The following is a 56,614-nucleotide window of genomic DNA, read 5'->3' as shown; positions in this document are numbered from 1 at the left end:
CAGTTCGTCGTCGGTCAGCCGCTCGCCGTCTTTTTCCGTGACAATCATGTGGGTCAGGAGGTCGTAGGCGGGATTTTCGCGCTTCCAGTCGACGAGTTCCTTGAGGTAGCCGGCGAAATCGGCGGAAGCCTGGTTGGCTTCCAGTTCCGTCTCGTAGCTCGGGTTGAACATATACATCTTCACCATGCTGTGCGACCAGTCGAGCAGCTTCGGCGCCATCTCGACGGGCACGCCGAGCATGCGGGCGATGACCGTCACCGGTACGATTTCGGCATAGGTCTTGAGGAGTTCGACCTCGCCGTCCTTCTCGAAACCGTCGATCAGCCGGTGGCAGAGCGCCTCGATTTCCGGCTTCAACTGCTCGATCTGGCGGGAGACGAAGGCGCGGTTGACGAGGGTACGCAGCCGGGTGTGCGCCGGCGGTTCGAGTTCCAGGAGCGAGTGTTCCTCGATCCGGTCGAAATCCTTCACATGCGGCTTGGGTTCGGACATGCCGAGTTCTTCGCGGGTCGCTACATGCAGGATCTGGCGGCCGAAACGGCGGTCGCGCAGCAGGCCGTTTACCCGGTCATAGCCCGCAAAATACCACTGACTTTGCTCCTCCCATTGGAAGGCGGGACACTCGGCATGGAACCTTGCATAGGTTTCAAGCGGGTTGGCGTAGAAGGCGGGATCGTTGACATCAAGGCTGATGCGGCGGGCGGCGCTGTCGATTACGGCGGGCATGGCGGTCTCCGTCTCTGATAAGACCGGTTTAGAATCTGGCCGGGAGAGCGGCAAGTCGCATTTCCTTGCCGTCCACCGCAGGGAGTGCGTGGGCAGCTCTTTTTCGGCAGGATGGCCGTCATCTCTCTTGCCATCCCGGCTATCCAATCTAGATTTTACCGCATGGAACGACTGGGAGCAGCGATGAAGTCGCCGCAGAAAAGCATCTCCGGGGGCATTTTCGCCGCATTGCGCGGAAAGCGCGTTTCCCTGGCAGGCAGAGATCCTTCGGGTGGACGCGGCGACGCCGTCATCGCATCCTACAACATCCACAAATGCGTGGGCGTCGACAAACGCTTCGATCCCGGCCGCATCACCGAGGTCATCGCCGAAATCGATGCCGATATCATAGCCCTGCAGGAGGCGGACCAGCGGTTCGGCGAGCGGGCGGGGCTGCTCGACATGGAGCGGCTGCACCGCGATTGCCACCTGATTTCGGTCCCGGTCTCGGCCTTCTCGCCGAAGGGGCATGGCTGGCACGGCAATGTGCTGCTGCTGCGTGAGGGCGTCGTCGCCAAGGTGCATCAGCTGAAGCTTCCGGGCGTCGAGCCACGCGGCGCGCTCGTCGTCGATCTCGATCTGAAGATCGGGCCGCTCAGGATCATCGCCGCCCATTTCGGTCTCCTGCGCCATTCCCGCGCCCAGCAGGCAAACGCGATCCTCAAGGCCATCAGCGAGGCGGAGGAGCGGCCGACGCTGCTGATCGGCGATCTCAACGAGTGGCGCATGGGACGCCGTTCGGCGCTGGCGTCCCTCAGCCCCAAATTCGATCATATGGCGACGGCGGTGCCGAGTTTTCCCTCGCGGTTTCCGCTCTTTGCGCTCGACCGGGTGATGGGCAGCCCGCACAATCTGGTGACGGGCGTTGAGGTGCACAACACGCCCCTGGCGCGCGTCGCCTCCGATCACCTGCCGATCAAGGCTTTCATCGACCTCCAGGGCGCTCTCGGGATCAATACGGTCAAGACGGTCGACGGTGTGTCGGCCGAGCAGCCCTAGGCGAAGGCGAGGCTGGCGATGAGCTCCGTCTTTCTGGTGATCGCGGCCGTTCTTGCCGCCTTGCTTGCGGCCGCTGCCGCCTATGTCTATGGGCTTTTCGGCCGGCATCTCCAGGGCGCGCCGTCTTTTTCGCTGCCACCCGAACGGGATGAAACGCAGATCGACCGTCTGGCCACGGCCCTTGTCGAAGGCCAGCAGGGAAAAAGCGGCGCCGTGCTGATCGCCGACAATATCGATGCGTTTTCCGCCCGTGCGGTGTCGGCCCGGCAGGCCGGGCGCAGCCTCGATCTGCAGTATTACTACTGGAAGAACGACCTGACCGGAAAGCTCCTGACCCGCGAAATCATCGCCGCGGCAGACCGGGGCGTGCGGGTGCGGCTGCTTCTGGACGACATCAATGCCGGCCTGCACGACCGCATGTGCCTTTCGCTCGATGCCCATGAGAATATCGAGGTCAGGCTGTTCAACCCGAGCCGCGCCCGCACCGACCGCCTCCGGCGCGGCTTGGAAATGATGCTGCGCCCGCTCAGCGCCACCCGGCGCATGCACAACAAGGCGTGGATCGCCGACGGCCATGTGGCGATCGCCGGCGGACGCAATATCGGCGACGCCTATTTCGATGCCGACGAGCGGGCGAATTTCCGCGATCTCGATATCTGGATGGTGGGGCCGGTGGTCGAGCAGGCGGCCGAGATGTTCGATCGCTACTGGAACAGCGGCGTCGTGCTGCCGATCGGGGCGTTGCGCACGCCGCGCCGTCATTATCTGCCGCAGCTGCGCTATCGGCTGGATCAGCGGGTGAGAACGCCGGAGGCGCGGCACTATCTCGACGAGGTCGAGCGGGATATGGCGACGGGTGCGCTTTATACCGGCGAGGGCGAAATCCACTGGACCTCGGAAATCCGCCTTGTCAGCGATCCGCCGGAAAAGGCGCATCTGCAAAAACGGCGCAACTGGATCATGCAGGAGCTTCTGCCGGTGCTGACCTCTGCACAGCACGATATCCGCATCATCTCGCCCTATTTCATTCCGGGCCGGCAGGGAACGGCGAGGATCGCGGACCTGATCCAGCGCAAGGTCGAAATTTCCATCCTCACCAATTCGCTGGCCGCGACGGATGTGGCGGCGGTCCACGGCGCTTATGCCAACTATCGCAAGCAGCTGCTGCGCAGCGGAGCGGCGCTTTTCGAGCTGAAGGCGACGCATGCGCCGGGCGAGCGGCGGCGCATGTCGCTGTTCGGATCGCGGGGCGCCAGCCTCCACACCAAGGCTTTTACGGTGGATGGGGCGACCGCCTTTGTCGGCTCGATGAACTTCGATCCGCGCTCGGCTTCGCTGAATACGGAGATGGGCATGCTCTTTACCCACCCCGACCTCGTGGCCGGGGTCGATGCGGTGTTTGCCGAGGAGACACGCGACGTCAACAGTTTTCGTCTTGCGCTGAAGGGGGAGCGGCTGGAGTGGTTCGACCGGGAGGAGGGGGCAGCCCGCCGGCTGAAGCGGGAGCCGGAGGCGGGCTTCATTCGCCGCGCGACGGCCGGGATCATCAAGATATTGCCGATCGAATCCCAGCTTTGACGACATCCCGACACATTTGCGATCAAGGCTTTACGCTTTGTTGACAATGTGTCGCGCAAGGACGGGAGGCGGGGGCTCGGGGTCTGTTTTCCCCATGGATTCCTCCCCGAATCTCGCTAGATGCGGCACACGGTAATCGATGTAGGATCGGCTCATACGCGCTGGGACGGCTATTAACGTTATAGCCACGTGGCGTCTTGAAGTGCACCTTAGGGACACTCTATGTATGAGATCGAGATATTTTCGATGATTCCCGGTGCGCAAAGGCTTTGCGAGCCAGACAGACAAAGGTTTGATATGAGAAATCCCGTTGATACCGCCATGGCCCTCGTTCCTATGGTCGTCGAACAGACCAACCGGGGCGAACGTTCCTACGATATCTACTCCCGTCTTCTGAAAGAGCGGATCATCTTCCTCACCGGCCCGGTGGAAGATCACATGGCGACGCTCGTCTGCGCCCAGCTCCTGTTCCTGGAAGCGGAAAACCCGAAGAAGGAAATCGCCCTCTACATCAATTCGCCGGGTGGCGTCGTCACCGCCGGCATGGCGATCTACGACACGATGCAGTTCATCAAGCCGGCCGTTTCGACGCTGTGCATCGGCCAGGCCGCATCCATGGGCTCGCTGCTGCTGGCCGCCGGCCACAAGGACATGCGCTTTGCGACGCCGAACGCCCGCATCATGGTTCACCAGCCTTCGGGCGGCTTCCAGGGCCAGGCATCGGACATCGAGCGCCATGCCCGCGACATCATCAAGATGAAGCGCCGCCTGAACGAGGTCTATGTCAAGCACACCGGTCGGACCTACGAAGAGGTTGAACAGACGCTCGACCGTGACCATTTCATGACTGCCGACGAAGCCCAGGCCTGGGGTGTCGTCGACAAGGTGATCACCTCCCGCGAAGCCTCCGAGGCGGAAGCGCAGGGCTGATTTCAAGCTTTTGTGTGCGGATAGGGCCTTTTGTGACACATTTGTAACTGTCACGGGGCTTTATCCGCAGCCCAAAGCCGTTAATATCGACCGTTAATGCTATGTTGAGTTTGAGGTCCTAGCATTTTCGGTTATCGGTGGGAGAAACGTTGCCACCGGCTGTCAATTCCGCGTGATCGAGCGTGGTGTTCGAAGCCGGTTCGTGCTCCCGGAAGTCCTGATGCCCGGCGCTGTTGCGCGCCGAAAGATCGGGACAGTTGGACTGGTCCGTGGTGCCTTGCGCGAGGTGTCCGGCGTGCTGGAAGGAAAGTGATATGAGCAAGGTCAGCGGTAGCAACGGCGGTGACTCCAAGAATACCCTTTATTGTTCGTTCTGCGGCAAGAGCCAGCATGAGGTCCGCAAGCTGATTGCCGGACCGACGGTGTTCATCTGCGATGAATGCGTCGAACTCTGCATGGACATCATCCGCGAAGAGAACAAGACCTCGATGGTCAAGTCCCGCGACGGCGTTCCCACGCCCCAGGAGATCATCAAGGTTCTCGACGAATACGTCATCGGCCAGCAGCAGGCCAAGCGCATCCTGTCGGTTGCGGTTCACAACCATTACAAGCGTCTCGCGCATGCGGCCAAGGGCTCGGATGTCGAGCTTGCCAAGTCGAACATCATGCTCGTCGGCCCGACCGGCTGCGGCAAGACCTATCTTGCCCAGACGCTCGCCCGCATCATCGACGTGCCGTTCACCATGGCCGACGCCACGACGCTGACTGAAGCCGGTTACGTCGGTGAAGACGTCGAAAACATCATCCTGAAGCTGCTCCAGGCTGCCGACTACAATGTCGAGCGCGCCCAGCGCGGTATCGTCTACATCGACGAAGTCGACAAGATCTCGCGCAAGTCGGACAATCCCTCGATCACCCGCGACGTGTCGGGTGAAGGCGTTCAGCAGGCGCTCTTGAAGATCATGGAAGGCACGGTCGCTTCCGTTCCTCCGCAGGGTGGCCGCAAGCACCCGCAGCAGGAATTCCTGCAGGTCGACACGACAAACATCCTGTTCATCTGCGGCGGCGCGTTCGCCGGTCTCGACAAGATCATCTCCGCCCGTGGCGAGAAGACCTCGATCGGCTTCGGTGCCGCGGTGCGAGCGCCGGAAGATCGCCGCGTCGGCGAAGTGCTGCGCGAACTGGAGCCGGAAGATCTGGTGAAGTTCGGCCTCATCCCGGAATTCATCGGCCGTCTGCCGGTTCTGGCGACGCTGGAAGACCTTGATGAAGCCGCGCTGATCCAGATCCTGTCGGAGCCGAAGAACGCGCTGATCAAGCAGTACCAGCGCCTGTTCGAGATGGAAGACGTCGAACTGACCTTCCACGAGGACGCCTTGCGCGAAATCGCCCGCAAGGCGATCGTTCGCAAGACCGGCGCCCGCGGCCTGCGCTCGATCATGGAAAAGATCCTGCTCGACACGATGTTCGAACTGCCGACGCTGGAAGGCGTGCGCGAAGTCGTCATCTCCGACGACGTCGTCAAGGGTTCGGCCCGGCCGCTTTACATCTACTCGGAGCGTTCGGAAGAAAAGGCCAACGTTTCGGCGTAATGCCGGACGTGTCTCACTCACTGTCGTCATCCTCGGCCTCTTGCCGAGGAGCTTTCAGGTTGCCCTCATATGCGGAGGTGCTGGAAGATGCTCGGGACAGGCCCGAGCATGACGGAGGAGGGAATGACTGGGTTCGTTGCAATCATTCAAGGCCCGCCATCGCGCGGGCCTTTTTCATGTCGGTTTTTCGTGTAAGCTCCACGTAGGAGGCACCTGTTGCGTCTTTCGGTCATTGCGAAACGATCGCAACAACGCGATTATCTGACGATTCTGTACGGCGCGTCCGGTGGTGTTTGCGTTCAAGGTCTGCGGCAAGGTCCGCAACAGCCCGGTGCCATTTAATAATCCGTGACGGTTCGGCGACGTGGCGCCGCGCTTGCGCATTGGACGAGGATGGGTGGCGGGGATGAGGGTTGAAATCGAGTTTCCCACTCTCCACTTGTTCCATGAAAATATGATGACGCGGAGCGACCTTGAACGCTCCGGGTAACGGGCCCGGAAACGGGACGGAAAGGAACTGACATGACGAATAAAACGTCTCCGGCAACTGAGAGCGCGACCTATCCGGTGTTGCCGCTGCGCGACATCGTGGTATTCCCCCACATGATCGTGCCACTCTTTGTCGGTCGCGAAAAGTCGATCCGCGCGCTGGAAGAGGTGATGGGCACTGACAAGCAGATCATGCTTGCCACCCAGATCAACGCCAGCGACGACGATCCGGAGCCGGCGGCGATCTACCAGATCGGCACCATCGCCAATGTGCTGCAATTGCTGAAGCTGCCCGACGGCACCGTCAAGGTGCTGGTCGAAGGCCGTTCGCGCGCGGAAATCGATGGCTATACCGGCCGTGAGGATTTCTATGAGGCGATGGCGCACGCTCTTGCCGAGCCGGAAGAAGACCCGGTCGAGATTGAGGCGCTCAGCCGCTCGGTCGTTTCCGAGTTCGAAAGCTATGTGAAGCTCAACAAGAAGATTTCCCCCGAAGTGGTTGGCGCCGCCAGCCAGATCGAGGACTATTCCAAGCTCGCCGATACGGTTGCCTCCCACCTGTCGATCAAGATCGTCGAAAAGCAGGAAATGCTTGAAACGACGAGCGTGAAAGCGCGGCTTGAAAAGGCTCTCGGCTTCATGGAAGGCGAAATCTCGGTTCTGCAGGTCGAGAAGCGCATCCGCTCGCGCGTCAAGCGCCAGATGGAGAAGACCCAGCGCGAATACTACCTGAACGAACAGATGAAGGCGATCCAGAAGGAACTCGGCGACGGCGAGGAAGGCCGCGACGAGATGGCCGAACTGGAAGAGCGCATTTCCAAGACCAAGCTCTCCAAGGAGGCCCGCGAAAAGGCGGAAGCTGAAATGAAGAAGCTGCGCCAGATGAGCCCGATGTCCGCGGAAGCGACCGTCGTGCGCAACTATCTGGATTGGCTGCTGGGCATTCCGTGGAACAAGAAGTCCAAGATCAAGACCGATCTCAACAACGCCGAGAAGGTGCTGGAAATCGATCACTTCGGTCTCGACAAGGTCAAGGAACGCATCGTCGAATATCTCGCGGTCCAGGCCCGCTCGGCCAAGATCAAAGGCCCGATCCTGTGCCTCGTCGGCCCTCCCGGCGTCGGCAAGACCTCGCTCGCCAAGTCGATCGCCAAGGCGACCGGCCGTGAGTATGTCCGCATGGCACTCGGCGGCGTTCGGGACGAAGCCGAAATCCGCGGTCACCGCCGCACCTATATCGGTTCGATGCCCGGCAAGGTCATCCAGTCGATGAAGAAGGCGAAGAAGTCCAACCCGCTCTTCCTGCTCGACGAGATCGACAAGATGGGCCAGGATTTCCGCGGCGATCCGTCGTCGGCCTTGCTCGAGGTGCTGGACCCGGAACAGAACTCGACCTTCATGGACCACTACCTGGAAGTCGAATACGACCTGTCCAACGTGATGTTCATCACCACGGCCAACACGCTGAACATTCCGGCGCCCCTGATGGACCGCATGGAAGTGATCCGCATCGCCGGCTACACCGAAGAGGAAAAGCTGGAAATCGCCAAGCGGCACCTGCTGCCGAAGGCGATCGCCGATCACGCCCTGCAGCCGAAGGAGTTTTCGGTAACGGATGGCGCGCTGACCGCCGTGATCCAGCAGTACACCCGTGAGGCGGGCGTTCGCAACTTCGAACGCGAACTGATGAAGCTCGCCCGCAAGGCCGTGACCGAAATCCTCAAGGGCAAGACCAAAAAGGTCGAGGTCACTGCCGAGAATATCCAGGACTATCTGGGTGTTCCGCGCTTCCGCCACGGCGAAGCCGAGCGCACCGACCAGGTCGGTGTCGTCACGGGTCTTGCCTGGACCGAAGTCGGCGGCGAACTGCTGACCATCGAAGGCGTGATGATGCCCGGCAAGGGCCGCATGACGGTGACAGGCAACCTGCGCGACGTGATGAAGGAATCGATTTCTGCGGCGGCATCCTATGTCCGCTCGCGGGCGATCGACTTCGGCATCGAGCCGCCGCGCTTCGACACCAGCGATATCCACGTGCACGTGCCGGAAGGCGCGACGCCGAAGGATGGTCCGTCGGCCGGCGTTGCCATGGCAACCGCCATCGTCTCGATCATGACCGGCATCCCGGTCAACAAGGACGTGGCGATGACCGGCGAGATCACCCTGCGCGGTCGCGTGCTGCCGATCGGCGGCCTGAAGGAGAAGCTGCTTGCTGCTCTTCGCGGCGGCATCAAGACGGTGCTGATCCCGGAAGAAAACGCCAAGGACCTGGCGGACATTCCGGACAACGTGAAGAACAACATGGAGATCATCCCGGTGTCGCGCATCGGCGAGGTGTTGCAGCATGCCCTGCTGCGGATGCCGGAACCGATCGAATGGGACCCGACAAAACAGGCTACGCCCGTTCCGGCAGTAGATTCGGCCGACGAAGCAGGCTCTGCCGTCGCCCATTGACGTGCCTTTTTCCGGCCTTCTTTCGAGGGCTGGAGCACCGCAAAAGCGATAAAGAGTGGAAGACCGGCATTTTTGCCGGTCTTTTTTTGCAAAAATGCTCGCAAACCCTTGCATTCCTAGGCGTTCGGGGCGATTGGGTTTGCCAAGACGGGGTCGCGCTTCGCGTGTCTCGGCTTAAAAATTAAGTCGTTTCGAACCAGTAAGAAAGGGGTGGAAACATGAACAAGAATGAGCTCGTGTCGGCCGTTGCCGAGAAGTCCGGACTTTCGAAGACGGACGCATCTTCTGCAGTAGATGCACTGTTCGACGTTATCCAGGCAGAACTGAAGAACGGCGGCGACGTTCGTCTCGTCGGCTTTGGCAACTTCTCGGTCAGCCGTCGCGAAGCATCCAAGGGTCGCAACCCGTCGACCGGCGCAGAAGTGGACATTCCGGCACGCAACGTTCCGAAGTTCACGGCCGGCAAGGGTCTGAAGGACGCCGTAAACTAAGCTTCATGTTTCATCTGCAGCACCGCGGCATCAAGCCGACGGTTCGATAGCAGGTAGATCAGAGGTCCGGATATTTTCCGGGCCTCTTTTTTTACGAGAAAACCATAAGCGGCCCCTGCATCCAGGTACGACGATTTAGTCGACTTGGTATAACATTCTTTGGTTGCATGAAAATGGGAATGCTCGTATATTTGCGTCATTCTTTTGCGGGGGCATGATGCCGCCCCTTAATCCTCAGACATGCTGTGATGACTGTCAGCGTGGTGATCTGAGAGGATTACATTGTGGTGTCGATCTCAATTGCAAATAATATCACTGCACTGTCGCTTCTCCAGTTTGGTCAGCAAAGTGCTTTTGCAACGACTTTACTAAATTCAACGTCTTTCAGCGCGACTTCCGACGCGATATTGAAGTCCTTAGCTTCGGCATTTTCTTCGAGCGCAAAGCTTCAGCAGCAGTTTTCCGATGCCCTCGATAAAGCGTTGAAAAACGGGGTTGCGAGCGATGGCCAAAAAATACACCCGGACAATGCCCGTCATAACGCTATGGTAGACGTGATTTTAGCTAATCGTGGCGATTTCCCTCCCGAAGAGTTTTCGATCCATAACGATCTTCCCGACGGCGCATCGATTACGACCGAGATACCATCCGCAGCAGCACTCAAGGCCGCGGCGTTCAAGGCGGAGGTTTCACAAAAGCAGGCGGCATATGATGCTGCCATCGATATGTCCGCGGCCCAAGTCGATCCTGATGTCGTGAAAATCAATGCGATGTCGCAGGTTGTTAAGTCTCTTGTCCTCGACAGTGCTGAGGTCGGAGCGGAAAACGACACCGGAAGCCAGGCGCTCGAAATTTTGACCCGGAATTATCTTTCGCAGGCGTAAGTTGGCTGAAACGAGCCACTGCTCGCTCGGTAGTTTTTGGCTTCGGAGTTGGACTACGGCCGGTGCAGGCGGGCGAGCAGTCCCGTTTCGGCCAAAGGAATGCCTCAATCTCCCCGGAAAAATCTCAGGCACCCGGATTCGTCACGCGCCTGTTACATGGACATCGCACAACCCTGCCGTTCCAGAAACTGGAGGGTATTTCCCATGAAGACATTTTCCGCAGCGCTCGCCGCCCTGCTTGCCGCCTCGACCTCGACGGTCGCTTTTGCCGAACCCGTATTCAATCGCGTCGCCTCTTTCGCCGTCGCCGACAACCTGCCGGCCGATATCGACGGCAAGACGCCGACGTCTTCCGAAATCATCACCGCCAGCGAAGACGGCAACACGCTGATCTATTCCGACAGCCCGCTGAAGGCGATCGGCTTCATCGACATCACCGACGCCAAGGCCCCGAAGGCCGGCGGCATCGTTTCCCTCGACGGTGAACCGACCTCGGTTGCCGCCGTCGGCTCCAAGGTTCTCGCCGCCGTCAACACCCGCGAAAGCTTCGTGAAGCCCTCGGGCTTCCTCGCGGCCGTCGATATCGCCGGCAAGACCATCGACGCAAAGTGCGATCTCGGCGGCCAGCCGGACTCGGTTGCCATCAGCAAGGACAAGACCCTTGCCGCCATCGCGATCGAAAACGAGCGGGACGAAGAGGTCAATGATGGCCAGATCCCGCAGATGCCGGCCGGCGACCTCGTTATCGTTTCGCTGAAGGATGGCATCCCGGATTGCGGCACGCTGAAGCATGTGACGCTCACCGGTCTCGCCGACATCGCCGGCGATGACCCGGAGCCGGAATTCGTCGCCTTCAATGGCAAGAACGAGATTGCGCTGACGCTGCAGGAAAACAACCACATCGTCATCATCGACGGCAACACTGCCAAGGTGACCGGCCATTTCTCCGCCGGCACCGTCGATCTCAAGGGCATCGACGTCAAGAAGGACGGCGCTCTTTCGTTCACCGGCGAAAAGACCGGCGTCAAGCGTGAGCCCGATGCCGTGAAATGGCTCGACGACGACCGCATCGTCGTTGCCAACGAAGGCGACTACGAGGGCGGTTCGCGGGGTTTCACCATCTTCGACAAGGCTGGCAAGGTTCTCCACGAATCCGGTTCGAGCTTCGAACAGGCCGTTGCCCGTCTTGGCCATTATCCCGACAAGCGCAATTCCAAGGGGATCGAGCCGGAAGGGCTGGAAGCCGCGACCTTCGGCGACGACAAGCTGTTCTTCGTTCTGGCCGAACGTGCCTCCGTCGCCGGCGTCTACAAGGACACCGGCGCGGAGCCGGAACTGCTGCAGATCCTGCCGTCGGGCATCTCGCCGGAAGGCGCCGTTGCGATTCCGGGCCGCAACCTGCTGGCGACTGCAAACGAGGCAGATCTCGGTGAAGATGGTCTCGCACGCTCGCACGTGATGATCTACGAGCGCGCCGAGGGTACACCGGCCTATCCGCAGATCGTTTCAGCCGACAAGGATGGCGCTCCGATCGGTTTTGGCGCTCTCTCCGGTCTTGCCATGCTCGAGGATCAGCCGGGCAAGCTGCTCGCCATCAGCGATTCTTTCTATTCGTCGCAGCCGCGCATCTTCACCATCGACGCGACGCAGAAGCCGGCCGTCATCACCGATGCGCTGACCATCACCCGTGATGGGGCACCGGCCCAGAAGCTCGACATCGAAGGCATCGTCACCGATGGCGACGGCTACTGGCTGGCTTCGGAAGGCAATAGCGACAAGCTTTATGCCCATGCGCTGCTGCAGGTCGATGCCAAGGGCAAGATCAAGAAGGAAGTCGCAATTCCCGCAGAGCTGCGCGCCGGCGAAACCCGCTTCGGCTTCGAAGGCATCACCAGCATCGGCGAAGGCGACGACCAGACCCTGTGGATGGCCGTGCAGCGCGAATGGAAGGACGACGACAAGGGCTTCGTGAAGCTCGTTTCCTACAAGCCGGCGACGGAAGAGTGGGGTGCCGTGCGCTATCCGCTTGAAGCGGCCGGCGACGGCTGGGTCGGCCTTTCCGAAATCACCATCCATGGCGACTACGCCTATGTCATCGAGCGCGACAACCTGATCGGCAAGGCTGCAAAGCTTAAGAAAATCTACCGCGTCGCTCTCGCCGACCTGAAGCCCGCCAAGCTCGGCGGCGAACTGCCGGTCGTCAGGAAGGAAGAGGTCCGCGACCTCATCCCCGACCTGAAGTCACTGAACGGTTACGTCGTCGACAAGGTCGAAGGCTTTGCCATCGATGCAGCCGGCAACGGCTATGTCGTCACCGACAATGACGGCGTCGACGACTCCTCCGGCGAGACGCTGTTTTTCTCCATCGGTGCGATCGACCAGATGTGATCGATTGCGCATGAAGACGGAAAGGCCGGTGCATGATGCGCCGGCCTTTTCTGTTTTGGGGGCTGGGGTTATCTACTCCGGTTCGCCGTCGCCGCGGCGGCGGCGGATCTCGTCTACCTTGTTCACGAGACTGCCGACGATCGATTGCAACTGGTCGAGCTGCTTGTCGTCGAGGGCGGAGAAGATTTCTTCGAGAAGTTGCTTGCGCGGCATTTCCGCGGCTTCCAGCACCTGCCGGCCTGTCTCGGTGATCGAGACGATTTTCGCACGGCGGTCGGCGGGATCGGGTTTGCGCTCCACCAGCCTGTCGCGTTCCAGTCCGTCCAGCGCTTCTGTGACGGTGCGAGGCGCGAAATTCAGGGCATCGGCGATATCCGTCGAACGACAGGGGCCAAGCTTGCTGAGAAAACAGAGAAACTTGCTGCGCGCCAGCGAAACGCCTTCCTGCGTCATCGACTCGTTGATGAGTTTGTGGACGCGGTGGTAAAGCTCGAACAGCTTTTCCGAGACTTCGAAGGCGGCTTTCATGGCATCTCGTACAATTTCTGAGGGGCCATTTGAAATGGCTTTGCTATTGTTAGCGCAGCCGCCCGGAAAGCGGTAATTCTTTCGGAGGCGGACACGCGTTTTTGACCTTCCGCGCCATTTGAAAAGAACGGTGAAGAGGGGTGGCGGCTGGCAGATGCGTCCTTGACCGCTGCGGCCCGTGCGGGCCATGGTCGGCCATGCCTTTCCGTTTTGTCCACACGGCCGATCTTCATCTCGATTCACCGCTCCGCAGCCTCGCCTTGAAAAATGCCGAGCTGGCCGAGCTTGTGCGCGGCGCGACCCGGTCGGCTCTATCGGCCATCGTCGATCTCTGCATCGCCGAGGCCGTCGATGCACTGCTGATTGCGGGCGATCTTTATGACGGCTCGCAGACCTCGATGAACACGGCGCTGTTTTTGTCGGCCGAGTTGCGGCGACTGGAGCAGGCGGGCATCCGCGTCTTCGTCATTCGCGGCAATCATGATTCCCAATCTACCATCAAGCGCGAGCTGTCGCTGCCGGCCAATGTCCATCTGTTTTCCGGTCGGGTGAAGCCGATGCTGGCGAAGACGCTGGACAATGGCCGCGAGGTCTATGTGCACGGCGTCGGCTTCGACAATCCGCATATGGCCGAAAGCCTGCTGCCCAGCTTCGCCGCGCCGGTCGAGGATGCGATCAATATCGGCATGCTGCACACCAGCCTTGCCGGTGCACCGGGCCATGACAATTACGCACCGGCAAGCGTTGCCGATCTCGTGGCCCATGGCTTCGACTATTGGGCGCTCGGCCATGTGCATTTGCGGCAGGTGCACCATGAAAAGCCACTGGTTGTCATGCCCGGCATGCCGCAGGGGCGCGACATCAACGAGGCCGGCGACAAATCCGTGACGCTCGTCAGCATCGATGACGAGGGAAGGCTCAGCCACGAGGAGCGGCTGATCGGCCACGCCGCCTTCCTGCGGCTCTCCGTCGATCTCACGGGCGCGGAAGACTGGCAGGAAATGCTGGCGCGGGTGAAGACGGCTATGGGCGAGGCTCGCCGCCGTTTGCGGGCAGATCAGGTGATCCTGCGTCTGAACCTCGGCGGCGTGACGCCGCTCGCCTGGAATCTCCGACGCGACCCCGAATTTCTTGAAGCCGAAATCGCCAATGTCGCTGGCGGCTATCCCGGCCTCTGGGTCGAGGCTGTCGAGCTGTCCTGCCGCAGCGGCGATATCGATATGACGACATCCGCCGATCCGGTGCACGAGCTTTCCGCGCTGGTGCACGACACCGTGCTGCCTTCCCACGGCTATCGCCACGAAGCCCAGGCCGTCGTCGAGGAACTGCTGGCGCAGTTACCGCGCGAACTGCGCGAGCAGATGGCGGGTGACGAGGGCGCGCTTGCCCGGCTGGTGGCCGAGATCTCACAGGCGGGCAGCGACGACGTGCTGGCCCATCTGCAGGCCGGTGGCGCCGATGGCGGGGATGCACGCTGATGCGGCTCACGGCTCTCGATCTCGTCCGCTACGGCAAATTCACCGGTCGCCGCATCGAATTCGGTGCGGTCAATGCCGGCAAGCCGGATTTCCACATCATCTACGGGCCGAACGAGGCCGGTAAATCGACGCTGTTCTCCGCCTTCCTCGATCTGCTCTTCGGCATCGAGACGCGCAGCACCTATGGCTTCCTGCATCCCTATCCGACGATGCGCATCGGTGGCGTGATCGAGACGGGAGGTGCAACGCACGACGTCTTCCGGATCAAGCGCAACCAGAATTCGCTGGTCGATTCGGCTGATCGGCCTTTGCCGGATACGCTCTTTGCCGCGGCCCTCGCAGGCATCGACAGAGCCGCCTACCAGATGATGTTTTCGCTCGATGACGAAACCATCGAGCGGGGTGGCGAAGCGATCCTGAAAAGCGAAGGGGAACTGGGGGCCTTGCTGTTTTCGGCAAGCTCGGGTCTGCCCGATAGCAGCGCCGTGTTGTCCCGCCTGCGCACCGAGGCTGAAGAGTTTTACAAACCGCAGGGGCGCAAGCACCGGCTGGCGGAACTGAAGGCCGAGCTTGAGACGCTGAAGGCGGAAAAGACGGCTGCCGACACCAATGCCCGCGAGTTTGCCGCCTTGCGCAAGGCGAGGGATGTCGCCGCTGAGCGCCATGAGGCGGCCTTGAGCCTTCGCGCCGATATTCAGGTGGCGCTGGAGCGGCTGAAAGCCCAGCGCGAGGCCCTGCCGCTGTTGCAGCGGCTGCGCGCCGCCCGAAGCGAGCTTGCCGGCTTCGGCGCACTGCCGGAGGTACCGGCCTTATGGCACGAACTCTATCCGACGCTTCTGCGCGAAGAAGCCGATGGCGACGCGCGGCTTCAGCAGCTGGATGCCGATATCGCGCGGCGCGAGGCGGAGCTTGCAGATATCGACGAGGACGAAGCGGCGCTTTCGACGGCATCAACGATCGAGGATATCGAACGCGCCGGTCTCGAAGCGCGCTATCGGACGGCGGTCTACGACATGCCGTCGCGGCTGGATGAGCGCGCGAAGGCGGCAGCGGATATCGCAACGCGGTTGCGCCAACTCGGAGATGATGCGGCAGAAGCCGAGAATACCGTCATTCCGGCCGATATTCTCGGTCGTATCGATGCCCTTTCCCAGGAGCATGGGGGGCTGTCGGAGCGGCTGTCGGCTGCGGAGCGGGAGCTTGACGCGGCGCGCGAGGACTTCAGCGATATCGAGGAGAAATATCCGCTTGAAGAAAGTGACTGCGAGGATTTGGCCGATCCGCAGGCGCTCGCCGATCTTGTAAGGCGTCTGCACCGCAGCGATTGCCTGCAGCGCCAGCAGGCAGCGCGACGTGACATTGCCGGGCTGGAGAGCCTGCTGTCCGACCGGATGGCTGCTTTGTTGCCCTTTGCCGGTGATGTCGAATCGCTGATCGCGCTTCCGGCTCCCCCCGAGGCGGATATCGCGGCGCTGTCTTCGGAGAAATCGGCGCTGGAGGAGCGGCGGCAACGCCTTGCAGACCGAATCGCCGAAGAGGAAGCCGGCATTGCCGGGGAGCGGGCACGGCTTGCCGAATTGCATCGGCTTGCTCCCTTGGCTGCCGATGATGCGGCGCTTGCGCTGCGCGTCGTGCGGGATGAGGCGTGGGCGGACCATGCGCGCCTGCTCGACGTGGACAGTGCTGCCCGTTTTGAGGCCGCGATGCGGCGAGACGATGAAGCCGCCACCATCCGGCTCGGCCAATCAGAAAGCGTTGCACAGACGCGAATGCTGACGCTTTCACTTGCCGAGCGGAATGCGAAGCTTTCGGCTTTGCAGGGCGAGGCACGTACCCTGAGCGACCGGCTTACGGACTGGGCGGGGAACGTTGGTGCACTCGCTGCGGCGTGCGGCCTGCCGCAGGATATCGGACTGGCGCGATTCGAGCGCTGGCTCGACATGCGGCGGCTGGCGCTGGAAACCCGCACAGCCCTGCGAGGGGCGATGCAGGAGTTGATGCTTGCCCAGGACGACGAAAAGACGGCGCTGGGGCGGCTTTCGGAGATTTTCGAAGCATGGGGCGGCGAAGCGGCCATGCCGGACGATCTGGCCGGAGCGCTGGATTTTGCAGAGCGCAGGATCGATACGCTCGAAAAGCGGATCGCAGCCCACCGCGACAGCCAACAGGCCCGCCAGCGGGCATCCCGAAGCCTTGAAGCGCGCGAAGCAGCCCATGAAACAGCCTGCGACGACATGGAGCGCTGGCGGCAGGCATGGCGGGAGACTCTGGCCGCCACCTGGCTTGGCCGGCGCGCCGAACTGCCGTCGCCGACGCAACTGCGACCGGTGCTGGTGCTTTTGCAGGAGATCGACAAGCTCGCCCAGAAGAAAGCCGATCTCGATCACCGCATCGAAGGTATGGCCAAGGATCAGCGCCAATTTGCCACTGTGGTCGAGGAAATCGCCCGGCGGCTTGGGCTTGACGGCAAGGGCGATGTGCTGGCGACGTTTGAAGCGTCGCGCGCCCGGCTCGTAGAGGCGCGGCGCTGCCGCGATCTGGCAGCACGCCTGAGACGAGAATATGAGGAGCGGCAGGCGGAACGCCAGACCCTGATCGAAAAACAGCAGCGACAGCAGGCGCAGGCCGGCGCTATCCTCGATCTCCTCGGCTGCGAAACGCTTGTCGAGGCGGGGCCGCGGCTGGAAGCGGTCAGGGCGCGTGACGGATTGCTGCGGCGCATCGCCGAGACGGAAACGGATTTATGCACACGGCTTTCGGTCACTGTCTCCGATGAGGCGGAACTGATTCTCGCCGCCGTCGACGAGGACGGCCTCGCACACGCGCTTTCCGAGCGGCAGGCGAGCTTCGAGGAAGCTGATCGTGAAGCCGGCAATCTGAATGCGGAACGGCGTGAGGCGGAGCGGGCACTGTCGCGCATTGGCGGCGATGACGCTGCCGCCCATCTCGAAGAACGCCGCCGCACCGTGCTGGCCGAGATCGAGGCACGGGCGCTCACCTATCTGCGGCTGCGCACGGGCATCCTGGCGGGCGAAACGGCGCTTCGGCTCTACCGCGAGCGCCATCGCAGCGCCATGATGCAGCGCGCCTCGGCCGCTTTCAGCACCGTGACCGGCGGCGAATATGAAGGTCTCGCCACCCAGGCCGAGCAGGGCAGGGAGTTCCTGATCGCCACGCAGGCAGGGGGCGCATCGAAGCTGGCGCGCGATCTTTCCAAGGGCACGCGATTCCAGCTCTATCTGGCGCTGCGCATGGCCGGCTATCACGAGATCGCCTCGACCCGCGAAAGCCTGCCGTTTATCGCCGACGATATCATGGAGACATTCGACGACGGCCGCGCCGGACATGCCTTCGCCCTGATGGGCGAGATGGCGAAGGTGGGGCAGGTGATCTATCTGACGCACCACGAGCATCTTTGCGCGCTTGCGGCGGCAGCTTGCCCGGACGTGGCCATTCACCGGCTGTGACGATTGCCATTATGGCCGGTCTTGATGCTATATGAACGGACTGCGCGCGGTTGGAGGAGAGGGCGGATGTACGATTTCCATGTCGGGCAGAAGGTTGTCTGCATCAACGACAGGTTCAAGAACGTCTCGATCGATCAGGGCATCCGCAAGGGGCAGGTCTATACGATTCGCTGGGTCGGCCCGTACCGGCATTATGTCGACGGCGATTTCATCGGCGTGAAGCTCGCGGAAATCCATCGCGGCAATGACGACGGCCCGGAAGGCTACGGCGCCGCCGACATGCCTTACCGCGCCAACCGATTCCGTCCGCTGCTGCGCGATCAACTGGGCGCGCTTCGGGATCGCCTGCTGCGCAAGCCGAAAACCGAAAACCTGCCTGTATCTCCTGAACCGCCCTATGAGGAACCGCGGCGCAAGGCGCCGGTGCGCAAGAAGGAAGATGCGTGACGGATTCGTTCGGCGGCGTTCGGCTCGCACGGCAAGGCACCGGATCGTTGTTCCGGTGTCCAAGGAGAACGGGTAACAGCTCGGCGATCGAGAATTTAAGGCGTCTGGGAATAAATGGTGGGCGATGAGAGACTCGAACTCCCGACATCCTCGGTGTAAACGAGGCGCTCTACCAACTGAGCTAATCGCCCGGCGCGGTCAGGACTGATGTCCGTCGCGTCGATGGCCGTGATCTATGCGGATCGCGCGAAAACCGCAAGAGCGTCTTGAAGATTTTTTTCGACTTTTTTGTTGAGCGGATGGGAAATGTCCGTCGTGCAGGCGCGGAGGTTGCGGCCGGGCTTTATCGTTTGGTGTCATGGGAAGCCTGATTTTCCGGCGCGGAGGAGGGCGGTGCCTTCGGGGAGGATGTTCCCAAGCCGGCGGCGATACCTTTGGAAGATTTTTTTCGTCCCCATTAAGTTTCCACAGGCAAAGGGTTGTGGGGACACTCTGTCTTCAAGCCTGTGGAAACAATTTGCCGGCTGTCATGGTTTTGTCTCCAAACCTGCTTGACACTAAAAGACGAACCCCGTAGTTAGCCGCTCATCGAAACGGCAAGCCGCTTCGACAAGGATGCGAAAGCATCCGGAATGCCTGAAGTGAAGTGCGGGTGTAGCTCAGTCGGTTAGAGTGCCGGCCTGTCACGCCGGAGGTCGCGGGTTCGAGCCCCGTCACTCGCGCCACTTTCAGGGATCACATTTCGGAGTTCGTATTCGATATGCGCGGGTGTAGCTCAGTCGGTTAGAGTGCCGGCCTGTCACGCCGGAGGTCGCGGGTTCGAGCCCCGTCACTCGCGCCATTTTTTTAGAAATGGATTAAGTCCTCCCTGTTGAATGTTGATTATGCTTGGCTTCACGCGGAGCGCACGGTTGCCGCTCTTGCGCGCTTCGGCGGGGCATCGAAAATACAGCTGTCGATTCGATTGTTGCCATGCCCGCTTCCAATGGCAGCTTTTTCATGTGCCCCGTTGATTCTGGAGCATGCCGGGCAGTGCTGTGCAGTCGTCTCGGAAGCGATTCCCAAGGATCGCTGCTTCGCTGCGTTGCGTCGAAGAAATCATGTTTTACGGCTGGCGTTCAGGAGTGCAGGATTTTCTCGATCACATAGACTGCTTCGGTCGCCTGGTCGCAAAGTTCGTACATACCCGTTTCCTCCACCCTGCGGCAGACGAAGTTCACGCGGGCCTCGTCGTAGTCGAGTGCCTCGAGCAGGGTTTCTCGTAGCCCGATCATCGTCAGGAGCGCGGGTTTGCCGAGTGCGCCACCCGTTTCACGGGCCTGGATACGAATCGTGATGGGCATCATGGGGATTTCTCCTTCCATGGTTGTGGTAGCGCAAAAGTTGCAATCCGTCGATCGCTAGAATTGCTAGTACCCACGTGGAACGAGGTGATTTGCAGTGCGCTCTGGCGAAACCTGCTCGTTTCGTGGGGCTTGAGGCCCGGCTTTTCCGCGAACCTGGATGCTCGGATCGCGGCCTAACGGCCGGGCCGAAACCATCGCGTGCCGGTAAAGTCTTCTTGAGTAGAAAACTCCGAATTTAAGATGCAAACATCGCGCAGATGCGGGCTTTCGCCGGTTTTTGGGGGTTTGCGCCGCCTCTGTGGGGATGCTAGGTTTCGCCTGGGTTTCATTCCCTCTGCTTGAGGGGGTGAAAACCGTTCTCAAGGCTTGCACCGCAGCCCCGGCTGCGCTAACCACACCTGCGTTGCAACATATTTTTCGGCTTGCGGCTTTATGGCTACCGCGCTTCTCCAGCGCCCGCCGCAAGCAGGGACGGATACAATGACAGACCTTCTCGGCTCTTATATTCCGATCGCGATCTTCATCGGCATATCGCTGGTTATCGGCCTTGCGCTGTTGATCGCGCCTTTCGCCGTCGCCTACAAGGCGCCCGACTCCGAGAAGCTCTCGGCTTATGAGTGCGGCTTCAACTCCTTCGACGATGCGCGCATGAAGTTCGACATCCGCTTCTATCTGGTGTCGATCCTGTTCATCATCTTCGACCTCGAAGTCGCCTTCCTTTTCCCCTGGGCGGTTTCCTTCAAGGAAATGGGCTGGTTCGGCTTCTGGTCGATGATGGTCTTCCTCGGTGTGCTGACCATCGGCTTTATCTATGAATGGAAGAAGGGAGCGCTCGAATGGGAGTAGCAACCACGCCTCTCGTTGCCCAGGCGCCGAAGGGGATCATCGATCCCTCGACCGGCAAGCCGATCGGCAGCAACGACAAGTTCTACGGCGAGATCAACAACGAGCTCGCCGATAAGGGTTTTCTGGTCACCTCGACGGACGAGCTGATCAACTGGGCCCGTACCGGCTCGCTGATGTGGATGACCTTCGGTCTCGCCTGCTGCGCCGTCGAGATGATGCAGCTTTCGATGCCGCGTTATGACGTCGAACGCTTCGGCTTTGCGCCGCGCGCCAGCCCACGCCAGTCCGACGTGATGATCGTCGCCGGCACGCTGACCAACAAGATGGCGCCGGCCCTGCGCAAGGTCTATGACCAGATGCCCGAGCCGCGTTACGTCATCTCGATGGGCTCCTGCGCCAATGGCGGCGGCTACTATCATTATTCCTATTCGGTGGTGCGCGGCTGCGACCGCGTCGTGCCGGTCGATATCTATGTGCCGGGCTGTCCTCCCACGGCAGAGGCTCTCCTTTACGGGGTGCTGCTGCTGCAGAAGAAGATTCGCCGTACCGGCACGATCGAACGCTAAGGGCAGGGGATCAGAACGATGAGCGAAGCCCTGAACGAGCTTTCCGGCTACATCCGCGAGATGCGCGGCGCTTTGGTGAGTGAAGCTGCCGTCGCCTTCGGCGAGTTGACGCTGACCACGACCGCCGAAAGCGTGATCGAGCTTTTGACCTTCCTGCGTGACGATGCCCGCTGCGGTTTCGTCAGCTTCATCGATATTTGCGGCGTCGACTGGCCGCAGCGTGTCGATCGTTTCGACGTGGTCTATCACCTGCTGTCGCCGAAGCAGAACCTGCGCATCCGCGTCAAGCTGTCGACCAACGAGGACAAGGCGGTTCCGTCCGCGTGCCCGGTCTATCCGGGCGCCGACTGGTTCGAGCGCGAAGCCTATGACATGTACGGCATCCTGTTTACCGGCCACCCGGACCTGCGCCGCATTCTGACCGACTACGGTTTCGAGGGCTATCCGCTGCGCAAGGACTTCCCGACGACCGGTTTCGTCGAGGTGCGCTACGACGATGAAGCCAAGCGCGTCATCTATGAGCCTGTCGAACTGAAGCAGGAATTCCGCAAATTCGATTTCATGTCGCCCTGGGAAGGTACGGACTACGTGCTGCCGGGCGATGAGAAGGCAAACGCGAAGTGACGATAAAGGTTGGGGGCTCGCATGGATGCGAGCCTGTCCGGCTTGGAGCAAGCGGCAATGAACGAACATAACGTCCGTAATTTCAACATCAATTTCGGACCTCAGCATCCGGCCGCACACGGCGTTCTGCGTCTCGTGCTCGAACTGGATGGCGAGCTTGTCGAGCGTGTCGATCCGCATATCGGCCTGCTGCATCGCGGCACCGAGAAGCTGATCGAGACCAAGACCTATCTGCAGGCCGTGCCCTATTTCGACCGCCTCGACTACGTGGCGCCGATGAACCAGGAGCATGCCTTTGCGCTGGCCGTCGAACGGCTGACCGGCACCGAGGTTCCGATCCGCGGGCAGCTAATCCGCGTGCTCTATTCGGAAATCGGCCGTATTCTTTCGCACCTGCTCAACGTCACCACGCAGGCCATGGACGTCGGCGCGCTGACGCCGCCGCTTTGGGGCTTCGAAGAGCGCGAAAAGCTGATGGTGTTTTATGAGCGCGCCTGCGGTGCGCGCATGCACGCCGCCTATTTCCGTCCGGGTGGCGTTCACCAGGACCTGCCGCATCAGCTCGTCGAGGATATCGGCAAGTGGATCGACCCGTTCCTGAAGACCGTCGACGATATCGACGCGCTTTTGACCGGCAACCGCATCTTCAAGCAGCGCAACGTCGATATCGGCGTCGTCAGCCTTGACGATGCCTGGGCCTGGGGCTTCTCCGGCGTCATGGTGCGTGGTTCGGGTGCTGCCTGGGACCTGCGCAAGTCGCAGCCCTACGAATGCTATTCCGAGATGGATTTCGACATTCCGATCGGCAAGAACGGCGACTGCTATGATCGTTACCTGATCCGCATGATCGAGATGCGCGAATCCGCCAAGATCATGCGCCAGTGCGTCGATCGGCTGCTTGGCAATGCCAAGGTCGGTCCGGTCTCGTCGCTCGACGGCAAGGTGGTTCCGCCCAAGCGCGGCGAGATGAAGCGCTCGATGGAAGCGCTCATCCACCACTTCAAGCTCTACACCGAAGGCTACCACGTGCCGGCCGGCGAAGCTTACGCTGCGGTCGAAGCACCGAAGGGCGAGTTCGGCGTCTATCTCGTCTCGGATGGCACCAACAAGCCGTACCGCTGCAAGATCCGTGCTCCGGGCTATGCGCATCTTCAGGCGATGGATTACATCTGTCGGGGTCACCAGCTGGCCGACGTTTCGGCGATCCTCGGGTCGCTCGATATCGTGTTCGGCGAGGTGGATCGCTGATGCGTTTCGCCGCCCTTTCGCTGCTCGGATTGCTGATGGCAGGTGCCGCTTTCGCCCAGGATACGGGCGAGGCGACTGAAACCATGAGCACGACATCCGGCAGCGGCATGGGCGGCCTGCTTGCCAAGGGTTACGAGATCAAGGCGGCCGTGCAGAACGGCCAGCGTTACATCGTATTTTTGCAGAAAGAAAAATCGGCCTTTGCCTGCGAGTTCGTCTCCCTGACGAAGTCGCGGTGTGGCTCGATTAACTGATAGGGTTCGGGAATATGTCCGTTCGTCGACTAGCCGAGGATAGCGTCCAGCCGCAGAGCTTTGCCTTCACGGGTGAAAACGTGGCGTGGGCTCAAGCCACGATCAAGAAATATCCGGAAGGCCGTCAGCAGTCCGCCGTGATCCCGCTGCTCATGCGGGCGCAGGAACAGGACGGCTGGGTAACCAAGGCCGCGATCGAGGCGATCGCCGATATGCTCGATATGGCCTATATCCGCGTCCTCGAAGTCGCGACCTTCTACACCCAGTTCCAGCTGAAGCCGATCGGAACGCGCGCCCACATCCAGGTGTGCGGCACGACGCCCTGCATGCTGCGCGGCTCCGAAGACCTGATCAAGCTCTGCAAGAAGCGCATTCATCCCGAGCCGCTGACCCCGAACGAGAGCGGCACGCTTTCCTGGGAAGAGGTCGAGTGTCAGGGCGCCTGCGTCAATGCGCCGATGGTTATGATCTTCAAGGATGCCTATGAGGACCTGACGGTTCCGCAGCTCGAATACATCATCGACCGCTTCGATGCAGGCAAGGGTTCGGACGTGAAGCCCGGTCCGCAGATCGATCGCGTGTTCTCCGCGCCGGTCGGTGCGGCCGTGACGCTGACCGAGACACCGCTGCCGCAGCGCAACCAGGTGACGGAACCGGCACCTGCCGAGGCTCCGGCGGACGCTGCCCCGGTTCCGCCGTCTAATGCCGGGCGCGCGAAGACGGCTGCCGAAGAAACCAATCCCGCCGTCAAGACGCCGGCAACTGCCAAGGCCGCCTCGGCAGCCAACGCCAAGGTGGAAGGTGACAACAAGGATACCGGCATTGTCGCCGCGACGCCCGCCGAGAAGGCGGTCACGAAGCCTTCGCTGGACGACAAGAATCGTCCGGCCGGCATCGAGCGCCCGGCCACTGTCGATGACCTGAAGCTGATCTCAGGTGTCGGTCCGAAGATCGAAGGCACGCTGCACGACCTCGGCATCTTCACCTTCGCGCAGGTCGCGGGCTGGCAGAAGGCTGAGCGCGAATGGGTCGATGGCTACCTGAATTTCAAGGGGCGCATCGAACGTGATGACTGGGTCAAACAGGCCGAGGCTCTGGCCAAGGGCGGCGAAGCCGAATACATCAGAGTTTTCGGCAAGAAGCCGCGGTAAAGAGGTTTAGACATGCTCGCCGATAAAGATCGCATTTTTACCAACCTCTACGGCCTTCACGACCAGTCGCTGAAGGGCGCCATGAGCCGTGGCCATTGGGACGGCACCAAGCAGATCCTCGAAAAGGGTCGTGACTGGATCGTCAACGAGATGAAGGCTTCCGGCCTTCGCGGCCGTGGCGGCGCAGGCTTCCCGACCGGCTTGAAGTGGTCCTTCATGCCGAAGGAAAGCGACGGACGTCCGCATTACCTCGTCGTCAATGCCGACGAATCGGAGCCGGGCACCTGCAAGGACCGCGAAATCATGCGCCACGATCCGCATACGCTGATCGAAGGCTGCCTGATCGCCAGCTTCGCCATGGGCGCGCACACCGCCTACATCTATCTGCGCGGCGAATATATGCGCGAGCGCGAAGCACTTCAGGCCGCGATCGACGAATGCTATGACGCCGGCCTGCTCGGCAAGAACAACAAGCACGGCTGGGACATGGACGTGTTCCTGCATCACGGCGCTGGCGCCTACATCTGCGGCGAGGAAACCGCGCTGCTCGAAAGCCTGGAAGGCAAGAAGGGCCAGCCGCGCCTGAAGCCGCCGTTCCCGGCCAATATGGGTCTCTATGGCTGCCCGACGACCGTCAACAACGTCGAGTCGATCGCCGTTGCCCCGACGATCCTGCGCCGTGGCGCTTCCTGGTTCTCGTCCATCGGCCGTCCGAACAATGTCGGCACGAAGCTGTTCATGGTCTCCGGCCATGTCAACAAGCCCTGCACCTTCGAAGACCAGCTGGGCCTGACCTTCCGCGAACTCATCGAGCATCATTGCGGCGGTATCCGCGGCGGCTGGGACAATTTGCTCGCCGTCATTCCGGGTGGCGCGTCCTGTCCGGTGGTTCGCGGCGAGGACATGATGGATGCCATCATGGATTTCGACGGCATGCGCGAAGTCAAATCTTCGTTCGGCACCGGCGGCATGATCGTCATGGACAAGTCCACCGACATCATCAAGGCGATCTGGCGTATCGCAGCCTTCTTCAAGCATGAGAGCTGCGGTCAGTGCACGCCCTGCCGCGAAGGCACGGGCTGGATGATGCGCGTTCTGGAACGCATGGTTCAGGGCCGCGCCCAGAAGCGCGAGATCGACATGCTGTTCGACGTTTCCAAGCAGGTGGAAGGCCACACGATCTGCGCCCTCGGCGACGCGGCCGCATGGCCGGTGCAGGGCCTAATCCGCAACTTCCGCCCGGAAATGGAAAAGCGCATCGACGACTATACGCGCAATGCGACCTCGCATGGTGCGGTTCTGGAGGCGGCGGAGTAAGCAACATGGCGGGGCCGAAGCGGGAAAGCGGGCAGGGAACGGGACCGGTGGAGACCGGTGCAGGCCCTTTGTCCGCCTCCGGTTCGGCGAGCGATCCGTTCGGCTTCAGCGACTGGATGAAGGACGCGCAGAAAGTGGCTCCGCTTCATCCGCTGATGCAGCACCCGGTCGCGGCGATTGCTGCGGCAACCGCGATCGGTTTCGGGGTTACCAGCCATTTTGCCGGCGTGATGTTCGGCGCGATGCAGGGCATGGCGGATGCGGCGCAGAAGGCTGAGGCCGCTGGGCCGGTTGCCGAAGCTGCGCCTGCGAACGCTGCGGAAAAAGCTTCGGAAGCGCCGGTTTCGGTCGCGCCGGCAAGCGTTGAAAAGGTCGCAAAGCCCAAAAGGGCAAAACCGGCCGCAAGGATTGTAGAGGCTGCTGCCGATGATCTGAAGAAGATCGCCGGCATCGGGCCGAAGCTGGAGCAGGTGCTGAACGGCATGGGCATCCGGCGATACCAGGACATCGCGCGCTGGTCCGACAAGGACATCGAGCGGGTGGACCGGGAACTCGGTTTTAGCGGGCGCATTGCCCGCGACGGTTGGGTTGAAAGTGCAAAGGCCCTGATGAAGGGCTGAGACGAATTTTCGGGTGAGGCTACATTGGCTCTCGCCCATAAGGTTTTGACGACCTTGGATTATCTGTACGTGGCCCAAAGGCGGCGGACGAAGGACAGGATTGAGTGCTAAGATGGCAAAACTGAAAGTCGACGGAAAAGAGATCGAGGTTCCGGATCATTTCACGCTGCTTCAGGCGTGCGAAGAAGCCGGCGCCGAGGTTCCGCGCTTCTGTTTTCACGAGCGGCTTTCGGTTGCCGGTAACTGCCGCATGTGTCTGATCGAGGTGAAGGGCGGGCCGCCGAAACCGGCGGCATCGTGCGCCATGGGTGTGCGCGACCTGCGTCCCGGCCCGAACGGCGAAACGCCGGAAGTCTTCACGACCACCCCGATGGTCAAGAAGGCCCGCGAAGGCGTCATGGAATTCCTGCTGATCAACCACCCGCTGGATTGCCCGATCTGCGACCAGGGCGGCGAATGCGATCTGCAGGACCAGGCCATGGCCTTCGGTGTCGACTCGACCCGCTACAGCGAAAACAAGCGCGCCGTCGAAGACAAGTATATCGGCCCGCTGGTCATGACCGTGATGAACCGCTGCATTCACTGCACGCGCTGCGTCCGCTTCACCACGGAAGTTGCTGGGATCACCGAACTCGGCCTGATCGGTCGTGGTGAAGACGCCGAGATCACCACCTATCTCGAGCAAGCGATGACCTCGGAGCTTCAGGGCAACGTCGTCGATCTCTGCCCGGTCGGCGCGCTGACCTCCAAGCCCTACGCCTTCAACGCCCGTCCGTGGGAACTCGGCAAGACCGAATCCATCGACGTGATGGATGCCGTCGGCTCGGCGATCCGCGTCGATACCCGCGGCCGCGAAGTGATGCGCGTCATGCCGCGCGTCAATGAAGAGATCAACGAAGAGTGGATCTCCGACAAGACCCGCTTCATCTGGGATGGCCTGAAGACCCAGCGTCTCGACCGCCCCTACGTGAAGAAGGACGGCCGCCTGAAGCCGGCAAGCTGGAACGAAGCCTTCACCGCCATCAAGGATGCGGTTTCGAAGACCACCGCCGACCGCATCGGCGCCATTGCCGGCGATCTGGCCTCCGTCGAGGAAATGTTCGCGCTGAAGGCGCTGATCTCCTCGCTCGGCTCGGCGAACATCGACTGCCGCCAGGATGGCGCAGCGCTCGATCCGTCGCTCGGCCGCGCCAGCTATATCTTCAACACGACGATCCAGGGCATTGAACGTGCGGATGCGATCCTCATCGTCGGCGCCAACCCGCGCTATGAGGCATCGGTGCTCAACGCCCGTCTCCGCAAGCGCTACCGCATGGGCGGTCTGCCGATCGCTGTGATCGGCGAACAGGCCGACCTGCGTTATCCTTACGAATATCTTGGCGCCGGCAGCGACACGGTCGGCGAATTGCTGGCCGGCAAGGTCGCGTTCCTCGACGCATTGAAGAAGGCCGAGCGTCCGCTGATCATCGTCGGCCAGGGCGCGATCTCCGGCGCAAACGGCACTGCCGTTCTGGCGTCCGTTGCCAAGCTCGCTTCGGCAGTCGGCGCGGTTTCCGAAGACTGGAACGGCTTTGCGGTCCTGCACACCGCAGCTTCACGCGTCGGTGGCCTCGATCTCGGCTTCGTGCCGGGCGAGGGGGGCAAGACGGCTTCCGAAATGCTGACCGGCACCGATGTCCTCTTCCTGCTCGGTGCTGATGAACTCGATTTTTCGACCAAGACCGCGGGCTTCACCGTTTACATCGGCTCGCATGGCGACAACGGTGCGCATGGCGCCGACGTCATCCTGCCGGGTGCGACCTATACCGAAAAGTCGGGTATCTGGGTCAACACCGAAGGCCGCGTCCAGATGGGCAACCGTGCCGGCTTCGCGCCGGGCGACGCCCGCGAAGACTGGGCGATCCTGCGTGCGCTCTCGGACGTGCTTGGCAAGCGCCTGCCGTTTGATTCGCTTGGACAATTGCGCGCCAGGCTCTACGCAGAGCACCCGCATTTCGCCGATGTCGACGCGATTTTCGCGGGCACGGCCGGCGAAATCGAGGCTCTCGGAGAAAAAGCAGGTGGGATGGCGAAATCGGTGTTTGCGTCTCCGGTCAAAGACTTCTATTTGACGAACCCGATAGCACGCGCCTCCGCTGTCATGGCCGAATGTTCGGCCCTGGCACGCAACAACTTCAAAGCTGCGGCGGAATGAGCGCGGGGGAATAAGAGATCATGGACGCTTTCATTTCGACCTACGTATGGCCAGGCATCATCATGGTCGCCCAGTCGCTTCTGCTTCTGGTCGCGCTCCTGCTGTTCATCGCCTACATCCTGCTTGCCGACCGTAAGATCTGGGCCGCCGTACAGATGCGTCGCGGACCTAACGTGGTAGGCCCGTTCGGACTTTTCCAGTCCTTCGCCGATCTTTTGAAGTTCGTTTTCAAGGAGCCGGTCATTCCGGCAAGCTCCAACAAGACGCTCTTCCTGCTGGCGCCGCTGGTTTCCGTGACTTTGGCTCTGGCGGCCTGGGCGGTGATCCCGCTCAACGAAAACTGGGTGATGGCCAATATCAATGTCGGCATCCTCTATGTTCTCGCTATTTCTTCGCTCGAAGTTTACGGCGTCATCATCGGCGGCTGGGCTTCGAACTCGAAATATCCGTTCCTTTCGGCGCTGCGCTCGGCGGCGCAGATGGTGTCCTACGAAGTCTCGATCGGCTTCGTCATCGTCACCGTTCTGCTCTGCGTCGGCTCGCTGAACCTGACGGACATCGTCAATTCGCAGCGTGACGGCCTCGGCACGATGATGGGCCTTCCGGGCTCGTTCCTCGACTGGTACTGGCTGCCGCTGTTCCCGATGTTCATCATCTTCTTCATCTCGGCGCTGGCTGAAACCAACCGTCCGCCCTTCGACCTCGTGGAAGCGGAATCGGAACTGGTTGCCGGCTTCATGGTCGAATACGGCTCCACCCCTTACATGATGTTCATGCTCGGCGAATATGCGGCCATCTGCCTGATGTGCTCGCTGACGACGATCCTGTTCCTCGGCGGCTGGCTGCCTCCGGTCGACGTCTGGTTCCTCAATTGGGTGCCGGGTATCGTCTGGTTCATCATCAAGGCGTCGCTGGTGTTCTTCATGTTCGCGATGGTGAAGGCCTTCGTGCCGCGCTACCGCTACGACCAGCTGATGCGTCTGGGTTGGAAGGTCTTCCTGCCGATCTCGATCGCCATGGTCTTTATTGTTGCAGTCACGCTGAAGCTGGTGGTGTGGGCCTGATGTCCGCGCTCGGTTTCTCGTCAATCGCCGGTTTCTCCCAGACCGGCTCGTTTGGAGGTTGATGATGGCAAGTCTTACGCAAGCCGTCAGTTCGCTGTTCCTCAAGGAATTCGTGGGCGCTTTCTTTCTGTCGATGCGCTATTTCTTCGCGCCGAAGGCAACGGTGAACTATCCCTTCGAAAAGGGACCGGTCAGCCCGCGTTTCCGTGGCGAGCATGCGCTGCGCCGCTATCCCAACGGTGAAGAGCGCTGCATCGCCTGCAAGCTCTGCGAAGCGATCTGTCCTGCCCAGGCGATCACCATCGAAGCCGGCCCGCGCCGCAACGATGGCACCCGCCGCACGGTCCGTTACGATATCGACATGGTGAAGTGCATCTATTGCGGCTTCTGCCAGGAGGCATGCCCGGTCGATGCGATCGTCGAAGGCCCGAACTTCGAGTTCTCGACCGAGACGCGCGAAGAGCTGTACTACGACAAGGAACGGCTGCTCGCGAACGGCGACCGCTGGGAGCGCGAAATCGCTCGCAACATCGCGATGGACTCGCCTTACCGCTGAGCCCTTCTGACATGAGCCCGCCGGAGACGGCGGGTTTCAAACAGGTTTTGGGGCGTACCTCCGGTGCGCCCGTGGCTGGAGCGGCAGATGCCGCCTCCGGCCAAAGACGAAAAAGGCACCGATCATGGGTCTGCAGGCTCTGTTTTTCTATCTCTTCGCCTTCGTCGCAGTGGCGTCGGCTTTCATGGTGATCTCGGCCAGGAACCCGGTTTACTCCGTGTTGTTCCTGATTTTGACGTTCTTTAACGCCGCGGGGCTGTTCCTGCTGACCGGCGCCGAGTTCCTCGCCATGATCCTGCTGGTCGTCTATATCGGCGCCGTTGCGGTTCTCTTCCTCTTCGTGGTGATGATGCTTGACATCGACTTCACGCAGCTGAGGGCAGGGGTGCTCGAATACGCACCGGTTGGCGCGCTGATCGGCCTGATCCTCGCAGCCGAGTTGATCATCGTCATCGGCGGCAGCACGTTTTCGCCGGAAATCGCCAAGTCGATCTCGATGCCGATCCCGGCGATTACCGAGCGCACGAACACGGCAGCCCTCGGCGACGTGCTCTATACCCACTACGTCTACTTCTTCCAGATCGCCGGTCTGGTGCTTCTGGTCGCCATGATCGGCGCGATCGTGCTGACGCTGCGTCACCGCGAAAACATCAAGCGCCAGAATATCCCCACACAGGTTGCCCGCTCGCCGAAGACCGCTGTCGAAGTGGTCAAGGTGAAGTCGGGGCAGGGCCTTTAATACGGACGCGAGGTCAAGGAACCCATCATGGAAATCGGTATTTCCCATTATCTGACCGTCAGCGCCATTCTGTTCATGCTCGGCGTCTTCGGCATCTTCCTCAACCGGAAGAACGTCATCATCATCCTGATGTCGGTCGAACTCATCCTGCTTGCGGTCAACATCAACATGGTCGCCTTCTCGTCGTTCCTCAACGACATCACCGGCCAGGTGTTCGCCCTGTTCATTCTGACCGTCGCGGCCGCGGAAGCCGCGATCGGCCTTGCAATTCTCGTCGTCTTCTACCGCAACCGCGGCTCCATCGCGGTTGAAGACGTCAACATGATGAAGGGCTGACCGGGCCATGGATACGCTTATCAAAGCCATCGTCTTTCTGCCGCTGATCGGCTTCCTGATCGCCGGCCTGTTCGGCACCGCGATCGGCGCCAAGGCCTCCGAATACGTCACCACCGGCTTCATGATGGTCGTGGCGGTCCTGTCCTGGATCGTCTTCTTCCACGTCGCGCTCGGCGAAACCGAGATGATCCGCGTCAGCGTCCTGCGCTGGGTGCAGTCGGGTGGGTTCGACAGCGAATGGGCGTTCCGCGTCGATACGCTGACGGCCGTCATGTTCGTCGTCGTCAACACGGTCTCGAGCCTGGTTCACCTCTATTCGATCGGCTACATGCACCACGATCCGCATCGGCCGCGCTTCTTTGCCTATCTGTCGCTCTTCACCTTCGCCATGCTGATGCTGGTGACCTCCGACAACCTGCTGCAGATGTTCTTCGGCTGGGAAGGCGTGGGTCTGGCGTCCTACCTGCTGATCGGTTTCTGGTACAAGAAGCCGTCCGCTTCGGCCGCCGCCATGAAGGCCTTCATCGTCAACCGCGTCGGCGACTTCGGCTTCGTGCTCGGCATCTTCGGCGTGTTCGTGCTGTTCGGCTCGGTGAGCTTCGAAACGATCTTTGCCGCGACCGCCACCTACCTGCCGCACGAAGGCGCTGCCGAAGGCGGCGAGGCTGTGCTGACCTTCCTCGGCATGCACCTCGACAAGGGCCACGCGGTCACCGCCGTCTGCCTGCTCTTGTTCATGGGCGCGATGGGTAAGTCGGCGCAGTTCCTGCTGCACACCTGGCTTCCGGACGCCATGGAAGGCCCGACCCCGGTTTCGGCGCTCATTCATGCCGCAACCATGGTCACCGCCGGCGTCTTCCTCGTCGCCCGCATGTCGCCGCTGTTCGAACTCTCGCACACCGCCCTGACCGTCGTGACCGTGGTTGGCGCGATCACCGCCTTCTTCGCGGCGACCGTCGGTCTCGTGCAGAACGACATCAAGCGCGTCATCGCCTATTCGACCTGTTCGCAGCTCGGCTATATGTTCGTGGCCCTCGGCTGCGGCGCCTATGGCGCGGCGATCTTCCACCTGTTCACGCACGCGTTCTTCAAGGCACTCTTGTTCTTGTGCGCCGGCTCGGTCATCCACGCCGTCGATGGCGAGCAGGACATGCGCTACATGGGCGGCCTGCGCCCGCACATCAAATGGACCTACTGGATGATGATGATCGGCACGTTCGCCATCACCGGCGTCGGCATTCCGTTCACTTCGTTCGGCCTTGCCGGCTTCTTCTCCAAGGACGTGATCATCGAGTCGGCCTATGCCGCGCACTCCTCGGTCAGCGGCTTCGCTTTCGCGCTTCTGGTGATCGCAGCCATGTTCACGAGCTTCTACTCGTGGCGCCTGATCTTCATGACCTTCTTCGGCAAGCCGCGCGCTTCCCACGAAGTCATGCACCACGTGCATGAATCGCCGATGGTCATGCTCGTGCCGCTGTTCATCCTGGCAATCGGCGCCGTCTTTGCCGGCTTCCTCGGCGAAGGTTATTTCTTCGGCGAAGAATATGGCGAGTTCTGGCAAGGCGCGCTGTTCACCGGCCCGGAAAACGAAATCCTCGAGCACTTCCATCACGTGCCGGCTTTGGTGAAGCTCAGCCCGTTCATCGCGATGGTCCTCGGCTTCGTCACCGCCTGGTATATGTACATCCGTTCGCCGCAGACGCCGAAGTATCTGGCCGAGCAGCATCGCGTGCTCTACCAGTTCCTGCTCAACAAGTGGTACTTCGACGAACTCTATGACCTCCTGTTCGTCCGCAGCGCCAAGTGGCTCGGCACCTTCCTGTGGAAGGAAGGCGATGGCCGCGTCATCGACGGCTACGGCCCGAACGGCATTGCCGCCCGCGTCGTCGACGTGACCGACCGCGTCGTTCGCCTGCAGAGCGGCTACCTCTATCACTATGCGTTCGTGATGCTGATCGGCATCGCCGCGCTCATTACCTGGATGATGCTCGGGAGTTCCTTCTGATGACCGATTGGCCCATTCTTTCAGCGGTCACCTTTCTCCCGCTGGTTGGCGTGGCTTTGCTCCTGCTTACGCGCGAGGACAGCCCGGCCGGCCGCCGCAATATCCTGAATATCTCGCTTCTCACCACGATCGTCGTCTTCCTCGTGTCGGCGGTGATCTGGTGGAACTTCGATAACGCCAATCCTGGCTTCCAGATGGTGGAAAAGCATGCCTGGCTCGGCACCGGCATTTCCTATCATCTCGGCGTCGACGGCATCTCCGTGCTGTTCGTCGTGCTTTCCGCCTTCCTGATGCCGTTCTGCGTGCTCGCAAGCTGGCATTCGGTCGAGAAGCGCCTCAAGGAATACATGATCGCCTTCCTTTTGCTGGAAGTGTTCATGGTCGGCGTGTTCGTGTCGCTCGATATCGTGCTGTTCTACGTGTTCTTCGAAGCCGGCCTCATTCCGATGTTCATCATCATCGGCGTCTGGGGCGGCAAGGACCGCGTTTACGCCAGCTACAAGTTCTTCCTCTATACGCTGCTCGGCTCGGTGCTGATGCTGCTCGCCATCATGGCCATGTACTGGCAGGCCGGCACGACGGATATTCCGGAACTGCTCGCCTATCAGTTCCCGCGCCAGATGCAGATCTGGCTGTGGCTTGCCTTCTTCGCCTCGTTTGCGGTGAAGATGCCGATGTGGCCGGTCCACACCTGGCTTCCCGACGCGCACGTTCAGGCGCCGACGGCAGGCTCGGTCATCCTGGCCGGCGTTCTGCTGAAGCTCGGCGGCTACGGCTTCATCCGTTTCTCGCTGCCGATGTTCCCGCTGGCGTCGGAATATTTCGCCCCGTTCGTCTTCACGCTGTCGGTTGTCGCCATCATCTACACCTCGCTGGTCGCGATGATGCAGCAGGACATCAAGAAGCTGATCGCCTATTCGTCGGTCGCGCACATGGGCTATGTCACCATGGGCATCTTCGCGGCCAATGTTCAGGGCGTACAGGGCGCGGTGTTCCAGATGCTGTCGCACGGTATCGTCTCGGGCGCGCTCTTCCTCTGCGTCGGCGTCGTTTATGACCGCATGCACACCCGCGAGATCGCGGCCTATGGCGGCCTCGTCAACAACATGCCGAAATATGCCGTCGCCTTCATGGTCTTCACCATGGCGAACGTCGGTCTGCCCGGCACCTCCGGCTTCGTCGGCGAACTCCTGACCCTGCTCGGCGCCTTCCGCGCCAACACCTGGGTCGCGTTCTTTGCCGCGAGCGGCGTCATCCTGTCGGCTGCCTATGCGCTCTGGCTGTATCGCCGGGTGATTTTCGGCCCGCTCGACAAGGAAAGCCTGAAGGCTCTGCTCGATCTTTCCGGCCGCGAGAAGCTCATTCTCTATCCGCTGATCGTGCTGACCATCTTCTTCGGCATCTATCCGGCTCCGGTCTTCGATGCGATGGCCGCTTCGATCGACCTTCTGGTCAACAACTATTCCGCTGCAGTGCAGGCGGCGCACGATGTTGCGCTGTCCGTGAAATGACGACAGGACGTGATTGAACATGACCGCTGAAACAATCCTTGCAAGTTTGCACCTGTCGCTGCCGGAAGTCATTCTTGCGGTGGGCGCGCTGTTCCTGCTGATGGTCGGCGTCTTCACCGGCGAAAAGCCGGGTGTCGCGACCTGGCTCGCGATTATCATCCTCGCCATTTCCGGCGCGGTGCTGATCTGGGGCACCGGCGACGGCACTGCCTATAACGGCGTTTTCGTCTCCGATGCCTTCGGCCGCTTCATGAAAGTGCTGACGCTCGGCGGCTCGATCGTCGCGATCTTCATGTCTGCAGGGCAGGCGCGTCTGACGGGTGTCGACAAGTTCGAATATCCGGTGCTTCTGACGCTTGCCACGCTCGGCATGCTTCTGATGATCTCGGCCAACGACCTGATCGCCGTCTATCTCGGCCTCGAATTGCAGTCTCTTGCGCTTTACGTCGTTGCTGCGATCAACCGCGACAACGTGCGCTCCACCGAAGCGGGCCTGAAGTATTTCGTGCTCGGCGCGCTCTCCTCGGGCATGCTGCTCTACGGTATGTCGCTGGTCTATGGCTTCACCGGCCATACCGGCTTTGCCGAAATCGCCGGCGCCCTTTCGGCGGAAACCCGTTCGCTCGGTCTCGTCTTCGGCCTGGTCTTCATTCTGGCCGGCGTTGCCTTCAAGATTTCGGCCGTGCCCTTCCATATGTGGACGCCGGACGTTTACGAAGGCGCGCCGACCCCGGTCACCGCCTTCTTCGCGGCTGCCCCGAAGGTTGCTGCGATGGCCATGCTGATCCGCATCGTCATCACCCCGTTCGAGCCCGTTCACGCCGACTGGCAGCAGATCGTCGTCTTCATCTCGATCGCCTCGATGCTGCTCGGCTCTTTTGCCGCGATCGGCCAGCGCAACATCAAGCGACTGATGGCGTATTCGTCCATCGGTCACATGGGTTACGCCCTGGTCGGCATCGCCAGCGGCTCGATGGCCGGGATTCGTGGCGTGCTGATCTACATGCTGGTTTATGTCGTCATGACGCTCGGCTCCTTCGCCATCATCATGGCGATGCGCCGCAAGGACGGCGAAGCCCGCGAGAACGTCGATGATCTCGCCGGCCTCTCGCAGACCAACCCCTTCATGGCAACTGTCCTGACCATCATGATGTTCTCGCTGGCCGGCATTCCGCCGCTGGCAGGCTTCTTCGCCAAGTACTTCGTGTTCATGGCGGCGATCGAGGCGCATCTCTATGCGCTCGCCATCATCGGCGTGCTCGCGTCGGTGGTCGGCGCCTACTACTACCTGCGCGTCGTCAAGGTCATGTGGTTCGATGAGCCGAAGGGCGAGTTTGCCCGTCCGTCCGGCTCGCTGAAGCTGGTTTATGGCCTGAGCGGCCTGTTCGTTCTTGCCTATGTGCTGATCGGTGGCCCGATCGGTACTGCCGCCGAAGTCGCGGCGCGGACGTTCTTTTGAGCATTGAAGCCGGGTCGGGCAGGTCATCGCTGCCCGACTTCAGGCACACGGCGCTCGGTGAAGTCGGCTCCACCAACACGGAAGCCCTGGCTCTTGCGCGGGCGGGTGATGCCGGCCATCACTGGATCACCGCAGTTCGACAGACGGCCGGCCGCGGCCGCCGGGGCCGTAGCTGGATGTCCGAGCCCGGCAATCTCTATTCTTCCTTGCTTCTCATCGATCCCGCACCTGTCGAAAAGCTCGGCTCGCTGCCTCTGGCGGTGGCCGTCGCGGTCTATGACGCCATTCGTGCGGTCATGCCGCCGGGCGGCAATCCGGTGACGATCAAGTGGCCGAACGACGTGATGATCGGCGGCAAAAAAGCCTGCGGCATCCTGCTGGAGAGCGAGCGGCTTGCAGATGGCCGGCAGGCGCTGGTCATCGGCTGCGGCATCAATATCGCCGTCTTGCCGGATCATGGTCTCTACCCTGTCACCAGCCTTCGCGCGGAAGGATCGAGCGTTTCGCCGGATGAGCTTTTCGCCCATTACTATCAGGCGATGGCCGAAATCCTGGCGCTCTGGAACCGCGGTGAGGGCATCGCTGATGTCATCGAGCGCTGGCGCTCGGCGGCGGCCGGCATCGGCCAGAAAATCACAGTCAATCTTCCCGACCGTTCGATCGTCGGGATTTTCACAGGCATCGACGAAGATGGCCGCTTGGTTCTTGACCTCGGGTCGGGGATGATCGAGCGTATCGCCGCCGGCGATGTATTTTTCGGATAGAACAAGGCACAATCATTTCATGAGCAAACCAGAAGAACTTGTCTTCCTTCCGCTCGGCGGCGTCGGCGAAATCGGCATGAACCTTGGCCTCTATGGCTACGGCTCGCCCGCCAACCGCCAGTGGATCATGGTCGATTGCGGCGTGACCTTTCCGGGGCTCGACCTTCCGGGCGTCGATCTCGTCCTGCCCGACATCCGCTTTCTTGCCGAGCAGCGCAAGAACCTGAAGGGCATCATCATCACCCATGCCCACGAGGACCATTACGGCGCGCTGTCCGATCTCTGGCCGGGCCTGAACGTGCCCGTCTATGCCTCGCCGTTCACGGCCGGCATGCTGGAAGCCAAGCGCAATTACGAGCGCAGCCGTTCGGATATTCCGATCACCATCTTCAAGCAGGGCGACCGCATCAATGTCGGCCCCTTCGAAATCGAGGCCGTCGGCGTCAATCACTCGATCCCGGAACCGATGGCGCTGATCATCCGCACGCCGCTCGGCAATGTCGTCCACACCGGCGACTGGAAGATCGACCACGCACCATCGCTCGGCCCGCTGACCGATGAAGCCCGGTTCCGCGAGATCGGCGACGAGGGCGTGCTCGCCCTGATGTGCGACAGCACCAACGCCATGCGCGACGGCGTTTCCCCCTCGGAAGACGAGGTTTCGGAAAGCCTGACCAAGATCATCGAAAACGCCGAGGGACGTGTGGCGATCACCACCTTCTCCTCGAATGTCGGGCGTATCCGCTCGATTGCCAAGGCGTCTGCCGCCGCCGGCCGCGAAGTGCTGCTGCTCGGCAGCTCCATGAAGCGCGTCGTTGCCGTGGCGCGTGATGTCGGGCTGATGGAAGGGGTCGCCCCCTTCATCGCCGAAGACGAGTTCGGCTTCATTCCCCGCGACAAGGTCGTGGTGATCCTGACCGGCAGCCAGGGCGAGCCGCGCGCCGCCCTTGCCAAGATTGCCCGCGACGAGATGCGCAACGTTGCCTTCAGCGCCGGCGATACCGTGGTCTTCTCCTCCCGCGCCATTCCCGGCAACGAGAAGGCGATCAACGATATCAAGAACGGACTGGTGGAGCAGGGCATCCACATCGTCACCGATAACGAGGCGCTGGTGCATGTTTCCGGCCATCCGCGCCGCAACGAGTTGCAGCAGATGTATGCCTGGACCCGGCCGCAGATGGTCGTGCCGGTGCATGGCGAAGCCGCGCATCTGGTGGCGCAGGGCGAGCTTGCACTGCAATCCGGCATCAAGACCGTGCCGCGGCTGCGCAACGGCGATATCCTGCGGCTCGCGCCGGGTGCTCCCGAAGTCATCGGCGAAGCGCCGCACGGCCGCATCTACAAGGATGGCGACCTGATCGGCGATTTCGACGAGATGGGTATCGGCGAGCGCCGCAAGCTGTCCTTCGCCGGCCACGTCACCGTCAGCGTGCTGCTCGACGAACGCTACGATTTCACCGACGACCCGGAGGTTGTGACCATCGGCCTGCCGGAATTCGACGACGAGGGCGAGAGCATGGAAGATACGCTCTATGACGCCGTGCTTGGCGCCGTGGAAAGCATTCCGCGCGGCAAGCGCAAGGATCTCGGCATGGTCAAGGAAGCCGTCCGTCGCGCCGTGCGCGGCACCGCCAACGATGTCTGGGGCAAGAAGCCGCTCGTCACCGTCTTCCTCAACAAGGTCTGATCCATGCTCGGCCGCGTCAACCACATCGCCCTTGCCGTGCCGGATCTCGAAATCGCGGCTGCGCGGTATCGCGATACGCTCGGCGCGCGGGTGACGGCGCCGGACAGCCTGCCGGAGCATGGCGTGCGGGTGGTGTTCGTCGAGCTGGAAAACACCAAGGTCGAGCTGCTGGAACCCCTGGGCGAGGGCTCGCCGATCGCGGTCTTCCTTGAGAAGAACCCATCCGGCGGCATGCACCACATCTGTTATGAGGTCGCCGATATCATCGCCGCCCGCGACGGGCTGGTGGCCGGTGGTGCGCGGGTGCTGGGCGACGGCACTCCGAAGATCGGGGCGCACGGCAAGCCGGTGTTGTTCCTGCATCCGAAGGATTTCTTCGGCACACTGATCGAACTCGAACAGGTGTGACAGAAAGGCGCTGTCCGCCAATTTGCGCCACTGGCCCTGAAGGTCTATAAGCGCCGCTGTTCGCCCTTCGGCCTTTTCAGGAATGGTATCGAATGCCGCTCTTTTCCGCCTTTGCCATCTATTTCATCATCTGGTGGCTGACCTTGTTCATCGTCCTGCCGTTGGGTTTGCGCACCCAGGCGGAAGAGAACGAGGTCGTGCCCGGTTCGGTCGAAAGCGCCCCGGCCCGGTTTCGCGCCTTGCGCGTCTTCCTGATGACGACGGTGCTGGCCGCGGTCATTCAACTAGCCTGGTATATCCTGTCGGTGAAGCTCGGTTACGGGCTGGATGCCATCCCGCAATTCGCCCCCAAATTCTACTGAGGGATATGGCTCGGAAGGGTCGAAAAACGACCCGACCGGCCGCCGTTTCGGGCGGGCTGTTCTTTGACGTTACTTGACGCGGCGTGAGCTTGCCAACCACGGTTATGGCAGCCTTACTTTCGGCACATTTTCTTTCAAAAGGGAAAGCTGTCCCGTGGCATCAGGCGTAGAAGCCAAAAAAAAACAAGGCTGAAAGCCTTGTTTTTAAAGTATCGCGTGATCCTTATCCGTTACCGGTGGCTGCGGGTAATCGCGCCTAAGATCTTATCCTCCCAAGACTTGACCGCGAAATCGACAAGAATTTAATCTCCCTGCCTCTTTTGTGAGCCGAAACTAGCTCATAGCTTAGGCGTTGTCATCCGATTTTTTTGCATTTTTGCGACACTCGGGTAAAATTTTTCAATTGACAACCCATCTCACATATTTGTTACTGCGTCTCTTTTCGGGATTGGTCTTACCCGTCCGCAGTTTTCCCCTACGGTATGCACCACAGGTCTTGCCTCGCAGAAATGACGGGTTTTCTTCCCGCCGCGAAGCGTCTATGAACGGCTTTGGCGGAATCTGCCGAATTGGTGAACGATTCCTGATTTCCCCGCTTCTTGAAATTCCAACGGCGTGGTCCGTTCGGCGCTCCAAAGTGCCGGTGCGAGGCCTGCAGGCTCAACCTTATTTCGCCCGATTCAACCGATAGGGCGGGATGCTCCAAGTACCGGAACCTCTTCATGCGTCTTTCCCGCTTTTTCATGCCGATCCTCAAGGAAAATCCGAAGGAAGCGGAAATCGTCTCCCACCGGCTGATGCTGCGCACCGGCATGATCAAGCAGAACTCGTCGGGCATCTATACCTGGCTGCCGCTGGGCAAGCGCGTGCTCGACAAGGTTAATGCCATCATACGCGAAGAGCAGAACCGCTCCGGCGCCGTCGAGCTTTCGATGCCGACGTTGCAGTCGGCCGAGCTCTGGCAGGAAAGCGGCCGTTACGACGCCTATGGCAAGGAGATGCTGCGCATCAGGGATCGGCAGGACCGGCCGATGCTCTACGGCCCGACCAATGAAGAGATGATCACCGACGTCTTCCGGTCCTATGTGAAGTCCTACAAGGACCTGCCGCTCAATCTCTATCACATCCAGCTGAAGTTCCGCGACGAGATCCGTCCGCGTTTCGGCACCATGCGCTCGCGCGAATTCATGATGAAGGATGCCTATTCCTTCGACCTGAACCGCGAAGGGGCGGAGCACGCCTACAACCGCATGTTCGCCGCTTACCTGCGCACCTTCTCGCGCATGGGTCTGCGCGCCATTCCGATGCGCGCCGATACCGGCCCGATCGGCGGCAATCTCAGCCACGAATTCATCATCCTCGCCGAGACCGGTGAATCGGAAGTCTTCTGCCATAAGGATTTCCTTGGCTTCGACATTCCGACCGAAGACACCAACTTCGACGATGTCGCCGGCCTGAAGGCGATCTTCGACAAGTGGACCTCGCGCTATGCCGCGACCTCGGAAATGCATGACGAGGCCGCTTTCGCAGCGGTTGCCGAGGGCGACAAACTTTCCGCCCGTGGCATCGAAGTCGGCCATATCTTCTATTTCGGTACCAAGTATTCGGAAGCCATGGGCGCCAAGGTTCAGGGACCGGACGGCAAGGAACATACCGTCCACATGGGTTCCTACGGCATCGGCCCGACCCGCCTCGTGCCGGCGATCATCGAAGCCTCCCATGACGAGAACGGCATCATCTGGCCGGATTCGGTCGCGCCGTTCAACGCCTCTGTCATCAACATGAAGGCCGGCGACGCCGCCTGCGATGCGGCCTGCGAAACGATCTACGCCGCGCTCACCAAGGCCGGCATCGACACGCTCTACGACGATACCGACGACCGCGCCGGCACCAAGTTTGCGACCGCCGACCTGATCGGCGTTCCGGTTCAGGTCATTGCCGGCCCGCGCTCGATCGCTGCCGGCGAAGTCGAGATCAAGGATCGCAAGACCGGCGCCCGCGAAACCATGTCGATCGAAGCGGCGATCAACAAGCTGACCGCTTCGAAATAAGGAAAACAAGATGAGCGTCGCCACGGCAGAACAGGAACAGGCGGCTGTCCGTCCGCCGTCGACCCGTCCTTTTTCCTATTTCGAGCGCATGGTGGCCTGGCGCTACCTGCGCTCCCGGCGTAAGGAGGCGTTCATTTCGGTGATCGCCGGCTTCTCCTTCATCGGCATCATGCTCGGCGTTGCGACGCTGATCATCGTCATGGCCGTGATGAACGGTTTCCGCACCGAGCTGATCTCGCGCATCCTCGGCATCAATGGCCATATGATGGTGCAGACGCTGGACGGGCCGCTGAACAACTATGCCGATCTGGCGACGAAGTTTTCCGGCATCCAGGGCGTCACCATGGCGATCCCGCTGATCGAGGGCCAGACGTTGGCCTCCGGTCCAGGCGGGGCAGGGACGGGCGCGCTGGTGCGCGGTATCCGCGCCGATGATCTCGCCAAGATGAAGTCGATCTCCGACAACCTGAAATCGGGCGATCTCGTCGGCTTTGCCTCCGGCACCGGCGTTTTGATCGGTTCGCGCATGGCCGAGCAGCTCGGGCTTCAGGCAGGCGGCACGATCACGCTGATCTCGCCGGAAGGCGACATCACGCCGATGGGTGTCAATCCGCGGGTCAAATCCTATACCGTCTCGGGCATCTTCGAGATCGGCATGTCGGAATATGACGCCTCGATCATCTTCATGCCGCTGGAAGAAGCGCAGCTCTATTTCAACGCCGAAGGTATCGCCCAATCCGTCGAGCTGTTCGTCTCTCGCCCCGATGACGTCGAGGCACTGAGGGCGCCGGTGGAAGAGGCGGCAGGGCGTCAGGTGCTGATCAGCGACTGGCGCGACCGCAACAAGACCTTCTTCTCGGCACTGCAGGTCGAGCGCAACGTCATGTTCATGATCCTGACGCTGATCGTGCTGGTGGCCGCGCTCAATATCGTCTCCGGCCTGATCATGCTGGTGAAGGACAAGGGCGCCGATATCGCCATCCTGCGCACCATGGGGGCGACCTCCGGCTCGGTGATGCGCATCTTCTTCATGACGGGGGCTGCTATCGGCATCGTCGGCACCTTTGCCGGCGTGCTGCTCGGGGTCGTCGTCTGCCTGAATATCGAATCGATCCGCCAGTTCTTCTCCTGGCTTTCCGGCGAGACGCTGTTCAATCCGGAGCTTTATTTCCTGAGCCAGCTTCCGGCCGACATGAATTTCGGCGAAACGGCTTCGGTCGTGCTGATGGCGATCGGCCTTTCTTTCCTCGCGACGATCTTCCCGGCCTGGCGCGCCTCGCGCCTCGATCCGGTGCAGGCGTTGCGGTACGAATAACAGGGGTTACGACACGATGGCCGCACGCGTGGCATTGCAGCTTACCGGCGTCGAACGCCACTATAGCCAGGGCGAAAATGCGCTCTCGATCCTGAAGGGCGCGGATTTTTCGCTGAAGGCAGGGCAGACCGTGGCGCTGGTTGCGCCGTCCGGAACCGGCAAATCGACCCTGCTTCATCTCGCCGGACTGCTGGAGCGGCCCGATGCCGGTGAGATTCTGATCAATGGCGTTTCCTGCGGCGATCTCAGCGACCAGCAGCGCACGGCGATCCGCCGCAACGACATCGGCTTCGTCTATCAGTTCCATCACCTGCTGCCGGAATTCACGGCGCTCGAAAACATCATGATGCCGCAGATCATCTCCGGGCTTTCGAAGAAGGAAGCCAGGGAACGATCCGCCGCACTGCTCGACTATATGCGCATCGGCCATCGCGGCGACCATCGCCCCTCCGAACTCTCGGGCGGCGAGCAACAGCGTGTCGCCATCGCCCGCGCCGTCGCCAATGCGCCGCTGGTGCTTCTCGCCGACGAGCCGACCGGCAATCTCGACCCGGAAACGGCCGGCTATGTGTTCGAGGCGCTGGAAGCGCTGGTGCGCCAGTCCGGCCTTGCAGCCCTGATCGCCACCCACAACTATGAACTTGCCGGGCTGATGGATCGCCGCGTTACCATTGAAAACGGCAAGGTCGTCGAACTCTGAGTGGAATTGTTTTCCTTTCCCGGCACGATGTTTTGTGCATGATGGTGACGAGGCGGCGGTAACTCCTTGAATTTCAAAAGGGCCTGCCGCCGATAACGCATCATTGGGACGGGCATGGCATGGCACGCACTTTCGACAGTATCGCTTTCGTCGCGTCATCCGCTGACGATGCGCAGCGGGCTGCCGAAGAGCTGGTCGCCGTCTATGGCAACGCCGACCCCGAAACCGCTGATGTGATCGTCGCGCTCGGCGGTGATGGCTTCATGCTGCATACCCTGCACAAGACCATGAATTCCGGGAAGATGGTATATGGCATGAACCGGGGTTCGGTCGGCTTCCTGATGAACCGTTACAGCACGGAAAACCTGCACGAACGCTTGTCAGAAGCCGTGGAGAACGCGTTCCGGCCGCTGGAGATGCAGACCGTCGATGTCGACGGCAACCGTTTTCGCGCGCTGGCGATCAATGAAGTCTATCTCTTCCGCCAGTCTTATCAGGCGGCGAAGCTGAGGATCGTCATCGACGGCCGGGTGCGGCTGGAAGAGTTGATCTGCGACGGCATCCTGCTGGCCACGCCGGCCGGCTCGACGGCCTATAACCTTTCCGCCCATGGACCGATTCTGCCGCTGGAAGCGCCGCTTCTGGCGCTGACGCCGGTCAGCGCCTTCCGCCCCCGCCGCTGGCGCGGCGCGCTTCTGCCGAACAAGGTGACGGTCGATATCGCCATTCTCGAGGACGACAAGCGGCCGGTCAACGCCGTGGCCGACCATGTCGAGGTCAAGTCGGTGGTGAAGGTTCGGATCGCGGAATCGGAGAACACGACGGCGCGCATTCTCTCCGACCCGGATTATTCTTGGTCCGATCGCATTCTGGCCGAACAGTTCGATAATTGAGGCTTATCCCGAAATCCCCCGTGAATTGGGGCTAGTATTGCATTCGGATTCATAGTTGTTGTGCGCTTCGCGCTGTTGCGTGCCTGGAGCTTGACCCGATGTACCGTGCCTTTGTCTTTGCCTGTCTTGTTGTGCCCGGACTTCTCAGTTCCGCGCGGGCGGCCGACGAGGCGCTGCCGGCGGCAGAGATCATCTTCGTCACCAGCACCGGCTTCTGGGAGGAAAGCGGCGATCCGCTGGCGATCCTCGACCCGACCGGCAAGGCAGAGGAGCAAAAGCCGGGGGAAACGCAGCCCGGAAAGCAGCGCGGCTATTATAAGCTGATCGCCGTTCGACAGCCGGAGGGCAACGCCCATATCTACCTCCAGCAGATCGCCTCCAGCGCCGAAGGGCCGAAGGTGATTTCCTCGGCCGAGCTTGAGGAATTTTCGGCGATGACGGCCTATGTGACGGATATCCGTCCGGAAACCTCCGATGGGATCAGCACCCAGCCGGGGTTGTTTGCCACGGTCTACCTGAAGACCGACCCGACGGCGACGGAGCCGGAAACCTGGACGGTGCTGATCGACGACCTCGGTGATATCAAGATCGAGCGCGAGACCAACTGAAGCTCTATTTCTGCCGGGAAGGCTGCGGCGCACCCTGTGCGAATCGCTTCTGGATGTGCGGTGGAATGAACCAGATGGCACCCGATAGGGCAGCCGCCCACGAAAAGGCGACCCAGAGTGAGGCTGCACCCCAGGCCTGTTGCATCAGCGCGCCTGCGAGTGCGCCAAACCCCATGCCGATCCACGGAACGATCTGGAAGCCCCAGCCGGGGCGGTGTTCGCCGATCAACCGGTAGCCCAGCGCGCGCCCGAAGCGGGAGAGGGCGCCGGTGACATAGGTGAGCCCGATCGGCAGGCCTTCGACATGCTCGGCCGCGGCATTGATGGCGCCCATCGCCAGAACGGTGAGATAGAGTTGCAGCGTCGACCAGGCCGTTTCGCCTAGTAGGGCCGCGGTTCCAAGCAGGGTCGCCACCGCTGCAGTGACCGCGAAGGCCCGGCGGCTGGCATAGTGGGCGACGACGATGCCGAGCGCGTTTCCGATGATGAACATGGCGATCGCGCCGAGAAGCAGCAGCGCATAGCCGGTATTGCCTTCAGCGAGCGCGACGGCGGCGCGGGTCGTGTTGCCGCTCATGAAGGAGACGAAGCTGCCGGCCATGAGGAAACCGATCGCATCCGTCATGCCGGCAAGCACGGAGGTTCCTGCCACGATGGCAAGGCCGATGGAAAAGCGCCGCCGCTTTATGATCCCCCTCCGCCGCGTCCGCGTCATTCATGCACTCCCGCGATACGACTCGCGCCGATGATTCCCCGTCAATCTACATAGCGTCTCCTGGCGACGGCCGCTATTCGGCGGCCTGCATCAGGGGCGGGAGTACGGCGGGATGGGACGGTACCTCGCGGCAGCGTGACATGGCGGCGGGCAGGGCCTCGGCGATGAAATCGATCAGCGCCCGCACCGCCGGCAGGATGCCGTGACGGGAGGTAAAGGCAAGATGCACAATGGTATCGCCCGACGACCAGTCCGGCAGCACCGGCGCCAGCGTACCGGCGCGAAAACCGCGTTCGCAGAGATGATCCGGCAAAAGCGCGATGCCGACGCCTTCGATTGCCGCGCGCTCCAAAATCACGAAATCGCCGCAGCCGATGACCGGCATATGGCTGACATCGCGTTTCATGCCATCCCTGTGAAGCAACTGCCAGGTATCGGTCGGATGCATTTCGTTCATCGAGAGCGTCGGCAGGTCGCCGATATTGTCGATGGTGATTTCGCCATGGCGGGCGAGGAAGGCCGGGCTGGCAGCGAGATAGCGGCGCGCTTCGCCGAGCTTGCGCACGATCAGGTGGCTCTCGCCATCGAGTTCGTCGCGGGCGCGCAAGGCGATGTCGATTCGCTCCTCAACGAGATCGATTCGGCGGTTTGTCGTGTGGACCAGCACCCGGACGGCCGGATAGCGCCGATGAAATGCCGGCAGCACGGCCGCCATCATCGGCGTGAAACCGATGGGGCAGCCGAGGCGCACGACGCCGGCCGGCTCGCTGCGCGCCGCCTCGACCACGGCCCGAGCCGCATCGACGCTGGCGAGCACCGTTTCGCAGCGTTCGTAAAAGGCCTGGCCGATCTCCGTGACACGCAACTTGCGGGTGGAGCGCTCCAGCAGACGCACGCCGAGCTGCTGCTCAAGGCGGGCGACGTGCTTGCTGAGTTTGGATTTGGGAATGTTCAGGCAGCGCGCGGCGGCCGAAAATCCCTTGTGCTTCACGACGGCCGCAAACAGCGCGAGATCATTCAGGTCTTCCATCGATGGCCTCCTTTCAACGTTCCATTGTTTCTATCAGGAAACGGATCGTGGAAAAAGAGGCGGCTTATCGCGTGATTGTTTTGCTTTCATATCTATCGGCAACAGACACCAACCCAAAGGTTTTGCCATGAACATCCTCCACATCGATTCCGGCATCCTCGGCGATCATTCCGTTTCGCGTGGCCTGACCGCGGCGATCGTCGAAAAGCTGAAGGCCGAAAACCCGGCTGCATCCGTCACCTATCGCGACGTTGCTTCCGCTCCGCTCGTGCACCTGAGCGGCGCGCATCTCGCCGCCGGCGGCGCCAATCCGGAAGGTATCGACCCCAAGCTTGCCGCTGAACTGGCCGACGCCAAGGCGGCGCTTACCGAATTCATGGCGGCCGACGTCGTCGTCATCGGCGCACCGATGTACAACTTCACCATTCCGAGCCAGCTCAAGGCCTGGATCGACCGAGTGCTCGTCGCCGGCACTACCTTCCGCTATTCGGCTTCGGGCGTCGAAGGTCTCGCCAAGGGCAAGAAAGTCATCGTCGCCTCGACCCGCGGCGGCCATTATTCTGCCGGCTCGCCGGTCAGCGCCATGGACCATCAGGAAACCTATCTGAGCGCGGTCTTCGCCTTTGTCGGCATCACCGACATCGAGTTCATCCGCGCCGAAGGGCTGAACATCAGCCCCGAATCGAAGGAAGCCGCCGTCGCCGCCGCCCGCAAGGCGATTGCCGAGAACGACGGTCTTGCCGCTGCTGCATAAGCAGCAACGGGGAAATTTGCAGGTATCTTCAAGGCCGGGCATTCGTGTCCGGCCTTTGTCGTTTGGGGAAGTAGGCTCAGGCCTTGGCGAGATAGCCGCGGGCCGCATACATGGCGATGGCGGCGGCGTTCGAGACGTTGAGCGACTTGATCGCACCGGGCATGTCGAGACGGGCGAGGGCCGAGACAGTGGAACGCGTCTTCTGGCGCAGGCCCTTGCCTTCCGAGCCGAGAACGAGGGCGATCTTCTCGCCCGAAAACGTGCCTTCGAGCGGCGCCGGCCCCTCCGAATCAAGGCCGATCGAGGTAAAGCCGAGCTTGTGCAGCTCTTCCAGCGCATCGGCGAGATTGATGATCTGGATATAGGGGATCATTTCCAGCGCGCCGGACGCGGATTTTGCCAGAACGCCCGATTCGGTCGGGCTGTGACGCATGGTGGTGATCAGCGCACCGGCATTGAAGGCGACGGCTGAACGCATGATCGCGCCGACATTGTGCGGGTCGGTGACCTGATCCAGCACCAGGATAAGCGGGCTGTCCTTCAGCGCCGACAGGCGGCGCACCGGCAGAGGCCGCGTTTCCAGCATCACGCCCTGATGGATCGCATCCGGCCCCAGCACCTTGTCGATATCCTGCGGCGAAACCATTTCGACCGGAAATTTCAGTTCGTCGACCGGCCCGATTTCCAGCCGCTGCAGCGCGTTCTGGGTGACGGAGAGCTTGACGATCTGCCGCTCGGGGTTTTCGAGCGCCGCGCGCACCGTGTGCAGACCGTAGAGCAGCACCTGGTCGGGCTGCAGCTGCGGCGCCTTCCAGTCGTCGGCGGCTTTCTTGCGGCGGCTGTCCTGTGGCGGCGTCGGGATTTCCCCGCGCTCGCGCTTGGCGTCGCGGTGGGCGCGCCTCAGGGTGGCGTAGTGGGTGTCTTTGGCGCTCTTGTCGCCCGGATTATCCTTGCTCATGCTTGCCTTATATCGGCGAAGGCTTGGGCGGGAAACCGTTTTTCACGTTTTTGGGGCTTCGTGATTTTTGTGCTGATAATTCGCACATTTTTCGAGACGATCGTGTTGACAGGAGAAAAGCATCCGTCCATATAGCCGCCCAGATCACGAGGCGCCGACGACAAGCGGCACCGAAAATGATCGAATGACTGGTCGCTTGATCCCGACAGAATAATGGAGGGATGCCCGAGTGGTTAAAGGGGACGGACTGTAAATCCGTTGGCTCAGCCTACGTTGGTTCAAATCCAACTCCCTCCACCATTCTGTTGCACGGATCAAGACCCCCGCGGGTATAGCTCAATGGTAGAGCAGCAGCCTTCCAAGCTGAATACGCGGGTTCGATTCCCGCTACCCGCTCCAGAAATTTCAACAACTTAGCTATACGGCGTGTCACTCGTTTCATTTCATGTCACTTGCGGTTTTTGACGCGAGCATTGGCTGTCTTCCGGCTCGCTTCCAAACCATCCCCTCGGCTATAGCGCCGTGTGGTCTTTGTCGTGGTGTGAGTGGCCAGATCGCGGGCCGCTTCGAGTGAACCGGTCGCCTCGACTGTTTCCGATACAGCACCAGCCCGCGAATCCATCGACCATACATTCGACGGCACGCCGGCAGCATCGCGAACCTTGCGATACTTTTCCGTATATCGATTTTCCCAATACGGCTTTCCATAGTCCTCATCGATCACCACTGGACCAATGTCCGGGATGCGATAGGCCTTCAAGGCTTCCGTCACCAACGGATAGCCGTTCAGATCGCGCGCTACCGCGGCGCGGGTCTTGCTCGTCTTGAGCGACAGGATCATATCCTTCGATATGTCCTTGGCCATCAGGCCGGTCCAGCGGAACTCCCCACCATCAGGCGGCGGCGCCCATTCTCCTATCACATCGATGCGTCGGAGCGCCGTTTCGAACTTTAGAGCTTCGACGAAGCCGATCGAAGGGCATTCCATTTCCGCGCTTTTCTTCACGATTGCCAAGCACTGTTCATATGTCATGGCGACCGTGCGGGCGGCCGGTTGCTCAAATCGCAGGTCAGAAAGGATCAGGCGGGCCTGAGCGCAGCCGTGGAGGCGTTCTCCGGCCCCGTAGCTGATGATGAGCCGAAGGAGCTTTATCGCTCCTGACGCCCTCCTGTGGCCTTTCTTACGCCATTGGGCAAACCATCGCTTTGCATCTGACGCCGTAAACCCTGCCACGAACCGCTCCCCGATGTTTTTTGCCAGAACGCGCAGGCTTGGCTCATAATCGCGGATTTTCGTGGAGTGCTTCACCGAGTGCAGCGAACTGGTCGTGTCAGACCGGTAGAGGTCGATCAGCGACTGGAAAGTCCCATCGAATTTTTGCGGTGTGGTCAGGTCGGCCAACTCGGCTTTGAGTTCCGATGTCCGGCGCTGGCATTCTTCCGCCAAGGCGTCATCAGAGAGCCCATCGGGCAACCGAACGAGTGAGAGGGCGGCAGGTGCTCCCTTAACCGCCCTCTTCGGGTTCCAGTAGTGGACGCGCGTGCCGTCCTTGTTGTCCCGGTATTGATACCCGGGCCTGTCAGTCCTCATCCCAATTTTCCTTTCCGTATGGGGCACCGTTGCCCGTACGGATCATGCCGGGCGCTTCGCTACTTGCGTCAATGCCATCCGGCTTGTGGATAGCGGGGATTGCGGTGACAACCAGCGTCTTTATATCGATGCTCACGGCCATGCCCTGGCTTTTGGCCGCGCGGAAAATCCTCTCCATATCTGCTTGCCGGAACGCGGCTCTCGTCATCCCCGCTCCTCCTTACGCAGGGCAGAGCGGCCGGCTTCGGTGATGCGGTGGTTGGCCGTGCCGAATTCAGTATCTGGCTCGATAAGCCCCATCTTTACCAACGCGGCGCTATGAGCGTCCCACTTTTTAATGCCGGCGAGGTTCGGGTGACCAACGGTCCAGCCCCGGTTTTCAAACCTCTGAAGCCACCACATGCGCTCTTTCGTCAGCTTCATTTGCCATATTCCTTCATCGCTTGGCGGCCGGCTTCGGTGATTTCGAGACGATCTGAGAGCCCCACAGTCTGCCGAACGCACAGCCCCAGCTCGACCAGCTTTCGTGCCGGCGGGTAGCTTTCAACAGCAGTCCCGCCATTGGCGACATCGCGAAGCAGTTCCATTTGTGGCTTCGTCAGCTTCACACCCCACCTCCTTCACGGCCTGATTTAAGGGAGCGGATGGCGGTGGCGATGGTGCGGCGGGCGATTGAGGCCCCGTCTGGCGCCCCCGCAATCATGGCCATCACGATATCGCATTCGTCTGCTGCTTGCGCCGCCGCTTCCAACGCCGCATCCCTCGCGCTTGCGAGCTGCTGACGGAGGAGGGTGATTTCGTCGGCTGCCGCGGTGCAAATGGCGGCATATTGCTCTGGGTCAGCGTTGTCGAAATTCACCGCAACGTTGGCGTATTTAGCTTCGGCGCGCAGGCGCTCCACGATATCACTCATGACTTTCTCCTTCACGGCCGGCTTCGGGGGTAGGTTCCGCCCTCGGTGCAGGCGATGGGGTGTCGATGTTCCAACGCTCAACGGTGAAGGTGTAGGCAACCACCCATGGGTTTTGGTCCCAAGTGCCTTCGCCGTTGATGCGTTCCCAGAGGTCGGCATACCAATCGCGTGCGCTGGCCCATTCGTCTCCGCCCAGGTGCATTGCGGCGACGTCGTTGAAGACGCGACCTGAAGCCTTCCCTTTGAAACATCCTTCCGCGACGGCATCATTCTCACTGATGTCCTGCAGTCGTTCGACACGGACGTCAGTGACGGTCAGGGTGAGGCGCGAGGCCCAGCGGGGCATATGCATGGCGCGACGGTCTTTGCCGGGGCCGACCCAAGTCTTATCGCAACCGCGCAACGCTTCGTCTGCGATGTATTGAACGTTGGTGCCGCCGTGCGAGATCGAGCGAGGCGGCAAAGCGTCGAGCAGTAAGTCGGTGCGCCAGTGTTCTCGGACGTAGAGCCGATCACCGATGCGGACTTTGGTGTGAATAGGTTTCCACCCGGATGCTGTCAGTTCCAGGGTGCCGTACGGTGCCTTCAGGGTGCGCCGTGTCTGCGTCTTGGTGCCCGCAAGTAGGGCGCGAACCATAGCCCCGCTGAACAAAATCGGACGATCAGCCATAGATGCGGCTCTCCTTGCGCTGGCGCGATTTCCACTTCGCGTATTCGATGAAGGACATGTCACTGTCGTAGTTCAGCCAGTCCTGGTAGGTCCGCTGCGATCGCGTGAGCTTCGGTGGTGCCGGGCTGTGTTCGGCAACGGCGGCTTTGCCGGCGTCGGTTACGCGGAAGACGTCGTCGCCACCACTCAACGGATGATCAAGACGCACCGACATATAACCGGCGTCTACAAGCGCCATGCAGTCAGCATGATCCTTGCTGCCTTCGCCTGTCACAAAGTGGTTACGATAGAAGGTGCCTCGCCCATATTCGTCCAAGCCAAGCGAATGCTGCAAAATGTGGAGTTGCTTAGCGTCCATCTGCCTCTCCCTCCGACGATTTGGAGAGAGCGGCGCGGCTCTTCTCAAAATCACGAACCAACGCCATCAGGGACACCCTGTACTGCGCGTCGTTGGCCGGACTACGAACGAACGTCCGCCACGGCCATTCCTGGTCCTTCATGATATGATAGGCCTCGTGGATGCTCAGCCCGCCGCGCCCGGCGAGGCCCCGTAGGGTCTGGCTATGGTTCCGTTGAGCCTGCGCCTCGTGGGGAGTGATAGCTGCCCACGGGATGCACCTGATGATGGGGTCATTGAGGATCGGGAACATAGGCTCAGTCGCCACGGTCGGCCTCCTTCGCTGCGAGGGCGGCGCGTGCAGCGGCAACCATCTCGTCATAAGCGGCGTCGATCTCGGCCACGTCGCCTGCGAAAAGCGTGTCGCTCGGTCCCTCGTGGGTGCGTAGAAGATCGTCGTAAGCGACCACCAGGCGGAGGGCGTCCGCCATTGCCACATGATCGACAGGTGGGGTCGGAGTGGCGGAAAGCATCGACGTCCAGAGGCTGTATGGCAGCCAAGGATCGCCCTCGTGGTCTCGATGTGCTGCTTTGACCATCTCCATAGTCGGCTTCTTGGGGACCAGTTGCCAACCTTCAGGCACGTTCATATCTGGTCGGGGCGTAGGGGCACCGTTTAGGAAATTGCGCAGGGCGACAATCTCGCTTGCATCCATGCGGGCGATCCAGAAGACGCTACCTTCTGGCCCGTCTGGTCCCTCGCACCGGTCATCTTCCAACTGGAATTCATCCTCGTTGATTGTGATAAATCCGCTTCCGTCTTTCTTGACATGAAGGATGCCGGGATCGAACACGAAGGCCCCGCCGCTGCAATGCGGTGGAACGATTGCGGCTACCGTCTCGGGGTCTGCCTGCTCGTTGCCGTTGAATTCGCCGTCTTCCGTAGGCAGGAAGCTCCCTGCCACATGATCAACGGGCGCGGGGGTATCATCCAAGATGGCGGCTTGGGTGAGTTCGAAGGCGCGGAATGTGAAAAACCTTGCTTTGGCTTCGGGATCGGCCAGCATCGTTTCCCGGCGCTTCTCCCATTCCTCGACGACGTGGATCAGATCGCGCTTGAAGGCCTCCATCATGGCGGGGCCGCGATAAGTCGGCGTGATGTTCTCAGGCATTGTCGGCCTCCGTCGCTGCGGCATACATCGCATGCCAGACGTTGATTGCTGCTGCGCGTTCGTCGCCGTCGCATTCCCAATCGACACGCAAGGCGGCGTCGATCATCGCCTCGGTAGGGTCGTGCGGCACTGCCATTTGCTGCGAGGGCGTCACTGTCTCCCCGTTCTCCTTGCATGGGAGGGAGAGGGAGGAGAGGATGGGGAACGCGTCATGGGTCACGCCGTCGATGGTCCGGCCTGAAAGCTTCTTGCCGATGCGGCGGACTGTCGCGCCGTCCTCGAATTGGAAATGAATGCCGACGCCAGCAACTTCCGACACGGAAACCCATTCCCCGTTCTGCTTATGGTGAAACGGAACATTCGACTTCGCTGCCTGATCGCGCAGGCTTCGGAACCAATCCGGCTTTGTCGGCCGTGCCTTGTGCCCGCCCTGATCAGTCTCGCCGCCGGTAATTACCCAATCGGGCATAAAGGCTGGAGGGATAATGATTGGCCCGAGCAGCGGCTCAAAACTGCCGAAGGTGAATAGCGGCGACGTTTCGATCTTGGCGACCTTCAGCGCCGGTAGATTGGCGTCGGCGCGCTTCTGATCCTCGACCGTCGTGCCGAGCGCGGCATTCTTCGGAAGCCCGCCGGCAGCGTCTGCCAGCTTCACGATATTCTGCGGGCGTTTGGTCAGCAGCAAATAGACGAGGTTCGACGTCCGGCGCATGACCTCGAACGCATCGGCTCGCCACTGAGTGTTGATTTCCACTGAGAGCTGACCCGGCGTTTCCACCGAGAATTGACCCGCTTTTAGGTATCGTTCGTGTGGGTCGTGGTGGTCAAGTTCCTACATGTTGATTTCCACTGAGAGCTGACCCGGCGTTTCCACCGAGAATTGACCCGCTTTTAGGTATCGTTCGTGTGGGTCGTGGTGGTCAAGTTCCTACGTTTCTCCTTTGTCATTTGGGGTTCATGCGCCGAGCTGTTCTTGAAGCGGAAGCTGTCATTTCCGGTTTCGAGGATGTGGCAATGATGGGTGAGCCGGTCGAGCAGAGCGGTGGTCATCTTGGCGTCGCCGAAGACGCTGGCCCATTCGCTGAAGCTCAGGTTGGTGGTGATGATGACGCTGGTCCGCTCGTAGAGCTTGCTCAGGAGATGGAAGAGCAGTGCACCACCTGATGCGCTGAATGGCAGATAACCAAGCTCATCGAGGATGACGACATCGGAATGGACGAGGCGATTGGCGATCTGTCCCGCACGACCTTGTGCCTTCTCCTGTTCCAAGGCGTTGACCAGCTCGACAGTCGAGAAGAACCGGACGCGCTTGTGGTGATGCTCAATGGCCTGAACGCCGATTGCTGTGGCAACATGCGTCTTGCCCGTGCCGGGGCCGCCGACCAGGACGATGTTGTTAGCCTCGTCGAGGAAGTCGCAGCGATGAAGCTGTTGCACGAGCGCTTCGTTGATCTCGCTGCTTGCGAAGTCGAAGCCATTTAGATCGCGGTAAGCAGGGAAGCGTGCGGTTTTAAGCTGGTAGGCGGTCGATCGCACCTCTCGTTCCGCGGTCTCCGCCTTGAGAAGCTGCGACAGGATCGGAATGGCAGCCTCGAACGCCGGCGATCCCTGTTCAGTCAGCTCGCCGACGGCCTGTGCCATGCCGTGCATCTTCAGTTGCCGCAACATGATGACGATCGCGCCGCTTGCTGGATTATGACGCATGGCGAGCCTCCGTCTTTCTCAGCGCATCGTAGCGTTCGACATTGGCCTTGGGCTCGTTGATGAGCGTCAGGGCTTGCGGCGCGTCGACGGTGGGTGGCGTGAAGGATTTGCCATCGACAAGGCGATGCAGCAGATTCAGCACATGCGTCTTGGTCGGAACACCGGACTTCAGCGCCATGTCGACTGCCGACAGGACAGTTTGCTCATCGTGCTGAAGGACAAGCGCCAGGATATCAACCATCTCGCGGTCGCCGCCCGGCTTCTTGAGCAGGTACTGCTGCAAGGTCCGGAAAGCGTCGGGTAGCTCGACGAATGGAGCACCATTGCGAAGAGCACCGGGCTTGCGTTGCACGACCGCCAGATAATGCCGCCAGTCGTAGATGGTTTGTCCCGGCCGGTCATGAGAGCGATCGATAACACGGCGATGCTCGCAAACGATCTGGCCTTCCGCGGCGACCACGACACGATCCGGGTAGACCCGCAGGCTCACCGGTCGATTGGCAAAGGATGCCGGAACGCTGTAGCGATTGCGCTCCAGATGCACGAGGCAGGTTGGTGTGACCCGTTTCGTATATTCGACAAACCCATCGAACGGCCTGGAAACGGGCATGAGAGCGGGTGCCTCTTCGGCCCAGATGTCGGCAATGGTGCCCCGTATCTGACCATGCGGCGTCTTGGCCCAGAATTCCTTGCATCGCAACTCAAGCCAATCGTTCAGGGCTTCCAGCGAAGGAAAACGTGGGAGCGGTTGAAAGAAGCGGTGACGCGCATCCTGCACGTTCTTCTCGACCTGCCCCTTCTCCCAACCGGACGCGGGATTGCAGAACTCGGGCTCGAACACATAGTGGCTGGCCATCGCCATGAAGCGCACGTTGACGTCGCGCTCCTTGCCACGGCCGACCTTGTCGATCGCCGTGCGCATATTGTCGTAGATACCGCGACCAGGAATGCCACCGAAGACGCGGAATGCATGGTTATGGGCATCGAACAGCATCTCGTGCGTTTGCAGGAGATAGGCTCGGACGATGAAAGCCCTGGAATAGCTCAGCTTCATATGCGCCACCTGCAGTTTGGTGCGCTCATTGCCGATAATCGCCCAGTCCTCCGACCAGTCGAATTGGAAGGCTTCACCTGGCTCGAATGCCAAGGGGACAAACGTGCCACGGCCGGTCGTCTGCAGTTCCCTTTGTCGATCATCACGCCATTCCCGTGCAAATGCCGCCACGCGATTGTAGGAACCCTCGTAACCAAGGCTCACCAGATCAGCGTGCAACTGCTTCATCGTCCGCTTCTGCTTGCGGGTCTTTTTGGTCTCCGTCTTGAGCCAGGCCGATAAGCGATCCGCAAACGGATCGAGTTTGCTCGGCCTCTCCGGAACCTTGAACTTCGGTTCCACGCCGTTCAGGCGCAGGTATTTGCGGATGGTATTCCGGGACAAGCCGGTTCTGCGGCAAATCTCCCGGATCGATAGATGCTCTCGAAAATGCCAGCGCCGGATCACGCTTAGTAACGCCATGTCGATCACTCCAGAGCCCCCGCTGAAAACATGCGAGGGACGGTTGAAACATGGGTCAATTCTCAATGGAAATATCTGGCTGCGCCGGGTCAGCTCTCAGTGGAAATCAACACCGGGTCAGCTCTCAGTGGAAATCAACA

General features: G+C 61.0%; 54 protein-coding genes and 5 tRNA genes (1 of these 59 cut by a window edge). 41 read left to right on the top strand and 18 right to left on the bottom strand.

Annotated elements, in window-relative coordinates; genetic code table 11:
- On the bottom strand, nt 1-726 hold the 5' portion of the coding sequence (locus tag ASC86_RS00295) for a cytochrome P450 (protein ID WP_056314740.1). It extends 513 nt beyond the left edge of the window; 726 of the gene's 1,239 nt are visible here — the first part of the coding sequence; its start codon is at nt 724-726; its stop codon lies off the left edge, out of view.
- A 183-nt stretch (nt 727-909) separates the two neighbouring features.
- Between ASC86_RS00295 and ASC86_RS00290 the strand changes: the two genes are divergently transcribed.
- From ASC86_RS00290 to ASC86_RS00255, 8 genes are all read left to right on the top strand, one after another.
- Nucleotides 910-1,764 carry an endonuclease/exonuclease/phosphatase family protein gene (locus ASC86_RS00290; RefSeq protein ID WP_056314738.1) on the top strand — a complete coding sequence of 285 codons (855 nt, stop codon included), beginning with the start codon at nt 910-912 and terminating at the stop codon, nt 1,762-1,764.
- 18 nt (nt 1,765-1,782) lie between these two features.
- On the top strand, nt 1,783-3,342 hold the full coding sequence (locus ASC86_RS00285) for a phospholipase D family protein (protein WP_056314737.1): 1,560 nt from the start codon (nt 1,783-1,785) through the stop codon (nt 3,340-3,342).
- Between the two features lie 297 nt (nt 3,343-3,639).
- Nucleotides 3,640-4,272 (top strand): ATP-dependent Clp endopeptidase proteolytic subunit ClpP, encoded by a 633-nt coding sequence (gene clpP, locus ASC86_RS00280; RefSeq protein WP_056314735.1) that lies wholly within the window; start codon nt 3,640-3,642, stop codon nt 4,270-4,272.
- Nucleotides 4,273-4,586: 314 nt separating this feature from the next.
- Nucleotides 4,587-5,864, top strand: a complete 1,278-nt coding sequence (clpX, locus tag ASC86_RS00275) for an ATP-dependent Clp protease ATP-binding subunit ClpX (protein ID WP_056314733.1) — start codon at nt 4,587-4,589, stop codon at nt 5,862-5,864.
- 522 nt (nt 5,865-6,386) lie between these two features.
- Nucleotides 6,387-8,807 (top strand): endopeptidase La, encoded by a 2,421-nt coding sequence (lon, locus tag ASC86_RS00270; protein WP_056314731.1) that lies wholly within the window; start codon nt 6,387-6,389, stop codon nt 8,805-8,807.
- 218 nt (nt 8,808-9,025) lie between these two features.
- Complete coding sequence (hupB, locus tag ASC86_RS00265) at nt 9,026-9,298, top strand: DNA-binding protein HupB (RefSeq protein WP_056314729.1); 273 nt, start codon at nt 9,026-9,028, stop codon at nt 9,296-9,298.
- Between the two features lie 287 nt (nt 9,299-9,585).
- Complete coding sequence (locus ASC86_RS00260; RefSeq protein WP_210170351.1) at nt 9,586-10,182, top strand: hypothetical protein; 597 nt, start codon at nt 9,586-9,588, stop codon at nt 10,180-10,182.
- Nucleotides 10,183-10,386: 204 nt separating this feature from the next.
- Nucleotides 10,387-12,570 (top strand): esterase-like activity of phytase family protein, encoded by a 2,184-nt coding sequence (locus tag ASC86_RS00255; protein ID WP_056314724.1) that lies wholly within the window; start codon nt 10,387-10,389, stop codon nt 12,568-12,570.
- Nucleotides 12,571-12,642: 72 nt separating this feature from the next.
- Here the strand turns inward: ASC86_RS00255 and ASC86_RS00250 are convergent, their stop codons facing one another.
- Nucleotides 12,643-13,098, bottom strand: coding sequence for a MarR family transcriptional regulator (locus ASC86_RS00250; RefSeq protein WP_056314722.1), 456 nt, complete (start codon nt 13,096-13,098; stop codon nt 12,643-12,645).
- Nucleotides 13,099-13,295: 197 nt separating this feature from the next.
- On the opposite strand from ASC86_RS00250, the gene ASC86_RS00245 reads away from it, so the two are divergent.
- The 3 genes from ASC86_RS00245 (at nt 13,296) to ASC86_RS00235 (ending at nt 18,490) form a co-directional block, all read left to right on the top strand.
- Nucleotides 13,296-14,576: an exonuclease SbcCD subunit D gene (locus ASC86_RS00245; protein ID WP_056314720.1), complete on the top strand. Its 1,281-nt coding sequence runs from the start codon at nt 13,296-13,298 to the stop codon at nt 14,574-14,576.
- Entirely contained in the window at nt 14,576-18,043 is a 3,468-nt protein-coding gene (locus ASC86_RS00240) for an AAA family ATPase (RefSeq protein WP_056314718.1), read from the top strand. The genes ASC86_RS00245 and ASC86_RS00240 overlap by 1 nt, the downstream gene beginning before the upstream one ends.
- A gap of 66 nt (nt 18,044-18,109) precedes the next feature.
- Nucleotides 18,110-18,490: a hypothetical protein gene (locus ASC86_RS00235; protein WP_056314715.1), complete on the top strand. Its 381-nt coding sequence runs from the start codon at nt 18,110-18,112 to the stop codon at nt 18,488-18,490.
- A gap of 115 nt (nt 18,491-18,605) precedes the next feature.
- Here ASC86_RS00235 and ASC86_RS00230 read toward each other — a convergent pair.
- A tRNA-Val gene (locus tag ASC86_RS00230) sits at nt 18,606-18,681 on the bottom strand.
- A 457-nt stretch (nt 18,682-19,138) separates the two neighbouring features.
- Between ASC86_RS00230 and ASC86_RS00225 the strand changes: the two genes are divergently transcribed.
- Nucleotides 19,139-19,215: transfer RNA gene (locus tag ASC86_RS00225), tRNA-Asp, on the top strand.
- Between the two features lie 39 nt (nt 19,216-19,254).
- Nucleotides 19,255-19,331: transfer RNA gene (locus ASC86_RS00220), tRNA-Asp, on the top strand.
- Between the two features lie 277 nt (nt 19,332-19,608).
- Here ASC86_RS00220 and ASC86_RS00215 read toward each other — a convergent pair.
- Complete coding sequence (locus ASC86_RS00215) at nt 19,609-19,836, bottom strand: hypothetical protein (protein WP_056314713.1); 228 nt, start codon at nt 19,834-19,836, stop codon at nt 19,609-19,611.
- A gap of 480 nt (nt 19,837-20,316) precedes the next feature.
- On the opposite strand from ASC86_RS00215, the gene ASC86_RS00210 reads away from it, so the two are divergent.
- The 25 genes from ASC86_RS00210 to ASC86_RS00090 all read left to right on the top strand — a co-directional run bounded on the left by ASC86_RS00210 (nt 20,317) and on the right by ASC86_RS00090 (nt 45,114).
- Nucleotides 20,317-20,682: an NADH-quinone oxidoreductase subunit A gene (locus ASC86_RS00210; protein WP_056314712.1), complete on the top strand. Its 366-nt coding sequence runs from the start codon at nt 20,317-20,319 to the stop codon at nt 20,680-20,682.
- Nucleotides 20,673-21,248: an NADH-quinone oxidoreductase subunit B gene (locus tag ASC86_RS00205; RefSeq protein WP_056314710.1), complete on the top strand. Its 576-nt coding sequence runs from the start codon at nt 20,673-20,675 to the stop codon at nt 21,246-21,248. Before ASC86_RS00210 ends, ASC86_RS00205 begins: the two co-directional genes overlap by 10 nt.
- 18 nt (nt 21,249-21,266) lie before the next feature.
- Nucleotides 21,267-21,872: an NADH-quinone oxidoreductase subunit C gene (locus ASC86_RS00200; protein WP_056314708.1), complete on the top strand. Its 606-nt coding sequence runs from the start codon at nt 21,267-21,269 to the stop codon at nt 21,870-21,872.
- A 57-nt stretch (nt 21,873-21,929) separates the two neighbouring features.
- On the top strand, nt 21,930-23,120 hold the full coding sequence (locus ASC86_RS00195) for an NADH-quinone oxidoreductase subunit D (protein WP_056318018.1): 1,191 nt from the start codon (nt 21,930-21,932) through the stop codon (nt 23,118-23,120).
- Nucleotides 23,120-23,374 (top strand): hypothetical protein, encoded by a 255-nt coding sequence (locus ASC86_RS00190; RefSeq protein ID WP_056314706.1) that lies wholly within the window; start codon nt 23,120-23,122, stop codon nt 23,372-23,374. The genes ASC86_RS00195 and ASC86_RS00190 overlap by 1 nt, the downstream gene beginning before the upstream one ends.
- A gap of 14 nt (nt 23,375-23,388) precedes the next feature.
- Complete coding sequence (locus tag ASC86_RS00185; protein WP_056314704.1) at nt 23,389-24,525, top strand: NADH-quinone oxidoreductase subunit E; 1,137 nt, start codon at nt 23,389-23,391, stop codon at nt 24,523-24,525.
- 12 nt (nt 24,526-24,537) lie between these two features.
- Entirely contained in the window at nt 24,538-25,842 is a 1,305-nt protein-coding gene (gene nuoF, locus ASC86_RS00180) for an NADH-quinone oxidoreductase subunit NuoF (RefSeq protein ID WP_056314702.1), read from the top strand.
- A gap of 5 nt (nt 25,843-25,847) precedes the next feature.
- Complete coding sequence (locus ASC86_RS00175; protein WP_056314700.1) at nt 25,848-26,462, top strand: hypothetical protein; 615 nt, start codon at nt 25,848-25,850, stop codon at nt 26,460-26,462.
- Between the two features lie 112 nt (nt 26,463-26,574).
- Nucleotides 26,575-28,656: an NADH-quinone oxidoreductase subunit NuoG gene (gene nuoG, locus ASC86_RS00170; RefSeq protein WP_056314698.1), complete on the top strand. Its 2,082-nt coding sequence runs from the start codon at nt 26,575-26,577 to the stop codon at nt 28,654-28,656.
- 20 nt (nt 28,657-28,676) lie between these two features.
- Nucleotides 28,677-29,720 carry an NADH-quinone oxidoreductase subunit NuoH gene (gene nuoH, locus ASC86_RS00165; protein WP_056314696.1) on the top strand — a complete coding sequence of 348 codons (1,044 nt, stop codon included), beginning with the start codon at nt 28,677-28,679 and terminating at the stop codon, nt 29,718-29,720.
- Nucleotides 29,721-29,784: 64 nt separating this feature from the next.
- Complete coding sequence (gene nuoI, locus ASC86_RS00160) at nt 29,785-30,276, top strand: NADH-quinone oxidoreductase subunit NuoI (protein ID WP_056314694.1); 492 nt, start codon at nt 29,785-29,787, stop codon at nt 30,274-30,276.
- 124 nt (nt 30,277-30,400) lie between these two features.
- The gene (locus tag ASC86_RS00155; protein WP_056314692.1) at nt 30,401-31,015 is read left to right on the top strand and encodes an NADH-quinone oxidoreductase subunit J; all 615 of its coding nucleotides are present in this window, start codon (nt 30,401-30,403) and stop codon (nt 31,013-31,015) included.
- Nucleotides 31,016-31,042: 27 nt separating this feature from the next.
- Entirely contained in the window at nt 31,043-31,351 is a 309-nt protein-coding gene (gene nuoK, locus ASC86_RS00150; protein WP_056314690.1) for an NADH-quinone oxidoreductase subunit NuoK, read from the top strand.
- A 7-nt stretch (nt 31,352-31,358) separates the two neighbouring features.
- On the top strand, nt 31,359-33,356 hold the full coding sequence (nuoL, locus tag ASC86_RS00145) for an NADH-quinone oxidoreductase subunit L (RefSeq protein WP_056314689.1): 1,998 nt from the start codon (nt 31,359-31,361) through the stop codon (nt 33,354-33,356).
- Complete coding sequence (locus tag ASC86_RS00140; RefSeq protein ID WP_056314687.1) at nt 33,356-34,867, top strand: NADH-quinone oxidoreductase subunit M; 1,512 nt, start codon at nt 33,356-33,358, stop codon at nt 34,865-34,867. The genes nuoL and ASC86_RS00140 overlap by 1 nt, the downstream gene beginning before the upstream one ends.
- A 19-nt stretch (nt 34,868-34,886) precedes the next feature.
- Nucleotides 34,887-36,326, top strand: a complete 1,440-nt coding sequence (gene nuoN, locus ASC86_RS00135; RefSeq protein WP_056314686.1) for an NADH-quinone oxidoreductase subunit NuoN — start codon at nt 34,887-34,889, stop codon at nt 36,324-36,326.
- Nucleotides 36,323-37,090, top strand: coding sequence for a biotin--[acetyl-CoA-carboxylase] ligase (locus ASC86_RS00130; protein WP_056314683.1), 768 nt, complete (start codon nt 36,323-36,325; stop codon nt 37,088-37,090). The genes nuoN and ASC86_RS00130 overlap by 4 nt, the downstream gene beginning before the upstream one ends.
- 19 nt (nt 37,091-37,109) lie before the next feature.
- On the top strand, nt 37,110-38,777 hold the full coding sequence (locus ASC86_RS00125; RefSeq protein WP_056314681.1) for a ribonuclease J: 1,668 nt from the start codon (nt 37,110-37,112) through the stop codon (nt 38,775-38,777).
- Nucleotides 38,778-38,780: 3 nt separating this feature from the next.
- Complete coding sequence (gene mce / locus ASC86_RS00120) at nt 38,781-39,185, top strand: methylmalonyl-CoA epimerase (RefSeq protein WP_056314679.1); 405 nt, start codon at nt 38,781-38,783, stop codon at nt 39,183-39,185.
- Between the two features lie 92 nt (nt 39,186-39,277).
- Nucleotides 39,278-39,547 (top strand): DUF1467 family protein, encoded by a 270-nt coding sequence (locus ASC86_RS00115; RefSeq protein WP_056314677.1) that lies wholly within the window; start codon nt 39,278-39,280, stop codon nt 39,545-39,547.
- Nucleotides 39,548-40,269: 722 nt separating this feature from the next.
- Entirely contained in the window at nt 40,270-41,598 is a 1,329-nt protein-coding gene (gene proS / locus ASC86_RS00110) for a proline--tRNA ligase (RefSeq protein ID WP_056314675.1), read from the top strand.
- Nucleotides 41,599-41,608: 10 nt separating this feature from the next.
- Nucleotides 41,609-42,913 carry a lipoprotein-releasing ABC transporter permease subunit gene (locus ASC86_RS00105; protein ID WP_056314673.1) on the top strand — a complete coding sequence of 435 codons (1,305 nt, stop codon included), beginning with the start codon at nt 41,609-41,611 and terminating at the stop codon, nt 42,911-42,913.
- Between the two features lie 16 nt (nt 42,914-42,929).
- Entirely contained in the window at nt 42,930-43,613 is a 684-nt protein-coding gene (locus tag ASC86_RS00100) for an ABC transporter ATP-binding protein (protein WP_056314671.1), read from the top strand.
- Nucleotides 43,614-43,732: 119 nt separating this feature from the next.
- Entirely contained in the window at nt 43,733-44,506 is a 774-nt protein-coding gene (locus ASC86_RS00095; RefSeq protein ID WP_056314669.1) for an NAD kinase, read from the top strand.
- A 98-nt stretch (nt 44,507-44,604) separates the two neighbouring features.
- On the top strand, nt 44,605-45,114 hold the full coding sequence (locus ASC86_RS00090) for a hypothetical protein (protein ID WP_056314667.1): 510 nt from the start codon (nt 44,605-44,607) through the stop codon (nt 45,112-45,114).
- A 4-nt stretch (nt 45,115-45,118) separates the two neighbouring features.
- Here the strand turns inward: ASC86_RS00090 and ASC86_RS00085 are convergent, their stop codons facing one another.
- Complete coding sequence (locus ASC86_RS00085) at nt 45,119-45,829, bottom strand: YoaK family protein (RefSeq protein WP_056314664.1); 711 nt, start codon at nt 45,827-45,829, stop codon at nt 45,119-45,121.
- Nucleotides 45,830-45,902: 73 nt separating this feature from the next.
- A complete protein-coding gene (locus ASC86_RS00080) occupies nt 45,903-46,859 on the bottom strand; it encodes a LysR family transcriptional regulator (RefSeq protein WP_056314662.1) in 957 nt (318 codons plus the stop codon).
- Between the two features lie 127 nt (nt 46,860-46,986).
- Here ASC86_RS00080 and ASC86_RS00075 point away from each other — a divergent pair, with 127 nt between their 5' ends.
- Nucleotides 46,987-47,613: an FMN-dependent NADH-azoreductase gene (locus ASC86_RS00075; protein ID WP_056314660.1), complete on the top strand. Its 627-nt coding sequence runs from the start codon at nt 46,987-46,989 to the stop codon at nt 47,611-47,613.
- A gap of 76 nt (nt 47,614-47,689) precedes the next feature.
- Here the strand turns inward: ASC86_RS00075 and ASC86_RS00070 are convergent, their stop codons facing one another.
- Nucleotides 47,690-48,571 carry an RNA methyltransferase gene (locus ASC86_RS00070; RefSeq protein WP_056314658.1) on the bottom strand — a complete coding sequence of 294 codons (882 nt, stop codon included), beginning with the start codon at nt 48,569-48,571 and terminating at the stop codon, nt 47,690-47,692.
- A gap of 215 nt (nt 48,572-48,786) precedes the next feature.
- On the opposite strand from ASC86_RS00070, the gene ASC86_RS00065 reads away from it, so the two are divergent.
- Both ASC86_RS00065 and ASC86_RS00060 read left to right on the top strand, forming a co-directional pair.
- Nucleotides 48,787-48,871, top strand: a tRNA-Tyr gene (locus tag ASC86_RS00065).
- A 25-nt stretch (nt 48,872-48,896) separates the two neighbouring features.
- Nucleotides 48,897-48,970 (top strand) — tRNA-Gly (locus ASC86_RS00060).
- Nucleotides 48,971-49,019: 49 nt separating this feature from the next.
- On the opposite strand, the gene ASC86_RS00055 is transcribed toward ASC86_RS00060, so the two are convergent.
- From ASC86_RS00055 to istA, 11 genes are all read right to left on the bottom strand, one after another.
- Entirely contained in the window at nt 49,020-50,162 is a 1,143-nt protein-coding gene (locus ASC86_RS00055; RefSeq protein WP_056314655.1) for a hypothetical protein, read from the bottom strand.
- Nucleotides 50,152-50,370: a hypothetical protein gene (locus tag ASC86_RS00050; RefSeq protein ID WP_056314653.1), complete on the bottom strand. Its 219-nt coding sequence runs from the start codon at nt 50,368-50,370 to the stop codon at nt 50,152-50,154. The genes ASC86_RS00055 and ASC86_RS00050 overlap by 11 nt, the downstream gene beginning before the upstream one ends.
- The gene (locus tag ASC86_RS00045) at nt 50,367-50,585 is read right to left on the bottom strand and encodes a hypothetical protein (RefSeq protein ID WP_056314651.1); all 219 of its coding nucleotides are present in this window, start codon (nt 50,583-50,585) and stop codon (nt 50,367-50,369) included. The genes ASC86_RS00050 and ASC86_RS00045 overlap by 4 nt, the downstream gene beginning before the upstream one ends.
- Entirely contained in the window at nt 50,582-50,770 is a 189-nt protein-coding gene (locus tag ASC86_RS25460) for a hypothetical protein (RefSeq protein WP_156386848.1), read from the bottom strand. The genes ASC86_RS00045 and ASC86_RS25460 overlap by 4 nt, the downstream gene beginning before the upstream one ends.
- Entirely contained in the window at nt 50,767-51,075 is a 309-nt protein-coding gene (locus ASC86_RS00040; RefSeq protein WP_056314650.1) for a hypothetical protein, read from the bottom strand. The genes ASC86_RS25460 and ASC86_RS00040 overlap by 4 nt, the downstream gene beginning before the upstream one ends.
- The gene (locus ASC86_RS00035; protein ID WP_056314648.1) at nt 51,068-51,745 is read right to left on the bottom strand and encodes a hypothetical protein; all 678 of its coding nucleotides are present in this window, start codon (nt 51,743-51,745) and stop codon (nt 51,068-51,070) included. The genes ASC86_RS00040 and ASC86_RS00035 overlap by 8 nt, the downstream gene beginning before the upstream one ends.
- The gene (locus tag ASC86_RS00030) at nt 51,738-52,103 is read right to left on the bottom strand and encodes a hypothetical protein (protein WP_056314646.1); all 366 of its coding nucleotides are present in this window, start codon (nt 52,101-52,103) and stop codon (nt 51,738-51,740) included. Before ASC86_RS00030 ends, ASC86_RS00035 begins: the two co-directional genes overlap by 8 nt.
- A 296-nt stretch (nt 52,104-52,399) precedes the next feature.
- Nucleotides 52,400-53,254, bottom strand: a complete 855-nt coding sequence (locus ASC86_RS00020; protein WP_056314642.1) for a hypothetical protein — start codon at nt 53,252-53,254, stop codon at nt 52,400-52,402.
- Nucleotides 53,247-54,008: a DUF5131 family protein gene (locus tag ASC86_RS00015; RefSeq protein ID WP_056314640.1), complete on the bottom strand. Its 762-nt coding sequence runs from the start codon at nt 54,006-54,008 to the stop codon at nt 53,247-53,249. The genes ASC86_RS00020 and ASC86_RS00015 overlap by 8 nt, the downstream gene beginning before the upstream one ends.
- A gap of 137 nt (nt 54,009-54,145) precedes the next feature.
- Nucleotides 54,146-54,958, bottom strand: coding sequence for an IS21-like element helper ATPase IstB (gene istB, locus ASC86_RS00010; protein ID WP_056314638.1), 813 nt, complete (start codon nt 54,956-54,958; stop codon nt 54,146-54,148).
- Complete coding sequence (gene istA, locus ASC86_RS00005; protein ID WP_156386915.1) at nt 54,948-56,474, bottom strand: IS21 family transposase; 1,527 nt, start codon at nt 56,472-56,474, stop codon at nt 54,948-54,950. The genes istB and istA overlap by 11 nt, the downstream gene beginning before the upstream one ends.
- Nucleotides 56,475-56,614: the final 140 nt, after the last annotated feature.

It is taken from the genome of Rhizobium sp. Root1212, assembly GCF_001424985.1.
GTDB lineage: Bacteria > Pseudomonadota > Alphaproteobacteria > Rhizobiales > Rhizobiaceae > Pararhizobium.
This window is presented reverse-complemented; position numbering and strand designations above follow the sequence as displayed.

Bases quoted from the DNA above. Each gene is read 5' to 3' on its own strand.
- ASC86_RS00290 (WP_056314738.1), top strand. From the start codon at position 910: ATGAAGTCGCCGCAGAAAAGCATCTCCGGGGGCATTTTCGCCGCATTG.
- ASC86_RS00285 (WP_056314737.1), top strand. From the start codon at position 1,783: ATGAGCTCCGTCTTTCTGGTGATCGCGGCCGTTCTTGCCGCCTTGCTT.
- clpP (WP_056314735.1), top strand. From the start codon at position 3,640: ATGAGAAATCCCGTTGATACCGCCATGGCCCTCGTTCCTATGGTCGTC.
- clpX (WP_056314733.1), top strand. From the start codon at position 4,587: ATGAGCAAGGTCAGCGGTAGCAACGGCGGTGACTCCAAGAATACCCTT.
- lon (WP_056314731.1), top strand. From the start codon at position 6,387: ATGACGAATAAAACGTCTCCGGCAACTGAGAGCGCGACCTATCCGGTG.
- hupB (WP_056314729.1), top strand. From the start codon at position 9,026: ATGAACAAGAATGAGCTCGTGTCGGCCGTTGCCGAGAAGTCCGGACTT.
- ASC86_RS00255 (WP_056314724.1), top strand. From the start codon at position 10,387: ATGAAGACATTTTCCGCAGCGCTCGCCGCCCTGCTTGCCGCCTCGACC.
- ASC86_RS00250 (WP_056314722.1), bottom strand. From the start codon at position 13,098: ATGAAAGCCGCCTTCGAAGTCTCGGAAAAGCTGTTCGAGCTTTACCAC.
- ASC86_RS00245 (WP_056314720.1), top strand. From the start codon at position 13,296: ATGCCTTTCCGTTTTGTCCACACGGCCGATCTTCATCTCGATTCACCG.
- ASC86_RS00240 (WP_056314718.1), top strand. From the start codon at position 14,576: ATGCGGCTCACGGCTCTCGATCTCGTCCGCTACGGCAAATTCACCGGT.
- ASC86_RS00235 (WP_056314715.1), top strand. From the start codon at position 18,110: ATGTACGATTTCCATGTCGGGCAGAAGGTTGTCTGCATCAACGACAGG.
- ASC86_RS00215 (WP_056314713.1), bottom strand. From the start codon at position 19,836: ATGATGCCCATCACGATTCGTATCCAGGCCCGTGAAACGGGTGGCGCA.
- ASC86_RS00210 (WP_056314712.1), top strand. From the start codon at position 20,317: ATGACAGACCTTCTCGGCTCTTATATTCCGATCGCGATCTTCATCGGC.
- ASC86_RS00205 (WP_056314710.1), top strand. From the start codon at position 20,673: ATGGGAGTAGCAACCACGCCTCTCGTTGCCCAGGCGCCGAAGGGGATC.
- ASC86_RS00200 (WP_056314708.1), top strand. From the start codon at position 21,267: ATGAGCGAAGCCCTGAACGAGCTTTCCGGCTACATCCGCGAGATGCGC.
- ASC86_RS00195 (WP_056318018.1), top strand. From the start codon at position 21,930: ATGAACGAACATAACGTCCGTAATTTCAACATCAATTTCGGACCTCAG.
- ASC86_RS00190 (WP_056314706.1), top strand. From the start codon at position 23,120: ATGCGTTTCGCCGCCCTTTCGCTGCTCGGATTGCTGATGGCAGGTGCC.
- ASC86_RS00185 (WP_056314704.1), top strand. From the start codon at position 23,389: ATGTCCGTTCGTCGACTAGCCGAGGATAGCGTCCAGCCGCAGAGCTTT.
- nuoF (WP_056314702.1), top strand. From the start codon at position 24,538: ATGCTCGCCGATAAAGATCGCATTTTTACCAACCTCTACGGCCTTCAC.
- ASC86_RS00175 (WP_056314700.1), top strand. From the start codon at position 25,848: ATGGCGGGGCCGAAGCGGGAAAGCGGGCAGGGAACGGGACCGGTGGAG.
- nuoG (WP_056314698.1), top strand. From the start codon at position 26,575: ATGGCAAAACTGAAAGTCGACGGAAAAGAGATCGAGGTTCCGGATCAT.
- nuoH (WP_056314696.1), top strand. From the start codon at position 28,677: ATGGACGCTTTCATTTCGACCTACGTATGGCCAGGCATCATCATGGTC.
- nuoI (WP_056314694.1), top strand. From the start codon at position 29,785: ATGGCAAGTCTTACGCAAGCCGTCAGTTCGCTGTTCCTCAAGGAATTC.
- ASC86_RS00155 (WP_056314692.1), top strand. From the start codon at position 30,401: ATGGGTCTGCAGGCTCTGTTTTTCTATCTCTTCGCCTTCGTCGCAGTG.
- nuoK (WP_056314690.1), top strand. From the start codon at position 31,043: ATGGAAATCGGTATTTCCCATTATCTGACCGTCAGCGCCATTCTGTTC.
- nuoL (WP_056314689.1), top strand. From the start codon at position 31,359: ATGGATACGCTTATCAAAGCCATCGTCTTTCTGCCGCTGATCGGCTTC.
- ASC86_RS00140 (WP_056314687.1), top strand. From the start codon at position 33,356: ATGACCGATTGGCCCATTCTTTCAGCGGTCACCTTTCTCCCGCTGGTT.
- nuoN (WP_056314686.1), top strand. From the start codon at position 34,887: ATGACCGCTGAAACAATCCTTGCAAGTTTGCACCTGTCGCTGCCGGAA.
- ASC86_RS00125 (WP_056314681.1), top strand. From the start codon at position 37,110: ATGAGCAAACCAGAAGAACTTGTCTTCCTTCCGCTCGGCGGCGTCGGC.
- mce (WP_056314679.1), top strand. From the start codon at position 38,781: ATGCTCGGCCGCGTCAACCACATCGCCCTTGCCGTGCCGGATCTCGAA.
- ASC86_RS00115 (WP_056314677.1), top strand. From the start codon at position 39,278: ATGCCGCTCTTTTCCGCCTTTGCCATCTATTTCATCATCTGGTGGCTG.
- proS (WP_056314675.1), top strand. From the start codon at position 40,270: ATGCGTCTTTCCCGCTTTTTCATGCCGATCCTCAAGGAAAATCCGAAG.
- ASC86_RS00105 (WP_056314673.1), top strand. From the start codon at position 41,609: ATGAGCGTCGCCACGGCAGAACAGGAACAGGCGGCTGTCCGTCCGCCG.
- ASC86_RS00100 (WP_056314671.1), top strand. From the start codon at position 42,930: ATGGCCGCACGCGTGGCATTGCAGCTTACCGGCGTCGAACGCCACTAT.
- ASC86_RS00095 (WP_056314669.1), top strand. From the start codon at position 43,733: ATGGCACGCACTTTCGACAGTATCGCTTTCGTCGCGTCATCCGCTGAC.
- ASC86_RS00090 (WP_056314667.1), top strand. From the start codon at position 44,605: ATGTACCGTGCCTTTGTCTTTGCCTGTCTTGTTGTGCCCGGACTTCTC.
- ASC86_RS00085 (WP_056314664.1), bottom strand. From the start codon at position 45,829: ATGACGCGGACGCGGCGGAGGGGGATCATAAAGCGGCGGCGCTTTTCC.
- ASC86_RS00080 (WP_056314662.1), bottom strand. From the start codon at position 46,859: ATGGAAGACCTGAATGATCTCGCGCTGTTTGCGGCCGTCGTGAAGCAC.
- ASC86_RS00075 (WP_056314660.1), top strand. From the start codon at position 46,987: ATGAACATCCTCCACATCGATTCCGGCATCCTCGGCGATCATTCCGTT.
- ASC86_RS00070 (WP_056314658.1), bottom strand. From the start codon at position 48,571: ATGAGCAAGGATAATCCGGGCGACAAGAGCGCCAAAGACACCCACTAC.
- ASC86_RS00055 (WP_056314655.1), bottom strand. From the start codon at position 50,162: ATGAGGACTGACAGGCCCGGGTATCAATACCGGGACAACAAGGACGGC.
- ASC86_RS00050 (WP_056314653.1), bottom strand. From the start codon at position 50,370: ATGACGAGAGCCGCGTTCCGGCAAGCAGATATGGAGAGGATTTTCCGC.
- ASC86_RS00045 (WP_056314651.1), bottom strand. From the start codon at position 50,585: ATGAAGCTGACGAAAGAGCGCATGTGGTGGCTTCAGAGGTTTGAAAAC.
- ASC86_RS00040 (WP_056314650.1), bottom strand. From the start codon at position 51,075: ATGAGTGATATCGTGGAGCGCCTGCGCGCCGAAGCTAAATACGCCAAC.
- ASC86_RS00035 (WP_056314648.1), bottom strand. From the start codon at position 51,745: ATGGCTGATCGTCCGATTTTGTTCAGCGGGGCTATGGTTCGCGCCCTA.
- ASC86_RS00030 (WP_056314646.1), bottom strand. From the start codon at position 52,103: ATGGACGCTAAGCAACTCCACATTTTGCAGCATTCGCTTGGCTTGGAC.
- ASC86_RS00020 (WP_056314642.1), bottom strand. From the start codon at position 53,254: ATGCCTGAGAACATCACGCCGACTTATCGCGGCCCCGCCATGATGGAG.
- istB (WP_056314638.1), bottom strand. From the start codon at position 54,958: ATGCGTCATAATCCAGCAAGCGGCGCGATCGTCATCATGTTGCGGCAA.
- istA (WP_156386915.1), bottom strand. From the start codon at position 56,474: ATGGCGTTACTAAGCGTGATCCGGCGCTGGCATTTTCGAGAGCATCTA.